49 protein-coding genes, 2 tRNA genes and 1 pseudogene (2 of these 52 cut by a window edge) are annotated in these 57,671 nt (G+C 66.0%); 23 read left to right on the forward strand and 29 right to left on the reverse strand.

Features of this window, described 5'->3' with window-relative positions:
- The 4 genes from JDV75_RS08055 to JDV75_RS08070 all read left to right on the forward strand — a co-directional run.
- Window positions 1–703: the 3' portion of a MerR family transcriptional regulator gene (locus tag JDV75_RS08055; RefSeq protein ID WP_198738754.1), read on the forward strand. 176 nt of this gene lie to the left of the window's left edge; only the last 703 of its 879 coding nucleotides appear in the window; the start codon falls outside the window, past its left edge; its stop codon occupies window positions 701–703.
- On the forward strand, window positions 700–1,578 hold the full coding sequence (locus tag JDV75_RS08060) for an ABC transporter ATP-binding protein (protein ID WP_336244313.1): 879 nt from the start codon (window positions 700–702) through the stop codon (window positions 1,576–1,578). Before JDV75_RS08055 ends, JDV75_RS08060 begins: the two co-directional genes overlap by 4 nt.
- Window positions 1,575–3,185, forward strand: a complete 1,611-nt coding sequence (locus JDV75_RS08065; RefSeq protein WP_198738755.1) for a hypothetical protein — start codon at window positions 1,575–1,577, stop codon at window positions 3,183–3,185. The genes JDV75_RS08060 and JDV75_RS08065 overlap by 4 nt, the downstream gene beginning before the upstream one ends.
- Before the next feature lie 102 nt (window positions 3,186–3,287).
- Complete coding sequence (locus tag JDV75_RS08070) at window positions 3,288–3,689, forward strand: Rieske (2Fe-2S) protein (protein ID WP_232958365.1); 402 nt, start codon at window positions 3,288–3,290, stop codon at window positions 3,687–3,689.
- 122 nt (window positions 3,690–3,811) lie between these two features.
- On the opposite strand, the gene JDV75_RS08075 is transcribed toward JDV75_RS08070, so the two are convergent.
- Window positions 3,812–5,869, reverse strand: a complete 2,058-nt coding sequence (locus JDV75_RS08075; RefSeq protein ID WP_198739086.1) for an MMPL family transporter — start codon at window positions 5,867–5,869, stop codon at window positions 3,812–3,814.
- A gap of 194 nt (window positions 5,870–6,063) precedes the next feature.
- Between JDV75_RS08075 and JDV75_RS08080 the strand changes: the two genes are divergently transcribed.
- Window positions 6,064–7,062, forward strand: coding sequence for a bile acid:sodium symporter family protein (locus JDV75_RS08080; protein ID WP_198738757.1), 999 nt, complete (start codon window positions 6,064–6,066; stop codon window positions 7,060–7,062).
- A 54-nt stretch (window positions 7,063–7,116) separates the two neighbouring features.
- On the opposite strand, the gene JDV75_RS08085 is transcribed toward JDV75_RS08080, so the two are convergent.
- Together JDV75_RS08085 and JDV75_RS08090 are read right to left on the reverse strand one after the other, a co-directional pair.
- Window positions 7,117–7,722, reverse strand: a complete 606-nt coding sequence (locus JDV75_RS08085; protein ID WP_198738758.1) for a YqgE/AlgH family protein — start codon at window positions 7,720–7,722, stop codon at window positions 7,117–7,119.
- The gene (locus JDV75_RS08090) at window positions 7,715–9,184 is read right to left on the reverse strand and encodes a CCA tRNA nucleotidyltransferase (RefSeq protein ID WP_336244329.1); all 1,470 of its coding nucleotides are present in this window, start codon (window positions 9,182–9,184) and stop codon (window positions 7,715–7,717) included. The genes JDV75_RS08085 and JDV75_RS08090 overlap by 8 nt, the downstream gene beginning before the upstream one ends.
- Window positions 9,185–9,394: 210 nt before the next feature.
- Between JDV75_RS08090 and JDV75_RS08095 the strand changes: the two genes are divergently transcribed.
- The 7 genes from JDV75_RS08095 (at window position 9,395) to JDV75_RS08125 (ending at window position 20,395) form a co-directional block, all read left to right on the forward strand.
- Window positions 9,395–10,384, forward strand: a complete 990-nt coding sequence (locus tag JDV75_RS08095) for an NUDIX hydrolase (RefSeq protein ID WP_198738760.1) — start codon at window positions 9,395–9,397, stop codon at window positions 10,382–10,384.
- Window positions 10,381–13,059, forward strand: coding sequence for a hypothetical protein (locus tag JDV75_RS08100; RefSeq protein WP_198738761.1), 2,679 nt, complete (start codon window positions 10,381–10,383; stop codon window positions 13,057–13,059). Before JDV75_RS08095 ends, JDV75_RS08100 begins: the two co-directional genes overlap by 4 nt.
- A 143-nt stretch (window positions 13,060–13,202) precedes the next feature.
- Window positions 13,203–16,730, forward strand: coding sequence for a murein biosynthesis integral membrane protein MurJ (locus JDV75_RS08105; protein WP_198738762.1), 3,528 nt, complete (start codon window positions 13,203–13,205; stop codon window positions 16,728–16,730).
- A 195-nt stretch (window positions 16,731–16,925) separates the two neighbouring features.
- Window positions 16,926–17,639 (forward strand): RNA polymerase sigma factor, encoded by a 714-nt coding sequence (locus JDV75_RS08110; RefSeq protein ID WP_198738763.1) that lies wholly within the window; start codon window positions 16,926–16,928, stop codon window positions 17,637–17,639.
- An 83-nt stretch (window positions 17,640–17,722) separates the two neighbouring features.
- Window positions 17,723–18,664 (forward strand): thioredoxin-disulfide reductase, encoded by a 942-nt coding sequence (gene trxB / locus JDV75_RS08115; protein WP_198738764.1) that lies wholly within the window; start codon window positions 17,723–17,725, stop codon window positions 18,662–18,664.
- 115 nt (window positions 18,665–18,779) lie between these two features.
- Window positions 18,780–19,103, forward strand: a complete 324-nt coding sequence (trxA, locus tag JDV75_RS08120) for a thioredoxin (RefSeq protein WP_198738765.1) — start codon at window positions 18,780–18,782, stop codon at window positions 19,101–19,103.
- A 110-nt stretch (window positions 19,104–19,213) separates the two neighbouring features.
- Window positions 19,214–20,395 carry an N-acetylmuramoyl-L-alanine amidase gene (locus tag JDV75_RS08125; protein WP_198738766.1) on the forward strand — a complete coding sequence of 394 codons (1,182 nt, stop codon included), beginning with the start codon at window positions 19,214–19,216 and terminating at the stop codon, window positions 20,393–20,395.
- Between the two features lie 78 nt (window positions 20,396–20,473).
- On the opposite strand, the gene JDV75_RS08130 is transcribed toward JDV75_RS08125, so the two are convergent.
- The 8 genes from JDV75_RS08130 to rpmH form a co-directional block, all read right to left on the reverse strand.
- Entirely contained in the window at window positions 20,474–21,154 is a 681-nt protein-coding gene (locus JDV75_RS08130; RefSeq protein WP_198738767.1) for a hypothetical protein, read from the reverse strand.
- 30 nt (window positions 21,155–21,184) lie between these two features.
- On the reverse strand, window positions 21,185–22,255 hold the full coding sequence (locus JDV75_RS08135; protein ID WP_198738768.1) for a ParB/RepB/Spo0J family partition protein: 1,071 nt from the start codon (window positions 22,253–22,255) through the stop codon (window positions 21,185–21,187).
- Between the two features lie 56 nt (window positions 22,256–22,311).
- Complete coding sequence (locus JDV75_RS08140; RefSeq protein WP_198738769.1) at window positions 22,312–23,277, reverse strand: ParA family protein; 966 nt, start codon at window positions 23,275–23,277, stop codon at window positions 22,312–22,314.
- A gap of 190 nt (window positions 23,278–23,467) precedes the next feature.
- On the reverse strand, window positions 23,468–24,145 hold the full coding sequence (gene rsmG / locus JDV75_RS08145; protein WP_198738770.1) for a 16S rRNA (guanine(527)-N(7))-methyltransferase RsmG: 678 nt from the start codon (window positions 24,143–24,145) through the stop codon (window positions 23,468–23,470).
- Between the two features lie 108 nt (window positions 24,146–24,253).
- Entirely contained in the window at window positions 24,254–25,390 is a 1,137-nt protein-coding gene (gene yidC, locus JDV75_RS08150) for a membrane protein insertase YidC (RefSeq protein WP_198738771.1), read from the reverse strand.
- A 7-nt stretch (window positions 25,391–25,397) separates the two neighbouring features.
- A complete protein-coding gene (yidD, locus tag JDV75_RS08155) occupies window positions 25,398–25,793 on the reverse strand; it encodes a membrane protein insertion efficiency factor YidD (RefSeq protein ID WP_198739087.1) in 396 nt (131 codons plus the stop codon).
- Complete coding sequence (gene rnpA, locus JDV75_RS08160; RefSeq protein ID WP_198738772.1) at window positions 25,747–26,112, reverse strand: ribonuclease P protein component; 366 nt, start codon at window positions 26,110–26,112, stop codon at window positions 25,747–25,749. Before rnpA ends, yidD begins: the two co-directional genes overlap by 47 nt.
- A 27-nt stretch (window positions 26,113–26,139) precedes the next feature.
- Window positions 26,140–26,283: a 50S ribosomal protein L34 gene (rpmH, locus tag JDV75_RS08165; RefSeq protein WP_198735233.1), complete on the reverse strand. Its 144-nt coding sequence runs from the start codon at window positions 26,281–26,283 to the stop codon at window positions 26,140–26,142.
- A 1,018-nt stretch (window positions 26,284–27,301) separates the two neighbouring features.
- Between rpmH and dnaA the strand changes: the two genes are divergently transcribed.
- The 5 genes from dnaA to gyrB all read left to right on the forward strand — a co-directional run bounded on the left by dnaA (window position 27,302) and on the right by gyrB (window position 35,008).
- Window positions 27,302–29,050, forward strand: coding sequence for a chromosomal replication initiator protein DnaA (dnaA, locus tag JDV75_RS08170; RefSeq protein WP_198739088.1), 1,749 nt, complete (start codon window positions 27,302–27,304; stop codon window positions 29,048–29,050).
- Window positions 29,051–29,736: 686 nt separating this feature from the next.
- A complete protein-coding gene (gene dnaN / locus JDV75_RS08175; protein ID WP_198738773.1) occupies window positions 29,737–30,918 on the forward strand; it encodes a DNA polymerase III subunit beta in 1,182 nt (393 codons plus the stop codon).
- Between the two features lie 60 nt (window positions 30,919–30,978).
- Entirely contained in the window at window positions 30,979–32,205 is a 1,227-nt protein-coding gene (gene recF / locus JDV75_RS08180) for a DNA replication/repair protein RecF (RefSeq protein ID WP_198738774.1), read from the forward strand.
- The gene (locus JDV75_RS08185; RefSeq protein ID WP_198738775.1) at window positions 32,202–32,753 is read left to right on the forward strand and encodes a DciA family protein; all 552 of its coding nucleotides are present in this window, start codon (window positions 32,202–32,204) and stop codon (window positions 32,751–32,753) included. Before recF ends, JDV75_RS08185 begins: the two co-directional genes overlap by 4 nt.
- A 173-nt stretch (window positions 32,754–32,926) precedes the next feature.
- Window positions 32,927–35,008: a DNA topoisomerase (ATP-hydrolyzing) subunit B gene (gyrB, locus tag JDV75_RS08190; protein ID WP_198739089.1), complete on the forward strand. Its 2,082-nt coding sequence runs from the start codon at window positions 32,927–32,929 to the stop codon at window positions 35,006–35,008.
- 104 nt (window positions 35,009–35,112) lie between these two features.
- Here gyrB and JDV75_RS08195 read toward each other — a convergent pair whose 3' ends face one another.
- Window positions 35,113–36,513 carry an aldehyde dehydrogenase family protein gene (locus JDV75_RS08195; protein WP_198738776.1) on the reverse strand — a complete coding sequence of 467 codons (1,401 nt, stop codon included), beginning with the start codon at window positions 36,511–36,513 and terminating at the stop codon, window positions 35,113–35,115.
- A 509-nt stretch (window positions 36,514–37,022) separates the two neighbouring features.
- Between JDV75_RS08195 and JDV75_RS12415 the strand changes: the two are divergent.
- Window positions 37,023–37,301 (forward strand): annotated as a pseudogene (locus tag JDV75_RS12415) (cupin domain-containing protein); the annotation flags it as partial.
- A 40-nt stretch (window positions 37,302–37,341) separates the two neighbouring features.
- The gene (locus JDV75_RS08200) at window positions 37,342–37,698 is read left to right on the forward strand and encodes a helix-turn-helix domain-containing protein (RefSeq protein WP_198738777.1); all 357 of its coding nucleotides are present in this window, start codon (window positions 37,342–37,344) and stop codon (window positions 37,696–37,698) included.
- 57 nt (window positions 37,699–37,755) lie between these two features.
- On the opposite strand, the gene JDV75_RS08205 is transcribed toward JDV75_RS08200, so the two are convergent.
- The 8 genes from JDV75_RS08205 to gyrA form a co-directional block, all read right to left on the reverse strand.
- Window positions 37,756–38,640: a flavin monoamine oxidase family protein gene (locus JDV75_RS08205; protein WP_198738778.1), complete on the reverse strand. Its 885-nt coding sequence runs from the start codon at window positions 38,638–38,640 to the stop codon at window positions 37,756–37,758.
- 10 nt (window positions 38,641–38,650) lie between these two features.
- Complete coding sequence (locus tag JDV75_RS12160; protein WP_198738779.1) at window positions 38,651–39,091, reverse strand: FAD-dependent oxidoreductase; 441 nt, start codon at window positions 39,089–39,091, stop codon at window positions 38,651–38,653.
- Between the two features lie 12 nt (window positions 39,092–39,103).
- A complete protein-coding gene (locus JDV75_RS08215) occupies window positions 39,104–40,318 on the reverse strand; it encodes an APC family permease (RefSeq protein ID WP_198738780.1) in 1,215 nt (404 codons plus the stop codon).
- A gap of 294 nt (window positions 40,319–40,612) precedes the next feature.
- Complete coding sequence (locus tag JDV75_RS08220) at window positions 40,613–41,056, reverse strand: DUF6918 family protein (RefSeq protein ID WP_198738781.1); 444 nt, start codon at window positions 41,054–41,056, stop codon at window positions 40,613–40,615.
- Between the two features lie 355 nt (window positions 41,057–41,411).
- Window positions 41,412–41,484, reverse strand: a tRNA-Ala gene (locus tag JDV75_RS08225).
- Between the two features lie 9 nt (window positions 41,485–41,493).
- Window positions 41,494–41,570 (reverse strand) — tRNA-Ile (locus JDV75_RS08230).
- Between the two features lie 131 nt (window positions 41,571–41,701).
- Window positions 41,702–42,046: a DUF3566 domain-containing protein gene (locus tag JDV75_RS08235; protein WP_198738782.1), complete on the reverse strand. Its 345-nt coding sequence runs from the start codon at window positions 42,044–42,046 to the stop codon at window positions 41,702–41,704.
- Entirely contained in the window at window positions 42,046–44,700 is a 2,655-nt protein-coding gene (gene gyrA, locus JDV75_RS08240) for a DNA gyrase subunit A (protein ID WP_198738783.1), read from the reverse strand. The genes JDV75_RS08235 and gyrA overlap by 1 nt, the downstream gene beginning before the upstream one ends.
- A gap of 150 nt (window positions 44,701–44,850) precedes the next feature.
- Here gyrA and JDV75_RS08245 point away from each other — a divergent pair, with 150 nt between their 5' ends.
- Both JDV75_RS08245 and JDV75_RS08250 read left to right on the forward strand, forming a co-directional pair.
- Window positions 44,851–45,060, forward strand: coding sequence for a CopG family transcriptional regulator (locus JDV75_RS08245; protein WP_198738784.1), 210 nt, complete (start codon window positions 44,851–44,853; stop codon window positions 45,058–45,060).
- A 5-nt stretch (window positions 45,061–45,065) separates the two neighbouring features.
- Window positions 45,066–45,341 carry a TetR family transcriptional regulator gene (locus JDV75_RS08250; RefSeq protein WP_232958367.1) on the forward strand — a complete coding sequence of 92 codons (276 nt, stop codon included), beginning with the start codon at window positions 45,066–45,068 and terminating at the stop codon, window positions 45,339–45,341.
- Window positions 45,342–45,461: 120 nt separating this feature from the next.
- Here the strand turns inward: JDV75_RS08250 and JDV75_RS08255 are convergent, their stop codons facing one another.
- Window positions 45,462–46,436 carry a hypothetical protein gene (locus JDV75_RS08255; RefSeq protein WP_198738786.1) on the reverse strand — a complete coding sequence of 325 codons (975 nt, stop codon included), beginning with the start codon at window positions 46,434–46,436 and terminating at the stop codon, window positions 45,462–45,464.
- 209 nt (window positions 46,437–46,645) lie between these two features.
- On the opposite strand from JDV75_RS08255, the gene JDV75_RS08260 reads away from it, so the two are divergent.
- Both JDV75_RS08260 and JDV75_RS08265 read left to right on the forward strand, forming a co-directional pair.
- The gene (locus JDV75_RS08260) at window positions 46,646–47,173 is read left to right on the forward strand and encodes a peptidylprolyl isomerase (RefSeq protein ID WP_198738787.1); all 528 of its coding nucleotides are present in this window, start codon (window positions 46,646–46,648) and stop codon (window positions 47,171–47,173) included.
- A gap of 122 nt (window positions 47,174–47,295) precedes the next feature.
- Window positions 47,296–48,102 (forward strand): rhomboid family intramembrane serine protease, encoded by an 807-nt coding sequence (locus JDV75_RS08265; protein WP_248096490.1) that lies wholly within the window; start codon window positions 47,296–47,298, stop codon window positions 48,100–48,102.
- A gap of 439 nt (window positions 48,103–48,541) precedes the next feature.
- On the opposite strand, the gene JDV75_RS12115 is transcribed toward JDV75_RS08265, so the two are convergent.
- The 8 genes from JDV75_RS12115 to JDV75_RS08300 all read right to left on the reverse strand — a co-directional run.
- On the reverse strand, window positions 48,542–48,670 hold the full coding sequence (locus JDV75_RS12115) for a hypothetical protein (protein ID WP_255520525.1): 129 nt from the start codon (window positions 48,668–48,670) through the stop codon (window positions 48,542–48,544).
- Window positions 48,671–48,825: 155 nt separating this feature from the next.
- The gene (gene crgA, locus JDV75_RS08270) at window positions 48,826–49,092 is read right to left on the reverse strand and encodes a cell division protein CrgA (RefSeq protein ID WP_198738788.1); all 267 of its coding nucleotides are present in this window, start codon (window positions 49,090–49,092) and stop codon (window positions 48,826–48,828) included.
- Between the two features lie 191 nt (window positions 49,093–49,283).
- Window positions 49,284–51,329 (reverse strand): Stk1 family PASTA domain-containing Ser/Thr kinase, encoded by a 2,046-nt coding sequence (gene pknB, locus JDV75_RS08275; RefSeq protein WP_198738789.1) that lies wholly within the window; start codon window positions 51,327–51,329, stop codon window positions 49,284–49,286.
- Complete coding sequence (locus JDV75_RS08280) at window positions 51,326–52,894, reverse strand: serine/threonine-protein kinase (protein WP_198738790.1); 1,569 nt, start codon at window positions 52,892–52,894, stop codon at window positions 51,326–51,328. Before JDV75_RS08280 ends, pknB begins: the two co-directional genes overlap by 4 nt.
- Before the next feature lie 20 nt (window positions 52,895–52,914).
- The gene (locus JDV75_RS08285) at window positions 52,915–54,366 is read right to left on the reverse strand and encodes a penicillin-binding transpeptidase domain-containing protein (RefSeq protein WP_198739091.1); all 1,452 of its coding nucleotides are present in this window, start codon (window positions 54,364–54,366) and stop codon (window positions 52,915–52,917) included.
- Window positions 54,367–54,369: 3 nt separating this feature from the next.
- On the reverse strand, window positions 54,370–55,749 hold the full coding sequence (locus JDV75_RS08290; RefSeq protein ID WP_198738791.1) for an FtsW/RodA/SpoVE family cell cycle protein: 1,380 nt from the start codon (window positions 55,747–55,749) through the stop codon (window positions 54,370–54,372).
- Window positions 55,749–57,296, reverse strand: coding sequence for a protein phosphatase 2C domain-containing protein (locus JDV75_RS08295; RefSeq protein ID WP_198738792.1), 1,548 nt, complete (start codon window positions 57,294–57,296; stop codon window positions 55,749–55,751). Before JDV75_RS08295 ends, JDV75_RS08290 begins: the two co-directional genes overlap by 1 nt.
- Window positions 57,293–57,671, reverse strand: partial view of an FHA domain-containing protein FhaB/FipA gene (locus JDV75_RS08300; RefSeq protein WP_198738793.1) — the 3' portion only. It continues 71 nt past the right edge of the window; the window shows 379 of its 450 coding nt (coding positions 72–450); its start codon lies off the right edge, out of view; the stop codon is at window positions 57,293–57,295. Before JDV75_RS08300 ends, JDV75_RS08295 begins: the two co-directional genes overlap by 4 nt.

A 57,671-nucleotide genomic window follows, 5' to 3' on the forward strand; every position in this document is an offset into this window, starting at 1 on the left:
CCAGAACCTCATCGCGAATAACGGTATCGATGTAGCACGGGAACTCCAGGCCACGGAAGACGCCATCAATCAGCAGATAGCGACTCTGGAAAACCAACGGGACCGCCTCCGGGATCTCCGCTCAGGACTGTCTGGCCGGTGCCTCGGGGAAACATCGGAATCCCAGTTCGACCTGATTCCTCCGCTGCCGAGCCAGCTCGACGACATCTGCGACCGCCTGACGGAAGGAGTGGACGATGACCGTTTCATCGCACTCATCCGAAAAAAGAAGCAACTCACCCAGCTTTTCCTCCCTCGCAGTGTAATACCCGGCGAGCTGTTCGACTGGGCGGCACAAATTGATGAATCCTCGTTGGTTACGTTTCGCGCGGATATCGACCGGTTCACGCGGATCAACGAACTCGCTCCCGCGGAGATCACCGCGGCGGCCCACACCGCCGCTGATCACTTCATCGACCTCCTGCAAAAGACCGGCACCAGTCTGATCATCAACGCCATTTATCGGTACCTCCGTGCACTTCGGAGCACGCCGATACCTCAGCTCATCTTCCTCGCCTTTCCAAACCCGGTCGAAGCACGGTACGTGGAGGCGCAGATCGATCGTTTGTGTACCCGTATCGCAGACATCACCCCGTCCTACCCCGGCCGCACTGACACCCCACACACTCCAGAACCGCTCGATAAACAAGGGAGTTTCACGTGAAACCACTGCTCTGTGACAGCCTCTCCAAAACGTTCGTCACTGTCCGCGCCCTCGACGAGCTCACCATGGAGGTGGGGGAGGGGAGCGTCCACGGTTTCCTCGGGCCCAACGGCGCCGGAAAATCAACCACGATCAGAATCCTGCTCGGACTACTGCACCCCGATTCCGGGAGAATCCAGGTCCTCGGGAGCAATCCACGATCAGACCCGGGGGTGCTCCGCCGCGTGGCGTACGTCCCCGCCGAGGTGACCCTGTGGCCGCAGCTCACCGGAGCGGAGACGATCCACTTTCTGGCCAAGCTGCGGGGCGGAAGTGTGAACAAGGCGCGACGGGAGGAGCTGATCGAGGCCTTCCAGCTCGACGTCAACCGCCGGAACCGGGACTACTCCACGGGTAACCGGCGGAAGATCCTCCTCGTCGCCGCTCTGTCAACGGGCGCGGATCTTCTGATCCTCGACGAACCCACCTCGGGACTCGATCCACTCATGGAACAGGTTTTCGCGGAACAACTCACCGTGGAGGCGAAGAGGGGAGCGACCGTACTGCTCAGCAGTCACATTATGAGTGAGGTGGAGAAGCTCTGCGATTCCGTCACAGTGATTAAATCCGGCAGGGTCGTACTGAGGGGCCGGGTCGACGATCTGAAACAGATTTCGGCCCACCATGTCTCCGCACAGTTCGACGGGGGAGTACCCGAAGCCTTCCGTTCTCTCGCGGCGGTGACCGTGGAGGGATCCCGGCTGACCGCGACCGTCGACCGGGAGGAGAGCACCGAACTCCTCCACCGGATCATCGAGAGCGGCGGTCACGACATCACGAGCACACCGGCATCGCTGGAGGACATCTTCCTCAGCCACTACGCGGAGGAACGATGATCACCGAAACACTGTCCCTGACGAAATTCAATCTCCGACTGCGTCGCCGCTTTCTTCTGCTGTGGATCATCCCGCTCCTGGGATTGATCGGGGCGCTGCCTCCCGGATACGACAACCAGTACCCGGATCCCGCGTCCCGGAAGCTCGCCGCCGACGCCTTCCGGGGCAATGCCGTCATCGAGGCGATGTACGGTCGGGCACCCGAGAGTGGTTCACTCGGGCAGCTGGTGTCGCTCGAGGGCGGAGCGCTCCTCACACTGCTCGCCGGAGTAATGACGGTACTGCTCGTGACCGGGCTCTTCAGGGGACCGGAACAGGCCGGAGCCGGTGAGTTGATCCGTGCGACGGGCCTTCGCCCCGGATCCGTACCCGCGGCTGCCCTGACCACCGCAGCAATCGGCGGTCTGTTCCTCGCCGCGGGCACCAGCGCCGTGATGATCGCCGCGAACTCGGCTGTCGGGGATCTTCCCTTGGAGGGCTCCCTGGTTCTCGGCGCAACCGTCCTCCTGGCCGTCCTCGGAACAGCGTTCCTGACCGCGGCGTGCACGTTCTTCGTCCGGGATCCCGCGAACCTCCGGCGTGCGGCCTTCGGAGCCCTCGCTGTTCAATTCATCATCCGCGCGGTGGCGGACAGTCGGGATCTTCCGCACCTCAACTGGGCCAGCCCACTGGGCTGGCGCGCGATTGCGTCGCCCTACGACTCGAACAACTGGGCGGCCCTAGGCGGCCTCACGATCTTGTGTCTCGCGTTCAGCCTCGGACTCGTGGGGGTGGAGAAACGCCGCGAGTTCGGAATGCCGGTGATCGCGTTCGGAGACCCCAAGCCGAAGGCGCCCCGCCGTCTGAACGGTCTGGTCGCACTGCGCCGGGTACTCGACCGTGGCACCAGGATCGGTTGGCTGATCCCGGTCGTGGTGTTCGCGGTGGTGCTGTGTTCACTCCTCCAGACCGTGATCGATTCTCTCACCATCGACGGACAAGAGACGGCGCTGGCCGAGAGAGTCGGGACGATCTTCGGTGACGGCGATGTCGTGCCTTCGTTCTTCGCCTACTGCGCGGCCCAGATCGGGATTCTGATCGGGGCAGCGGGTATCCAGACATCGCTTCACATCAGGTCGGAGGAGAACCACCGCACAGTGGACCTGATCCGATCGTGTGGTGTCTCCCGTGGAGCCCCGTACCGCTCCATCGCCCGGTCAAGCTGGGTGACGGTGATTCTGCTCGTGGTGCTCGGAACAGTCGGAGGTCTCATCGGGGGGATCCCGGGTGCCGACGACGCTGGGGAGACGGCGACGGCGATCACCGTGAGTTTCCTCACCCAGATCGGCCCTGCGGCAGCGTTGACCGGAATCGCGCTGCTGCTGGTTGGCGCGAGCCCCCGGTTCGCGACATTCGCCTGGCTGCCGCTCATCGTCTGCGCACTGATCTGGATCTTCGGGCCCGTGTTCAACGCACCGGACTGGGTCATCGATGTCTCGGTATTCAGCCACACCCCGACCAGCACCGATGTCTCCGAAACCGGGTGGACGACCACTCTGCTGGTCGCCATCGGCGTCGCGTGCACCCTTGCCGGTGCCGGGGCTGCGTCCCGGCGGGAGATCAGGTGATCCGGGTGGTGGATGATGACCCGTACCGTCGGCGGGCACCGGAGGAGATAGGTCAGCCTCACCGTTTGTGACACAGCTGTCCGGATGGGAGATACTGGGCCCATGAGCTGCCAAGATGTTTCCCCGAACACCCATACACCCTCCTGCAGCCGCCGCCTGTTCCTGGTCGGGACCGCCACGACATTCGCCGGCGCCGTCCTCGCCGCATGCGGCGGGAAGGAGACTCCCGCGTCAGTGGAGGCGGAGGACGTACCGGTGGGGAGTGCGGTCGTCGTGGGGAACTTCATCATCGCGCAGCCTACGTCAGGTGTCTTCCACGCCTATTCGACCGTCTGCCCCCATCAGGGCGCGAAGGTGGAGGTCGTCGAGGGCGACACGGTCCGCTGCCCGAAGCACAACTCCGTGTTCAGCATCGAGGACGGGAGCGTCCTCGAGGGGCCCGCACGGGCGCCGCTGGATCCGGCCAGGCTCAGCGCCGCCGGGACCACACTCACCGCTTCCTAGTCGCGGCCACCCGGTCCCGCCGCGGCCGATGTTTCACGTGGAACATCGGCGCCGGAATCGGCCACCCGCACAACCCCGAAGACCCAGGGCCCACGGGTCCTGGGTCTTCGGTCGTCCTTCGCCTACTCAGTGGTGACCGCAGCCACGGGTTCCGCCGCCCGCGCCGGCCACCAGATCCGCTCACCGATGAGCTCAAAGAGTGCCGGCACGACGAGAGTCCGGACCAGGAAGGTGTCGAGCAGGATGCCGAAGCCGACGATGATACCGACCTGCGTGAGGGTGATGAGGGGGAGCACCCCGAGTACCACGAACACTGCGGCCAGAACGATACCGGCCGAGGTGATCACCCCACCGGTGAGCGCCACCGCGCGCACCATCCCACGTCGGATGCCCCTTCCCTCGCTCTCCTCCTTGGCACGGAGCACGAGGAACACCGTGTAATCGATCCCGAGTGCGATCAGGAACAGGATGGAGTAGAGGGGAGCGGCCGTATCCAGGCCCGGGAACCCGAAGACGTGGTCGGAGATCCAGGCGCCCACACCGAGGGCGGCGGCCGTGGACAGTGCCGCAGCCGCGAGCAGCAGAAGCGGGGCCAGAACGGCACGCAGCACCACCACGAGAACCAGGAACACCACCAGCAGGATCAGGGGTACGCAGACGCGTAGATCTCTCAGGGTGGCGTCACGGCTGTCCAGATCCCGGGCCGCCGCTCCACCGACGACGGCATCAGGGTCCGCCGCGCGTGCGATGTCCCGGGTCTCGTGGATCAGCTCGAAGGACCGGGGCGAGGCGGGTTCCGCGTCCGGCAGAACCGTGAGCCGGGCGAGTTCCCCGTCGGTGCTCTCCACCGGCGGTCCGAGCACGGTGAGGTCGGGGTGTGCGCTGATCTCTTCTCTGATCCCCGACACCGCATCGACATCCGCGATGACGAGTAGCGGCGCAGACGCGCCCGCGGGGGCGTTCTCGGCGAGGGTCCGCTGTCCTGCGACGGCCTCGGAGTCGGTCCGGAACTGTTCGATCGTGGACAAGCCGAATCGCGTAGCGGTGAGACCGGCGCTCATGCAGAGGAGGACGAGGACCATCACGGCGAGTACGGCGCCCGGACGTCGGGCGACCACCCCGGCGACCCGCCCGAAAACTCCACCGTCGTCTGTCTGCGGGTGTCCGTCAGCACGGGGAACCCTCGGCCAGAACAGCCCCCGGCCACAGACCGAAAGCAGTGCGGGCAGGAGAACGAGTGCGAAGAGAAGGGCGAGCAGCAGACCGATCGCACTCGAGATACCGAGGCTCCGGAACGCCGGAACGGTCGCCGCGATGAGGGTGAGCAGCGCGAGCACCACGGTCAGGTTCGACGACAGAATGGCCGGGGTCGCACCCCGCAGAGCACAGCCCAGGGCCTGCCGGTGGCACGACCGCGTCCTCAGCTCCTCCCGGTACCTGCTCACCAGTAGGAGCGCGTAGTTCGTCCCGGCACCGAACACCAGCACCGAGGTGATTCCCGCTGTTGAGCCGTCGTTGGCGAACCATCCCGTGGTGGAGGAGAGCCAGGCGGTGACCGCGGCGGCGGCCCGGTCCGCGAGCGCCACGACGACCAGGGGGATGAGCCAGAGAATGGGGGAGCGGTACGTGAGGATGAGCAGCACCGCGACCACCGCGGCGGTGACTGCGAGCAACGTGACGTTCGCCCCCGAGAACGCCGCCGCGGTGTCGGCCGCGAAGCCCGCCGGTCCGGTCACCTCGACGCGGACACCCCGGGGAAGATCCTCACGGGCGGATGACCGGAGCTCGGTCACCGCATCGTTGAGTCCGAAGCCGTTCAGGTCCGCCGGCAGGAGGACCGTGGCCTGCGCGGCCCGCTCCGACAGCGGCACCGTCGGACCCGCACGTCGTAGCGCCCGCCCATCGGGTAGCTCCATGCCCGCGAGGCGTTCCACAGATCCGTCGATGGCCTTCAATCGCTCGGTGCCCAACGTGCCGTCGGTGGAGTACACCAGGACCGCGGGCAGGTTGTCGCCGCCCGGGAAGCGTTCCTGGAGTTGTCCGGCGCGGGCGGACTCGGCCGTATCCGGGAGACCCTGGGGTGCACGGTCGGAGTTCCCGACTCCGGCGGCCAGGAACTGCAGGCCCGCGAAGAGCAGCAGGAATGCCACGATGGTGACCCATCCCATGGCTTTCCGCATGACGAAGGGCGGGCCTGCGGGTACAGGTGTCGTCGGGTGTCCTGTCCTTCGGTCTGCGGATACCGGGGACTCGGGACGGTTGGTGTTCATGAGCCCATGTTTCCACAGGAAAGCGACGATGTGCAGCAGATGATGCGATCCACGCGGTCTCCCGGATGTCCGTCCGGTTCCGGGTGGCCACCTAGACTGTGACCATGTTCAGTCGTATCAGGCGCCCGCGGATCGACCCGCTGATCCTCCTCATTCTCCTCGCCGTTCTCCTCGCCGTGTTGCTGCCCGTCCGGGGTGAGGCGGCGACGGTGTTCTCCGTGGCGACGAAGCTCGCGATCGCACTCCTGTTCTTCGTCTACGGTGCGCGCCTTTCACCCACCGAGGCTCTCGCCGGTCTCCGGCACTGGCGACTGCACGTCACCATACTGGCCTTCACCTACGTGGTCTTCCCGCTGATCGGTGTGGCACTCATGCCCTTCGAGAGCCTGTTCCCGACAGGCCTGTTCCTGGGGATCGTGTACCTGACGCTGGTTCCGTCCACCGTCCAGTCCTCGGTCGCATTCACGTCGATCGCCCGGGGAAACGTCGCCGGGGCCATCATCAGCGCCTCGGCGTCGAATCTGCTCGGCGTGGTCCTCACACCGGTGCTGGTGATGCTCCTGATGAGCCAGGGCGGGCACGTCCATGTCAGTGGTCAGGTGTTCCTCGACATCGCGGTTCAGCTCCTCCTGCCGTTCCTCCTGGGGCAACTCGCACGGCCGTGGATCAGATCGATCGTGTCCCATTCCGCGACGAAGATCATCGATCGCGGCTCCATCACCATGGTGGTCTACTCGGCGTTCTCGGCGGGCATGGTGGAGGGAATCTGGTCCCGGGTGACACCGCTGGATCTGATCGGGCTGGTGCTGTTCTCCGTCGTGCTTGTCGCATTCATGCTGTGGCTCACACGGTTCGGCGCACAACGACTGGGGTTCAACCGGGCGGACACACTCGCCATCCAGTTCTGTGGAACGAAGAAGTCCCTCGCCACCGGATTGCCGATGGCCGCCGTCATCTTCGGGAGCGGGGAACTAGGCCTGCTCATTCTGCCGCTGATGATCTTCCACCAGATTCAGCTGATGATGTGCGCCGCTCTGGCGTCGCAACACGCCGCAGAGCAGCCGGACGTGGAGCGCTCCCGCGGGACGGCCGACGGCGTCTGAACACCGCCGGTGGTTTCACGTGAAACATCGACGAACACCAGCCAGTCCGTTGCGTCAGTTGTCTCTCGGATCCACGGGAAACGTGGCGAAAGCGGGCAAAGGTGTCGGCTGTCGACGCATGACATCGCTCCAGAGATCAGCCGGACCGGGGGCGAGGATGTCACCCGGCAGAGCGGGCGCGACGAACCAGTCGCCCCGCGCGATCTCCTCATCGAGCTGGCCCGGCGCCCACTCGGCGTAACCGGCGAAGAGCCTGACGCCATCGACGTCGGTGGCGAGCTCCGCCGGATCGGCGGCGCCGTTGACGTACACGATACGGTTCGCGCAGCGGGTCAACTGCGGGTTGCCGGCCGGATCGATCCCGTTCTTCGTGACCCCGACACAGAGCACCGTGTCGCGGGATAGGGGACCACCGATGTACAGAGCCTTCGGCTTGGCGGTGATCGCGAGCCACTCGGGCATGACCTCGTCGACGGACACCTCACTGCGCGCCACGAGGTTCACGCCGAAGGTTCCGGTCTCGCCGTGCTCGATGACGAACACCACGCTCCGGGTGAACTCACCCGCCACGAGCCCGGGAGCTGCGACGAGGAGCATACCGGGCGCGGGATCGGTGCGTTCCAGGGCGTTGAAGAGCCGGTCTCCGAAAAGCTCACTCATTGTCTCGATCCTCCGTCGTGTCCGGTGCCGCGGACCCATCCTTCTCCCCACGCCACCAGGCGAGAAGTGCCTCCACCGCTTCATCGTGTTCGAGGGGGCCGCGTTCCAGGCGCAGTTCCTTCAGGAATGACCATGCCCGGCCGACCTCCGGACCGGGGGAGATGTTGAGCAGCCGCATGATCTCGTTGCCGTCCAGGTCCGGTCGGACGCGGGCGAGATCCTCCTTCTCTCCGATCTCCGCGATCCTCTCCTCGAGATGATCGTACGTCCGGGCGAGGCGCTTCGCCTTCCGACGGTTCCGGGTGGTCACGTCCGCACGGACCAGTTTGTGCAGTCGCTGCAGCTGGTCCCCGGCATCGGTGACGTAGCGGCGCACCGCGGAATCGGTCCAACGGCCTTCCCCGTAGCCGTGGAACCGCATGTGCAGGAACACGAGCTGATTGACCTCGTTGATCACGTGCTTCGGATACTTCAGCGCCCGGAGGCGACGCCGGGCGAGTTTCGCCCCCACAACCTCGTGCTGGTGGAAGGTGACCGTTCCGTCGCCGGTGAAGGCCCGGGTGTCGGGTTTTCCGATGTCGTGGAGCAGCGCGGCCCAACGGAGGACGAGGTCGGGCCCGCTCTCCTCCTTGTCCATGACCTGGCGGAGTACCTGCAGCGAGTGTGCGTAGACGTCCTTGTGCTGGCGGTGTTCATCCTGGGTGAGGCGGAGAGCGGGGATCTCGGGGAAGATGATGTCCGCGATACCGGTGTCGACCATCAGATCGATACCCAGCCAGGGGACCCGACCGAGCATCATCTTGTCCAGCTCCGCCTGTACGCGCTCGACGGTGATCCGGCCGATCTGGCCGGCCATGGCGCTCATCGCGGCATGCACCCGTTCGGCCGGCCGGAAGTCCAGCTGGGAGACGAAACGGGCCGCACGAAGCATCCGTAGCGGGTCGTCGTTGAAGCTCTGTTCCGGTGTAGCCGGGGTGTCGAGAACACCCGCCGCGAGATCGGCGAGTCCACCCACGGGGTCGTGGAACCGGAAGGAACCGTCGGGGAACAGCTCGACCGCCATCGCGTTGACCCGGAAATCGCGACGGATCAGGTCCCCGTCGAGGGTGTCACCGTAGCTGACCTCGGGATTCCGACTCTGCCCGTCATAGGTGTCGGAGCGGAACGTCGTGATCTCGATCTGCTTGCCGTCCTTCTCCGCCGAGAGGGTGCCGAAGTCGATGCCGGTGTCCCAGACGGCATCCGCATAGCCGTCGAGGATCGTCCGGACGAGATCGGGACGGGCGGGAGTGGTGAAGTCGAGGTCGGTTCCGAGTCGACCGAGCAGCGCATCCCGGACCGACCCGCCGACGAGGTAGAGCGCCACACCACGGTCGGCGAAACGCTGCGCCAGAGGCTGCAGCACGGGCCGGAGTTCGTCGAGGGCCTTCTCCGCGTCCACGAGCGCCGAGACCGCGCCGATGTCGGTGCTGTCGCTCCCGGGACGCGAAGCGGGGTTTCCTGTTGCTTCCTCGTTTTTCACCCGGTCGAGTCTACCCGGCGTACCGATACCCCGGAACGCCGGCGGCGGAGGGCACCGGCGGGACCGGGGGAGACCCCGGGCATCGTCGGGATCCGGGCCGCAGCGGGTCGGAGTACCACGCGGGTGTCCGGCGGGTTACGATCGTGGGATATGAGCGACAGCGAGCGGCAGCACGCCGAGAAGCAGCCCGGACGTCGCCGGCGTGGCCGTCGGCGGCGTCGCTCGCATGGTCGTGCCCGGCAGAACGAGCCGCGGAACACCGGCACCGGAGCGGAACCGCGGACCGAAAGCCCGACGCCCGCTCCGAAGAACCCTGAATCTGCGGGTGCGGCGGGTTCACCCGGCCCATCGGACAACGCCTCCGGCACCGGTGAAGCCGGACGCTCCACCGACGCCGGGCGGAGGCGGCCGCGTCGCCGGCGGCGCGGCCGCGGAAAGAAGACGAACACAGCCAGCCCCTCGCAGGGGTCGGGGTCCGCGGCGGAGAAGAACGGCGGAGGCGGACCGAACACCCAGTCGGAGAAATCCACCGACCGGGGCAACACCCGACGGCGCGATCAGGGCACCCGAAACCGTAAGGGGGGCCGTCGCAGCCGGCCGGGTGCACCGTCCCGTACGCACAGCCCACGGCCCCGGATGCAGACGAATGACGAAACATCGGCCGGTGGGCTCGTCGTGTCGGGTCTGGCTGAATCCGTCCGGGAGGACGGCACCGTTGATCTGGGCCGGATCTATGTCGCTCTGATCGGACGCCTGGACCGGCGTGGTCGGCTGCTCTGGTCCATGCCGAAGGGCCACGTCGAACCCGGCGAAGGGCACGCCGCGACAGCTGAGCGCGAGGTCTGGGAGGAGACCGGGGTCTCCGGTGAGGTTTTCGCGGAACTCGGTGTCATCGACTACTGGTTCGTCTCCGACGGGGTACGGATCCACAAGACGGTGCACCATCATCTGCTCCGCTATCTCGACGGAGATCTCAACGATGAGGATCCCGAGGTCACGGAGGTGACCTGGGTGCCGACCAGCGAGCTCATCGAGCGACTGGCCTACGCGGATGAACGCAAGTTGGCGCGCTGCGCGCACGACATGCTTCCCGATCTCGCCCGACGGGAAAAGTCGGAGGGGAGAAGGACCCCCCGGTGATTTCGTCAGATTTTCCCCGCTCCGCGGTCACCCACCCGACGGGCGGTGACCGGGGACGAGTCCCCGGCCGCCGGGTGCGTGCCCTGGGCGGTAGTCTGCTCGCCGCCGGGTTACTCGCCGCGACCACCGTCGGTCCAGCCGGTCACCCCACGATCGCCGCGGCGCAGGGACGGTCAGTGGTCGGTCTCCCGGATGAGATGACGGCCCAGTGGAGGAATCCCTCCGTTCGCGAAGATGACGCGGCGAGCGATATCGGGATAAGACTCGAGTCGCCCCTGGAGAACCTCCGTCTGGGGACGAAACAGATCGTCAGCGTGACCATCGTGAATCGATCAAATGAAGTGGTAGAGGACTTATCACTTCGTCTGCAGCGCGCCAACGCAGTCGCCGATACCGCCGCGGCACGGCTCGCGCTGACCGACGATCAGTCAGCCTACGGCTACACCGGCCCCTTCACCGACGTGCCGACCCCGCTGCGTCCCGGCGCTTCGGTGACGATCGGACTGCCCCTCGACACCACGCCGGATTCACCGGCTGGCCTGGGCATCGGTGAACCCGGCGTCTACCCGGTGATGATCAACCTGAACGGTCGACCGGGCGAGGGCATCATCAGATACCTCACATCCGAGCGTTTCCTGCTGGCGGTCGACGATCCCGACGCGGCCCCACACCCCTCCGTCGCACCCGGGATCACCATGCTGTGGCCCCTCACCGCCCCCACCGGACTCCTGGCGGGGGAGACCGGTGAGGCACCGCTGTCCGCACCACTTCTGCTCGAGAACGATGACCTCGCGGCGCAACTGCAGGACGGCGGCCGCCTCGACCAACTCCTCGACACCTACGTCGACGCCACCTCGGGAGAATCCGGTTCCGCCCTCCGGGAGGCGACCTGCCTCGCCGTCGACCCCCAGTTGATCGACGTCGTCGACCGGATGCGTGACGGGTACACCGTGGCCGCTGAACGTCCCAGCCCGGTGTCCGGAACCCGACGGCTCCGCGACAGCTGGCGGGCGGACTCGATCCCGCCCGACGCGGAACAACCGGGCGCGGGTGCCGCCGCCGCGGACGAATGGCTGAACCGGCTCCGGGCTGCGGCCGGACAGGGCTGCACGGTGGCACTGCCGTGGGCGGGCACCGACATCAACGCGGTGACCCGGACCGGCAACCAGTGGCTCGTGCGTGAGGCTCTGTCCCGTGGCACGTCAGTCGTCGCCCGGGTCCTGGACACGGAACCCGAACAAAACCTCGTGATCCCGTTGTCCGGCTACGTGACCGAGTCAACAGCCGCCTGGCTTCCCCTGGCGGACACCACGGCAGCGGAGGACACGGTCAATCCCGAATCCGCCTGGGAGAATCTGCAGCGGAACGAGCTGCCCACGGTCCGGCGTTCCACAGACACCGCGGCACTCGAGGATCCGGCGATGCCGGACCCGTATCCCCTGGAACCAATCCCGGCGCCGGCCGCGGGGGTCCGGGTCCTCGTGACCGACAACAGCGTCTGGAACGCACCAACGAGTGGGCGATTCGCGGGCCTCGGCGCAGGAGTTACCGGAGTGACCTATCAGGGTTCACTCGCCGCCACGCTCGCAGCGACAGGTCCGGAACCCTTGACAGTCGGATACAGCAACCCCGAGACACGACACGACCCGAACCTCGACTCCGACCGAGCGAGGCTCACCACGGGAACCACCGCCCTCCGGCTCGCGGTGGAGGCCGCACGTGGGGAGGCGGTCCCCACAGGCGACGGTGCGCCGGTACCCGAGGCACCGGAACCGGTCCTCGTCGTCCCGCCGGTGGCACCGACCGCGCCGGCGGACAGTGCGGAGCTGCTAGCCACCGTCGCGCGGCTCCTGGAATCGGGTCAGGCACGCCCCCTGAGTCTCCACGAGGCCACGACCCCCGATGCCGACACGGAGGCGGCCCTGGCCCGGTCCACGGAGTCCGCGGATGCGGAACGGGGGGAGAGCCGGTTCGGGGCCCCCTTCCCGGACCCGTCGGTACCGTCGGACGGCGAGGTGCTCGCAGCCACACAGCAGTCGAACTACATGAACGACCTCACCCAGCTGATGGTGAATGATCCCGGCATCGCGCTGACCCGGTATGAATTCATGCGCCCCCTGATGCTCGATCTGCTGCGCGGTCTCACCGTCATCGGCCGTCGTAACGCGGAGGAGTACGCCGCCGCGACCGCCCACGCGAACCGCATCTTCACCCTCAACAGGGAGATGCTCGAGAGGCTGCAGTCCTCGGTCGCGCTCCTGCCGCCCGGATACGTCTACACCAGGGTGTCCCAGTCCTCTCCGCTACTCATCGTCGCCCGCAACGGACTGCCGCTACCCGTCGACGGTCGAATCAGCTACCACGGCCCGCCCGGCAGTGTCGTGCACGTACCCGATCAGCTCTGGATCCCGGCGAAGGGATCGATCATGACCCAGATGACCGCTGACCTCCCGACCGAACCGGACAAGGTCACGTTGATGCTGCGGCTGTCCGGCTCCCAGGGCTCCGTGGTCAGCGACCCGGTGGAGATCACCGTCCAGACACAGGGGCCGCTCATCGGCCTCCTCGGACGACTCATCATCGGCGCTCTGGTCATCGCCCTGATCATCCGACTCATCCAGACGAAGATCGTGCGTCGTATCCGGGGCGCACGGGGCACCGTCGGCCAGAGGTAGAACAGTCCCCGCACCACTCCTCCGAATGGTCCCCCGCACCGGATTCCGCGGGAAACCACGGTGGCGCCCGGGGATTCCCCGGGCGGGATCCGCCGCGCCCGGATGGCGACCGTTTACCTCCTTCCACACGATCCTGTTAGACAATGGGGATTGTGAACTCAGCTGATTCCGACCAACCCGACCGAGACGCACCCGGACACGGGTCCGACGACGGTGCCTCCACGGGCCAGCGTGACCGGATCATCCCGCCGTCACCGCCCGCACCGGTACCCGTGAGTCGGCCGGCCACCGGCACCCGCCAACCGGTGGTTGACCTGTCCCGTCTGACCCTCGCTCCCGCGGCTGTGAACAGCGGCGTAACGACCGAGATACGCACGGCCGGGACATCCGCGATCGAGCGACGACACACCGGGACGGAAGATGCGGTGGCCCCGCGGCCGGGGCGCAAGGCCACCGACTCCGAGGTTGTCCGCTCCACCGGTTCCATGGCCGTCGCGACACTCATCAGCCGCATCACCGGTTTCCTCCGCAACGCGGCCATCGGCGCGACGATGGGCACCGCGGTCGGCTCAGCCTTCAACACGGCGAACACACTCCCGAACCTCATCACGGAGATCGTGCTCGGCGCCGTTCTGACCTCTCTCGTCGTCCCCGTCCTCGTCCGCGCCGAGAAGGAGGACCCGGACAACGGTGCCGCCTTCATCCGGCGACTGTTCACCCTGTCGGCGACGCTGCTGACCGTGGTGACGGTTCTCTCGGTAGGCACCGCCGGACTACTGGCCACGCTCACGCTCGGCAGGGACGGTGAGGTCAACCTCTCCCAGGCCTCGGCGTTCGCCTATCTCCTGCTGCCGCAGATCTTCTTCTACGGCGTCTTCTCCCTCTTCATGGCGATCCTGAACACCAAGGGGGTGTTCAAACCGGGGGCGTGGGCACCGGTCGCGAACAACGTCGTCGTCCTGGCCGTGCTGGCCCTCTACTGGACGCTCCCCGGCGGCCTCGCTCCCGACGAACAGGTCTCCCTGACCGACCCGCACGTGCTCCTGCTCGGTGTCGGAACGACCCTCGGCGTCGTGGTCCAGGCACTCGTCATGGTGAAGCCCCTGCGGGACGCGGGCATCGATCTCCGGCCCCTGTGGGGTATCGACGACCGGCTCAAGCAGTTCGGCGGCATGGCGATGGCGATCATCGTGTACGTCGCCATCTCACAGGCCGGCTACATCATCGTCACCCGGATCGCGTCCGCCTCGAGTGACTCCGCACCCCTGATCTACCAGCAGGCGTGGCTCCTGCTCCAGGTGCCCTACGGAATCATCGGCGTCACCCTGCTCACCGCGATCATGCCGCGTCTGAGCCGGAACGCCGCGGACGGCGACGACGCCGCAGTGGTCCGTGACCTCACCCTCGCGACAAAGCTGACCTTCGTGGCGATGATCCCCGTGATCGTCTTCTTCACCGCGTTCGGCACACAGATCGCCAACGCCCTGTTCGCCTACGGACTGTTCAGCCGCAACTCCGCGGACATCCTCGGCTGGACGCTGAGCTTCTCCGCGTTCACCCTCCTTCCGTACGCGCTCGTGCTCCTGCACCTGCGCGTTTTCTACGCCCGGGAACAGGCGTGGACGCCCACCTTCATCATCGCCGGGATCACGGGCACGAAGGTACTGCTGAGCCTCCTGGCACCGGTGGTCGCCACCTCCCCGTCGCGGGTGGTCATCCTGCTCGGCGCGGCCAACGGCTTCGGCTTCGCGGCCGGCGCGGTGATCGGCGCGTTCCTGCTGCACCGCAAGCTGGGCTCCCTCAACGGTCTGTCCATCCTGCGGACGAGCGCATGGGCCCTCGGTTCCTCCCTCATCGGCGCTTTCGTGGCCCTCGGCCTCGACTCGGTGCTGGTCCACCTGGCCACCGGGATCTTCGACGCCCTGGGCAGCATCGGTTTCTTCCTCCGCTGCGGTGTAGCCGGGATCATCTTCCTCATCGTCACCGGGCTCGTGCTGTCCCGCTCCGGACTACCCGAGGTCCGCTCGATGGGCGGACTGCTGGGCCGCATACCGGTTCTGCGTCGCTTCATCACCGCGAGCGCCCGCAGCGGGGAGGGTGTCGAGAAGGCCACCCCGGAGGAGATCTCCTCCCAGATCATCACCGTCGAACCCTTCAACGCCTCCCCGGTGCCGCCGCCGATGTCCGCCGGTGTCGTCCGGGGACCGCGCCTGGTCCCAGGGGCCCCCGTATCCGACGGCCGTTTCCGCTTGCTCGCCGACCACGGCAGCGTGCCCGGGGCGCGGTTCTGGCAGGCCCGGGAGATCGCGACCGGCCGTGAGGTCGCCCTGGTGTTCGTGGACACGACCGGTCAGGTTCCGGCCGCACCGGCGAGCCCGATCGAATCGGCCGCCACCGCCCGCGAGGTCGCCCGCCGGACCCGACTGCTCGGCCGTCTCGGGAGCACGGGAATCGCCCGGGGAATCTCAGTGTCGTCCTACCGCGCGGGTTGCCTGGTCGTCGCCGACTGGGTCCCGGGTTCCGCACTCGTCACCGTCGCCGAGGGCGAGGTGGATCCCCGTGCCGCGGCACTCGCCGTCAGTTATCTCGCGGATGCGGCCGCCGCGGCCCACGCCGAACATCAGCCGCTCGGGCTGGAGCACCGTTCCCGTATCCGGATCGACACCTCGGGAAGGGCGGTCCTCGCATTTCCGGCCGTCCTCCCGGACGCATCGGTCGCGGAGGACCTCGACAGCATCGGAGCGGGACTCGCGCTCCTCGTCGGGAAGAACGGGCCGGAGGCGATCACCGAACTGTCCGAGGCGGCCCGGATCGCGGGTCGCTCAGGGTCGAGCGACGTCCAGCAACCGAAGGCCGGGGACCTCGCCGTACGCCTCAGGGAGGTCGGACTGTCGGACGACGGCGACGACTCCTCCGCTCCCCGGGTGGTGGTCGAGGACGAACGAACCCCGAAACCAGCGAGCACCTCCGGTTTCGGTAGTGCGGAATACTCCGGCCGGATGATCGCCGCCATCGCGGCCCTGTCCGTCACCCTCGTCGTCATCATCGCGGTTGCGGCGCTCTACCTAGCGAGCGTTTTCGGTGGTGACCGGGAGGAATCCCCCGTGAACAGCGACTCCATCGCCTCGGTGGCACCGTCCGCCGCGCGGGGTGCCGGGAAGCCGGGCAAGATCACCGACATCCCGGTGACGACGGCCGTCGAGTGGGAACCGGGCGACGTGGTGCCGGGAACCGAGGACAACCCGGATCTCGCCCCGCTCGCCGTGGACGGGGATCCGGCCACCGCGTGGCGGACCGACCGCTACCTCCAGCAGTTCGCGACACCCCCGGCGGGACTCAAACCCGGTGTCGGTCTCCTCGTGGATCTCGCGGGACCCACGAGGATCGGTGAGGTCGCTGTCACGGTCGGGCGACCCGGCACCGGAATCCGGATCTACGGGGTTCCGGAGGGTGACTTCGTCTCCCTCGACCGAGCCGTGGAGCTGGGCGGGGCCCGGCTCGACGCGGGCAGGAACACCATAGCCACGACAGATCCCTCGACGGACGGCCCGGGTTTCACCCGGATCCTGGTCTGGGTGTGGGAACTGCCCATGCCGGAAGCGGCCGAGGTCTCCGAGATCTCGGTCCGGGGCGTCCCGGTCTCCGACCGCGGGGCCACCGTTCCACGCTGACACCGGAGTTGGCGTGTACCCCCGAATAAGCTGTTCTGCTACCCCCGAACCGGTCATTTCCGCCCCAAACCTATCGCAAGTGCAGCACTCGATGGATAATGGTCCTCCACCGCCGGTACGCGCATCGACGGATGCGATGAACCAGCTCCACGTACCTCCCGGCGGTGTCTCGCGGATGAGCAGGGGAGAGGCCTCATGGGGAACACCGATGCCGGCGGCGACGCCGTTCCCCGCAGTTCGCCGCCGCACGCCGGCGGCGGCGGCCCCGTGGAAAACGACCGGGTACCCGGCGCCGGCACCATCTCTGGCGCGCCGCGCCGCCCGTTGCCCCGTCGACGCACCCGCCCCGGCGTCCGCCTCCACCGGGCGGCCGAAGACGGCGCCCTCGTCGACGCGTACATCGACGGCGATGACGCCGCCTTCACGGAGATAGTCAGGAGACACCGCGCCCGCCTGTGGCGGGTGGCCCGACGCTACGCACGTTCCGACGACGAGGCGGACGACATCGTCCAGGACGCCCTCCTGCGGGCGAGTCGGCACCTGTCGAAGTTCCGCGGGGATTCAGCCCTCACCACCTGGCTCCACCGGCTCGTGGTCAACTCCGGTTACGACCATCTCGGGGTCGGATTCCGCCGACGGGAGTTCACCACACTCGATGCCTCAGAGGTCGCCCAACGGCTCCTCGGTACGGAAGAACCTTTCGGACAGGTGGATCTCGCGATCACGCTCCGCGACGCGATCGGACAGCTCCCCGAGGATCAGCGCCAGGCGATTCTGCTGGTGGACCTCGCCGACCTACCGGTCGATGAGGTCGCGGCGATCATGAAGATCCGTCCCGGAACCGTGAAGTCCCGGCGTGCCCGGGCACGGTCAACGCTGAAGGCACTGCTCACGGAGCCGGAGGACTGACACCGGCGGGGACCCGCGGACGAGCCGACGGGGCCCGCCTACAATCGACGCCGACACCAACCGTCGACCCCACGAGGATCTCCATGACCACCACCCCATCAGTCCACGACGTCATCATCGTCGGTTCCGGCCCAGCCGGCTACACCGCGGCGATCTACGCGGCCCGCGCCGAACTCAAGCCCCTGGTCTTCGAGGGCATCGAGTACGGCGGATCGCTGATGACCACGACTGAGGTAGAGAACTACCCCGGCTTCGCCGAGGGGATCATGGGCCCGGAGCTGATGGAACAGATGCGGAGTCAGGCGGAACGCTTCGGTGCCGATCTGCGCCAGGACCTAGTGGACCGGATGGAACTCACCGGTGACGTCAAGAAGGTGTGGGTGGGCGACGAGGAATTCACCGCACAAACGGTGATCCTGGCTATGGGTGCCGCCCCCCGCTACCTCGGGGTTCCCGGCGAACAGGAACTCCTCGGCCGCGGCGTCAGTTCCTGTGCGACCTGTGACGGCTTCTTCTTCCGGGACCAGGACATCGCGGTCATCGGCGGCGGTGACTCCGCGATGGAGGAGGCGCTCTTCCTCACCCGCTTCGCCAGTTCGGTGACCATCGTGCACCGCAGGGAGGAATTCCGGGCCTCCGCCATAATGGAGGAGCGGGCACGGGCCAACGACAAGATCCGATTCCTGACCAACAAGGTGGTCACCCGGGTCGACGGCGAGCAGAAGGTCACCGGCCTCGAGCTCGCCGACACGGTGAGCGGGGAAAGCTCCCGTCTCGATGTCACCGCCATGTTCGTCGCGATCGGTCTCGACCCGCGCTCCGGGATGGTAACCGATCAGATCGACTGCGACCCCGCCGGGTACGTCACCGTGGAACATCCCTCGAGCCGAACCAGCGTCCCCGGGGTCTTCGCCTGCGGCGATCTGGTCGACAGCCACTACCAGCAGGCGGTGACGGCGGCCGGTTCCGGTTGCCGGGCCGCCATCGACGCCGAACATTTCCTCACCGCCGCACCCGCGCTCTGATCGCTCCGTGCCGCTGCGGCCACCGGCCCTAGCGGCGTATTCTCGGGGTGAGCGCCCCCGGGGAATCACGGTTTAATCCTTGTTCCGCACACCGCCACCACACCGGAGGAGAGATATGAGCAAACCCGTCAACGTCACCGAGAGCACCTTCGAGGAGCTGGTCCTCAGGGCCGATAAACCGGTCCTGGTCGACTTCTGGGCCGAATGGTGTGGACCGTGCCGGAAACTGGCACCGGTCATCGACCAGGTCGCCGAGGAGATGGGGGACAGGGCGGTCATCGCGAAGGTCGACGTCGACGCCGAACGCGGTCTGGGGGCCCGGTATCAGATCATGTCAATCCCCACCCTGATGTTCTTCAGCGGGGGAAAGAAGGTGGCCGAATTCAACCGACCGCGACCCCGGCACGAGATCGTGTCCCAGCTGAAGAGCCTGATTTAACTGGTAATCTGACCTGAAGTCACCGACAGGAGCAATAGTCAGATCTGTGGGCGCAGCTTTCCCTGGCACCCCGACAGATGTGAGAACGTAGGACGAAGGACGAAGATATCGTGGCAGACAAACTGCGGGTGGGCGACCGAAGCCCCCGTGTCGCAGAGGTGCGCTCCACCCTGGCCCGACTCGGCCTGATTCAGGGCTACGCAGGAGACGTCGGAGGAAGAGATTCGGAACGTTTCGAGGAGAAGGACACCCTCTACGACGCCGACCTCGCCCTCGCCGTCCAGGAGTTCCAGCAGACCCGGGGGATCATGGCCTCCGGGGAGATCGGTGAATCCACGCTGCGTGAACTCCGCGAGGCCACGTACACGCTCGGCGCCCGGGTGCTCTCCTTCTACCCGAACAACGTCCTCGTCGGCGACGACGTGAACCAGCTTCAACGCCAGCTGCTCGAGCTGGGGTTCTACACCGACCGGATCGACGGACACTACGGCCAGGCGACCTACGACGCCGTCGCCAACTACCAGTTGAACTACGGGCTGGAGAGCGACGGGATCTGCGGCCCGAAGACGATCCGGGCCCTCAGCTATCTCGGGCGCCGCATCACCGGTGGTTCACCGAACGCCATCCTCGAACGGGAGCAGGTGCGCCTCGCCGGTCCGCAACTCACCGGGAAACGCGTCGTCATCGACCCCGGCCTGGGCGGCGCCAACAAGGGACGCACGGTGCCCGGAAGGTTCGGTGACATCACCGAGGAGGAGATCCTCTGGGACCTCGCCACCCGCCTCGAGGGCCGCATGGTCGCGACGGGCATGGAGACGATCATCTCCCGGCCACGCATGGACGATCCCAGTCACGACCAGCGGGCGAACATCGCCAACGCCTTCGGCGCCGACCTCATGCTCTGCCTGCAGCTGGACCACTACCCCAACGAAAAGGCCTCGGGCTGCGCGTCGTTCTACTTCGGCTCGCAGCACGGTTCCTCCTCGCTGATGGGGGAGAAGCTGTCGGGGCTGATCCAGCGGGAGGTGAGCACACGAACCAAGCTCATCAACTGCGGAAATCACGCGCGGACGTGGGATCTCCTGCGACTGAGCGAGATGACCTGCGTCGAGTTCGTCGCGGGCTATCTCTCCAACCCGCACGACGTCTCCATCCTCACCGATTCCGCGCAGCGTGACGCCATCGCGGAGTCCATCGTCGTCGCGGTCAAGCGGCTCTACCTGATGGATCGGGACGATCAGCCCACCGGTACCTACAAGTTCAGCGAGATCCTCGAGTCGGAACTGCTCTGATCAGCGGTGGGCACCGTCCCGTCCGATCGAGGAAAGCACCAGGTTCCCCAAGCCGGTACTGATCGGGCCTGCTCTTGTCTATCCCGGGGTCGTCACGAGTGTCGGGGCCTCGGCTCCCTCCATCCGGAGGTGCTCCGCCCGGGGAAGCGACAGCCGCATCCGGGGGAGAAGCTCGTGATCGGCGATCACGTCGAATCCCACGCTCTCGAGGACCGCGTACCGCAGCAGTCCGACGTCGCGGGCCCGCGCAACAAGACAGCGGAAGGCATCATCGTCCCCGACTTCCGGTTCCACCGCCCCTGTTGCCCCGGGAGGCGCGTCGGGAGCGGTGTCACGCACGGCGAACGCCTCCACGGCCCGCACCCCCCGTCGCGTGAGTTCCAGCACGACGGCGTTCACGAGGACCGCTTCCAGCCCGATTCCCCCGAACCGCTCGTCGATGAAAAGTGAGCTCAACAGCACCGCATCCGGTGAAACCGGTGCGGTCGGCAACTGGACCGTCCCGGATGCGTCCTCGGGGGCGCAGAACAGGACGCTCGCTATCGCCTCGGATTCCTCGACCGCGCCGATGCTGTAACCGCAGCCACCCTGTTCCGCCAGGACGCGATGGATCCACGCCTCCTTCTCCAGGGAGGCCGAACCGGTGGCGGTGACCTCCGCCGCGGTCCCCGGATCGAGTTCCCAGAACACGCTCGCGCGGGCACCGGCGTGCATGAGACAGACCGTGTCCGGTGTCACCGCGTACAGCGAGGGAATCATGGCCGGCACCCTGAAATTCTTCCGGAGGGTCTACCCGTTGCCGGCCTGCAGAAGCCCCATGATCCGTTCGAGATCCTCCCGATCCCCGAACTCGACCATGATCTTCCCCTTGCGCTTACCCACACTCACGGTCACGCGGGTGTCCAGACGGTCCGCGAGGCTGTCCGCGGCGTGGGTCGCGAACTCCGGCGGCGCCGGCTTCTCCTTCGCCTTGCGCTCGGGTACCTTGTCGCCCCTGTTCAGCAGCGTGACGGCCTCCTCCGTCGCGCGCACGGAAAGCCCCTCGGCGACGATCCGGTCGGCGAGCTGGGCCTGGGCGTCGGCACCGGTCTTGAGTCCCAGCAGAGCGCGGGCGTGCCCGGCGGAGAGCACACCGGCGGCGACCTTGCGCTGGACGGGCACAGGCAGCGCAAGCAAGCGGATCATGTTCGTGATCACCGGGCGGGACCGACCGATCCGGTCGGCGAGCTGGGCCTGGGTCACGCCGAACTCCTCCAGCAACTGCTGGTACGCGGCCGCCTCCTCCAGGGGGTTGAGCTGGACGCGGTGGATGTTCTCCAGGAGCGCGTCCCGGAGCATGGAACCGTCGTCGGTGTCCCGAACGATGGCCGGGATCTCTGTGAGCCCGGCACGGGTCGCCGCCCGCCAGCGGCGCTCGCCCATGATGATCTCCCAACCACCGTCGTCGGGTGCCCGACGGACGACGATCGGCTGCATGAGTCCGAACTCACGGATGGAGTGGACGAGCTCTTCGAGCGCATCCTCCTCGAACACCGTCCGCGGCTGATGCGGATTCGGCATGATCTGAGTGACCGGAAGCTCCCGGTAGACGGCACCGACGGAGTGACCGCTGTCCGGTGTTCCGGATGCGGCTGTCGGCCCCTTGTTTCCCTTGTTCGACGGACCCGACGACCGCCGGGCAGCCGACGGGGATTCCCCGGCGGCGTTCTCCCCGCCCGGGGTGCGCTCACCCATGAGGATGCTGGCGGCCCCGTCGCCCAACCTGGGCCGGGCCGGGGATGCACCGTCCGGGATGAGCGCAGCGAGACCACGCCCCAGGCCGCCGCGGCGGCTGTCACCCTTGCGGGTCTGTTGTGCCATGGTGTGACCGGAACCTTTCTGCTGGAGGAGTGGATTTCGTTCTTCGCCGACTTCGTTCACCGTGCGCCGCCGTTCTGGGGTGGCTGCGCGTCACCGGACCGTTCGGGAGCGACGCCGACCGCTCCCGAGTCGGCTGTGACCGGATAGTCGCCTCGGTTGGCGATCTCCTTGGCGGCATCGAGGTAGGCCATCGCGCCCCGGGAACCGGGGTCGTAGGCCAGGACGGTCTGACCGTATCCGGGGGCCTCCGAGACCTTCACGGAGCGGGGGATGACCGAACGCAGCACAACGTCCCCGAAGTGGGAACGGACCTCCTCCATGACCTGTTCGGCGAGCTTCGTCCGCGCGTCGTACATCGTGAGCATGATCGTCGAGACATGCAGATCCCGGTTGAGATAGTCCCGGATCATCGTGATGTTGTTGAGCAGCTGCCCGACACCCTCCAGGGCGTAGTACTCGCACTGGATGGGGATGAGCACCTCCCGGGCCGCCGTCATGGCGTTGATGGTGAGTAGCCCGAGTGACGGGGGACAGTCGATGAAGACGTAATCGAATCCCTGATCGACGATGAATTTCTCATTCAGCGCATCCGCGAGCCGGTACTCGCGCCTCACCATGGAGACCAGTTCGATCTCGGATCCCGCCAGGTCGATCGTCGCCGGGATGCACTTGAGGTTCTCGTGTGCGGTGGACGTCTGCATCGCCTCCAGGGGGGTGCAGTCACCCAGGAGCACCTCGTAACTGGACAACACGCCCTCACCACGGTGTTCCACCCCGAGGGCGGTCGAGGCGTTCCCCTGGGGATCGAGATCGACCACGAGAACCTTCATGCCGCAGAGGGCGAGTCCGGCGGCCAGGTTCACCGAGGTCGTGGTCTTTCCCACGCCGCCCTTCTGGTTGGCGACCGTGAAGATCCTGGGGCGCTCCGGATGTGGCAGGGAAAAGGCGTTCGGGGTCTTCACCTTGGCGGCGCGCTGAGCCGCCGCCGCGATCGGTGTGTCGTCCCAGAAGTTGTCGTCCATGGACGTCATTTCCCCTTTTCATTGCCGGAATTCGCAGGTCCTGCGCGCGGGGCCCGAAGTCGGGCACCCCGCGACGGCGATTCGGTTCCCGGGTTTTCAGCCCGTGGTCCGTCCCGCCGTCAGTTCAACACTAGTGTCTCACGAATGACACATCCACCGGAGCGGCACCACCTGAACCGGTGCCGGCCGGTCATCTGCGTCTCGGGATGACGATGACCGTCGCCGGCTCGTCGACCACACCCTCACCTGCGGTGACGATCCGCGCCGGCCCTCCTCCGGCCCGGTTGATCTCCCGTGCGTCCCGGTCGAGTTCCTCCCGCACGGACGAGCCTTTGAGCGCCATCATCTCGCCGCCGCGGGCGACGAGGGGGAGCGACCAGCCCGCGAGCTTCCCGAGAGGAGCCACAGCCCGCGAGGTGACGACCCGGAACCGACCGACCTGTTCCCGCACCGCCTTCTCCTCGGCCCGACCCCGGACGACGGTGACATTTTCCAGCCCGAGGTCGTCGACGACCTCGGAGAGGTACGTCGACCGTTTGAGCAGCGGCTCTATCAGAGTGATGTCCAGGTCCGGTCGCGCGAGGGCGAGTGGGATCCCGGGAAGTCCCGCACCCGAGCCGATGTCCGCCACCCGGATCCCGTCCACCCGGGGAATGATCTCGCCGAGCACCGCACAGTTCAGGATATGGCGGTCCCACAGCCGCGGAATCTCGCGGGGGCCGATGAAGCCCCGGACCGCGCCGTCCGTCGCCAGTGAACGGTGGTACGCGATCGCCATGTCCAGGTTGGTGCCGAAGATCGCTTCAGCTGCGGACGGGGGAGTGGCCAGTTCTTCCGGATCAGTCTCTGGTGGTTTCACGTGAAACATCTTTCCATGTGGCACTGCGGGGGCACAGTCCGGCCCGCACCCTCGGCCTCAAACACACGAAAGAGCCCCACAGGGAGTCCTGTGGGGCTCTTCCAGTGAACCGGTTGATTACCGCCGCTTCTTGCGCTTCTTCTTCGACTTCGTCACCGGCGGCTCACCGGTGGAGATCCCTTCCTGTGCGTCGTCCGGGTCGCCGGAATCGGTGACCGGTGCATCCTCCGCTGCGGCGGGGCCATCTCCTACCACCTGATCAATGCTGAGAGTCCCGTTTCCCGAGGATCCCCGACGCTTCTTCTTCGGGGCCTTCTTCGGATTCTCGGGGCGCACACCGGGCTTGGGGGCGGTGGCCCGCTTGGCCTGCTTCTTCTGCTCTTCCTCGGCGGCTTCCTCACGGTCCAGCTTCGCGAAGATCCAACGCTGCTGGAAGAAGGTCCAGATGTTGTTGGCACCCATGTAGCAGAGGAGGCCGATGTGCCAGAAGATACCGGTGAACACGATCATGGCCGGGAAGAACCAGACCATCATCTTGTTCATCATCTCCATCTGCGACTGCATCTGCGCACTCGCCATGCTCTTCTGCTTGCCGCTGGCGATGCGTTCACGCTGGCGGTTGATGGACATCTTCGCGTTGAAGTGCGTGGCCACAGCGGTGAGGATGATCAACGGCACCGCGACGAACACGATGTTCATCCGGGTGAAGTCGATGGGCTGGAAAGCCTCGTACATGTCGCCGGGCATCTTGATGTAGGCCGAGATCGGTACCCCGAAGAGGCGCGCGTCCAGGAAGGACTGGACGTCGGTGGGGGAGAAGATGTAGTTCGCGAGCTGCCGGTTCTCCTCGATGGACAGACCCAGCTGCCCGGGTCCCGAACCGGTCCGGTTGAAGGACCGCAGGACGTGGAACAGGCCGAAGAACACCGGCATCTGGACGAGGATCGGCAGGCAACCGGCGATCGGATTGACCCCGGCCTCCTTGTTGATCCGCCGGGTCTCCTCCATGATCTTGGTCTGGTCGCCCTTCCAGCGTTCCTTCACCTCGGCGAGCTGGGGCTGCAGCGCCTGCATCTTCATCGACGACCGCATCTGGTTGAGCATCGGCTTAACCAGAAGGACCCGGATGGTGAAGGTCAGGAACACGATGGCCAGGACCCAGGAGACACCGGATCCGGATCCGAAGGGGACACTGAAGACCTTGTGCCAGAACCAGAGAATGGCCGAAATTGGCCAGTAGACGAAATCAAGCACTTTTGAGTCAGGACTCCTTGGTGGTGGTGGGTGTGCAGTGGGGGCAGCCGGGACGATCCTCCGTCGCCCGGAACTGAGGCGCAGGATCGTAACCACCCGGATGCCAGGGTCCGCACTTGGACAACCGCACAAGCGTGAGCACGATGCCGGTGACCGCACCCCGCGCTGAGATGACCTGGAGGGCGTACGCACTGCAGGTCGGCTCGAAACGGCAGGTGGAACCCATCTTAAGGGGTGATATGTAGTTTTGGTAGAAACGGACCCCGGACAGAAGCGCCCGGGATACCGCGGACTCCCGCGGACGACGCCCGGGTTCAACGGACGACGCCCCGCACCGGGGGCACGTTCGGGGACTGTCAGCCACCGGTCCGGCCCCGGATTCTGCCCAGAGCTTTCCGAACATCACGATCGAGATCGCGTCCGGGAGCATCCGCGGCGCGTGGCAGGGCCCGGATGACGACGTCGCAGTCGGTATCGAGGTCCGCCACCAGCGCAGCGCAGACATGCCGAAGCCGTCGGGAGACGCGGTGACGGATCACCGCATTCCCGACGGCCTTGGAAACGATGAGACCGAACCTGGGTCCGCCACAACGGGCTTCGCCGGGTTCGGTCTGCGTGTGCCGCAGGTGCACGATGACCGTCTTCGAGCCCGCTCGGCGTCCACCACGGATCGTCCGGCTGAAATCGGACGGGGTGGAGAGTCGATGCTCTTTAGGTAACACCCGTGAACCTGCGATCCCGCCCGCTGATTAAGCGGTCAGGGAAGCACGGCCCTTGCGACGGCGAGCCGTCACGATGGCGCGACCAGCACGGGTGCGCATACGAGTACGGAAGCCGTGCACGCGTGCGCGACGACGGTTGTTCGGCTGGAACGTCCGCTTGCCCTTTGCCACGGTGAACACTCCTCAAATTTGCGGGTGAGCCACACATCGGGCCGGTCGGGGAACCCGGATACCGGAGGGCCACCGTCCGCTGTGCCGGGGCACACGGGACGGGTGATCGCCCTCTTCGCCGGGTGCCGAGACATGGGCACCGGTTGTGCATCTCACCCTAAGGTGGATGATTTTTCTGCTGCCCGGGACGCGATCGACGACGTCACGTGGAGCGACATTCGTCCAGGCGGTTCCCGGAACACAACGCAGCGGTGGCGCGGCGAACGGATCGGCCGGAACACGACGAACCGGAAAACCCGGGATGCCGGTACTGCGGCCATCCGGCTTACCGGCCGGTGCTGCGTGGGACGCACCGGAACAGACCGGACACAAGTGTCCACCCTGATTGATGCGTTGAGACTAGGCCAGATTACGTGCAGGTTGATGGTTCGACAAATCGACACGCCGCCGGAGAAACCGGAAGCTTAAATGACATTTCCGTAATTATCCCCCTCTCCATCCGGCCTCCGTGACGCGTTTTCGCGGGCAGACACCACCGGAGACGCACCGCATCCATGCCTCGGGGGCAACGGCATTCGGCCGGCCGTCTAGACAGCGGTCCGCGGTGGCAGGTAACAATGAAGCAGCCGTAGAACCACAGCCTGTGGATGTCCCGCACTGTGAATAACTCTCAACTTCAACTTGAGGATATTCAGATTCTCTGACGAATCCCCAGGTTAAAGCGGTCGAGACATCCGGTTGATTCTATCCACAGGCCATCCGGTACCCTGTGGAGAACGAGAACCATGAACCGTTGTCCACAGATGTGGATAACTCTGTGGAACCTGCTGGACAACGACCACACAGAGGTGTGGACGAACCGGTGGAGAATGACAGTTTCCTGTTCCACCGCCGCTGATCCGCGCCGGCACCCGGGCCACGGAATGAACACCTGCACTTCCCGACCGTCCCGTTCATGTTCCACCGGGAGGTGCAGACCGCCGGTGTCCGGCGCAGACCACAGACGACGTACAGAAGGATGACCGTGACGGATACTTCACCCCAGCAGATCTGGGATCGGGTAGTGACCGAGCTCACTGAATTAGCCGGAAAACCCGGAAGCGGAGTTCCTCCCCTCGGCCCGATGCAGGCAGCCAACATGCAGCTAGTCCGGATCGTCGCGCTCGTCCCGGGTTTCGCCGTACTCACCACACCGCACCTTTTCGCCAAGAACATGATCGAGAAGGACTTCGGGGAGCCGATCAAGCAGATCCTCTCCGAGATCCTGGGCAGTCCACACGGCATCGCCGTATCCGTCGCACCGGAGACACCCGCGGAAACCCAGCGGGCGGAACTCCCACACCGCGATCCCTTCCACAGCGGGAGTCAGCGGTTCGATGATCGGCCCGATGTCGATTCCACGGCTTCCCGGCAGCAGGCCGGCGGCCAACGGCGGGTGCGGGACAACCTGGATCAATCCCTGCGCGGGCGAGCGGGGATCGACAACTACACCACGCACCCCGAGGACCCGGATGCACCGACCCTCTTCTCGGCGGGCGGTCCCCGGGGAGTGCAGAACCACCCGGGCGGTCAACTGCCCACCGACGCCACCGCGGACGGCGACACCGACTATCCGTCGAGCGAGGGCTGGCGGGCCACGGTCGCGCGGGCCACGGAGAACTCCCGGAAGCAGCCCCAGCGCAACAGTGGCCAGCGGATCGTCCGGGAGAAGACCGCGAGGAACCCCCACCGGGCCGCGTCCCTGAATGAGCGATACACCTTCGACACCTTCGTCACCGGTTCGTCCAACCGCTTCGCCCAGGCAGCGGCCATCGCGGTCGCCGAATCTCCCGCTCAGGCCTTCAACCCCCTGTTCATCTGGGGCGGATCCGGCCTGGGGAAGACACATCTGCTGCACGCCGCGGGGCATTATTCGCAGGAACTGCAACCTGACCTCCGCGTGTTGTACGTCTCCAGTGAGGAATTCACCAACGACTACATCAACTCGGTCCGCGACGATCGTCAGGAATCGTTCAAACGCCGGTACCGGAATCTCGATGTGCTCATGGTCGACGACATCCAGTTCCTCGAGGGCAAGGAAGGTACGCAGGAGGAGTTCTTCCACACGTTCAACGCACTCCACCAGGCCGACAAGCAGATCATCCTGTCCTCGGACCGGCCACCGCGCCAGTTGACCACGCTGACCGACCGGCTCCGGACCCGCTTCGAGGGTGGGTTGATCACCGACGTCCAGCCGCCTGACCTCGAGACCCGCATCGCGATTCTCGAGAAGAAAGCGGGACTGGAGGGAACCGTGGTGTCGCGGGATGTGCTGGAACTCATCGCCTCCCGCTACGAGTCCTCGATCCGGGAACTCGAGGGGGCACTCATCCGCGTCACCGCATTCTCCTCTCTGAATGGGACGAGCATAGACATGGCCACGGCGATGTCCGCGTTGTCGGACATCATGCCCGAGGCAGCGGACATCGAGATCACCGCGAACACGATCATCGAGGTCACCGCGGACTACTTCAACATCAGTGTCAAGGAGCTGTGCGGCACCGGTAAGGCCCGCCCGATCGCCCGGGCCCGGCAGTTGGCGATGTACCTCTGCCGGGAGCTCACGGATCTGTCGCTACCCAAGATCGGTGCGAGCTTCGGCGGGAAAGATCACACCACGGTCATGTACGCGGACCGGAAGATCCGGAAGGAGATGACCGAGAAGCATGACACCTACGATCAGATCCAGGAGCTCACGCGAATAGTGAAGACACGCGGGCGGGCGTAGGAGACGGCTCTCCGACCGGAGAGGGAGGCACCCCTGGCAGGGGTGCCTCCCTTTTTGCCGTCTCGACGTCCCCTGGCCGGTCGGGAAGTTGTCCACAGGTGTTGTCCACAGCTGTGTAATTTCAAAGATGTAATTTGGTGATCCTCGACACAATCTTTGAAACCTGGTCGCGACGGGACCCACGGTGGACAACTCGTGGAGACCTGTTGAGCAACACCGCCCGAACGGTGGATGACCTGTGGGTGAATCAGCGGGGGCCGGAATCCATCCACAACCCGTCGATGTTGTCCACATGATTCCCACAGACCGACCCACACCCCGAATCGCCGGGCGGACCACACCCGATGGCACTGATTCCACAGTTTGCACAGGACTTACTGTTACACCCTTCTTTTCCCTTGGTAGATCTAAAGAAGAAAGAGGGGGTGTGGGTAAACGGCGTCCATACGGTGCCACGGTGACCGGCGGAACCGCCGGCAGCGGAGGGATGTTTGTAATTCCAGGTTTCCCACCAACCGCTCGCCGGGTACGTTGGTCTGTAATCACATGAAGCGATGTCCCGGGCCCGGTTTCACCCGTTCGGTGACAACGCTCCGGCAGCAGTGCACCCGTTCCGGTCGAACACCGGAGCATGTCGCTGTGTCGCGTCGCAGTGTTCGACCACGTCTTGAGGAGCTTCAACGAGCATGGAGTCACAATCGGTGTCATTCCGGGTGTCCAAGGATGACCTGGCGGGAGCCGTGGCCTGGGTGGCACGCAGCCTCCCGAGCAAGCCCACCCAGCCTGTTCTCCGAGGCATGCTCATCACCGCCGATGACGACGGTCTGGAGCTCGCCGGGTACGACTACGAGGTCTCGACACAGGTTCGGATCCCGGCCGAGGTCACCGAGATGGGTCGGGTCGCCGTCGCCGGCAAACTCATCGCCGACATCACCGCAACCCTGCCCAACAAACCCGTCGAGTTCGAACTCAACGGATCAACTGTGCAGGTCAAATGCGGATCCTCACGCTTCGAACTGCCGAGCATTCCGCTCGACGACTACCCCCAGCTGCCGACCCTCCCGGAGACAACCGGCACGATCAACCCGAAACTGTTCACCGAGGCCGTGACCCAGGTCGCCACCGCGGCCGGCAGAGATGACACCCTGCCGATGCTCACCGGCGTGCACATGGAGATCAACGGCCCGGAGCTGCTTCTCGTGGCCACCGACCGCTTCCGGATGGCCGTACGCACACTGGGATGGAACTCCGCTGACCCGGAGGCCACGGCGAAGCTGCTCATCCCGGCGAAGACCCTCCTCGACAACGCCCGCACCCTGGACGGCGCGAATGACGACATCGAGATCGCTGTCGGGGCGGGAGCGGACATCGGCAGCGAGGGACTGTTCGGCGTCCACGCGGACGCCCGCCGCACCACGACGCGCCTCCTGGACGCCCAGTTCCCCAACTTCCGACCCCTCCTGCCGAAGAACCACAAGGCACTCGCGAGCGTCGAGATCGCCCCCCTCATCGATGCGATCCGCCGCGTCGCCCTGGTCGCCGACCGGAACGCCCAGATCCGGATGGAATTCTCCGAGGGACAGGTCATCCTCTCCGCGGGCGGTTCCGACGCCGGTCACGCCGAGGAGATCCTCCCCTGTGCGTTCACCGGTGAACCACTGCTCACCGCCTTCAACGCCGGCTACCTGAAGGACGGCCTCGCCGTCGTGCGGACGGAGCGTGTGGTCTTCGGGTTCACGGATCCGTCACGGCCCGCCATCCTCATCCCGGAGCCCGCCGACCTGCCCGAAGCCGACGAGGACGGAACCTTCACCACCCCGGACACCGATTTCACGTATCTCCTGATGCCGGTCCGTCTTCCCGGCTGAGATACCCCCGGAAAGGTCGCATCTGTCGTGTGGTCCGCGTGAAGGAGTGAAAGGCGAAGAGTGCACATCCGTTCCCTGACGTTGCGTGATTTCCGCTCCTGGCCGAATCTCTCGCTCAATCTCCGCCCCGGTGTCACTGTTCTGGTCGGGCGAAACGGACACGGTAAGACGAACATCGTCGAGGCCGTCGGATATCTCGCCCATCTCGGATCACACCGCGTGTCGGGTGACGGACCGCTCGTCCGGTCCGGCGCCGATGACGCCAGGATCTCCGCGGTGGCCGTCAACAACGGACGTGAACTCGCGGCCCATCTGCTGATAAAGCCGCGGGGCGGAAATCTCGCGCAATTGAACCGGACTAGACTGGATTCTCCACGCGGACTGCTCGGCGTCGTCAAGACGGTGCTTTTCGCACCCGAGGACATCTCTCTCGTACGCGGTGAGCCGGTTGAGCGCCGTCGCTACCTCGACGAGGTACTCGCCACCCGCTATCCCCGGATGGCGGGAGTCAAGGGCGACTACGACAAGGTACTCCGGCAGCGCAACGCGCTCCTCCGTTCCGCATCCGGGGCACTCCGACGAGGCTACGACAGCGACGACGGAGCCGCGGCACTAACCACACTCGATGCGTGGGATGGTCAGCTGGCGGCGTTCGGTGGACAACTCACCGCCGCCCGGATCGCGCTGGTCGCTGAGCTGGGCGAACACGTCACCACCGCATACGGCATCATCGCACCGGAATCGAGGCCGCCCAGTCTCAACTACCGGAGCACCATCACTACGGCCCCGGACGACTGCTGTGACGCAGAGGTCCTGGAGGCCGCGATGCTGACTGACCTGGCCCACAACCGGAACCGGGAAATCGAACGGGGACAGTCACTCGTCGGACCCCACCGGGACGACCTGGAGCTCATGCTCGGAAACGAACCCGCACGGGGATTCGCCAGCCACGGGGAGACGTGGTCTTTTGCCCTGGCGCTGCGACTCGGGGTGTTCTCCCTGTTCCGAGCCGATGGAACGGATCCGATACTGATCCTCGACGACGTCTTCGCCGAACTCGACGCCTCCCGACGGGAGGCGCTCACCCAGATCGCCAAGACCGCGGAGCAGGTTCTCATCACCGCGGCAGTCGACGGAGATCTGCCCGCCAACCTCGACGGATCCGCCCGGATCCACCGTGTCTCGATGATCACCGACGACTCCGACAGATACTCGGTCCTCGATGCAGTGGCCGACCGCTCCGCGGAGGCGTCCGACGCCGACAGACCCGGAGACGACGACCGATGACGACTCCTGAGGAGCGCGCGGATTCCGTCACCGCGGCTTACCAGCACATCCGGGCAGTGGCACGGAAGCGGGGGAGCCGGTTGCCCGATGCAGGCCGTGGAACCGGTGGTGGACGTCGGTCCGTACCCGCCACCCCGACCAACCGCCGGGTGGGGCGACCGACCGGGCCGGACGGGCGGGCACTCGGGCGCCCGGACAGAACGGAATCCGTGGGATCCGTGCTCGGCGACGAGATCAGACGCCGGGGCTGGGACCGTCCCATGGCCGGTGGGTGGGTCAAAGCCAACTGGGAGCTGCTCGTCGGAGAGCGGATCGCCCGGCACAGTCAGGTCCAGATGCTGAAGGACAAGCAGCTGTTCATCACCTGCGACTCGACCGCCTGGGCGACGAATCTCCGGCTGATGCAGCGCAACATCCTGCAGGTCATCTCGCAGAAGGTCGGACCCGACGTGGTTGCCGAGCTGAAGATTTTCGGACCTTCCCAACCCAGCTGGCGGAAGGGCCCTCTGCACGTCAAGGGACGGGGACCGAGGGACACCTACGGCTGAGGCGTAGGTGAGTTGTGACACATTCCCGGGCGACCTGGGGATACGTGTTTTTCCCCGGATGTGAGGCTCTCTGACGCTCCCAAGGTCGTGTTCGGTAGGTACCCCTGACCGTGTAGGATAAAAAGGTCCAGATACAACTTCAGCGAGGAGCCAAGGACACCGTGGCAGACACCGTGGCAGCAACCGAACACCACTACGACGCTTCATCCATCACGATCCTCGAGGGTCTGGAAGCGGTTCGTAAGCGGCCCGGCATGTACATCGGGTCCACCGGTGAACGCGGGCTCCACCACCTGGTGTGGGAGGTCGTCGATAACTCCGTCGATGAGGCGATGGCCGGTTACGCGACCCGCGTCGATGTCACCCTTCTCGCTGACGGCGGTGTCCAGGTCGTAGACAACGGCCGCGGTATTCCCGTCGAGATGCACCCCGCCGGTATGCCCACGGTCCAGGTCGTCATGACCCAGCTCCACGCCGGTGGCAAGTTCGACTCCGAGTCCTATGCGGTCTCCGGTGGTCTCCACGGCGTCGGTATCTCCGTCGTCAACGCCCTGTCGACCCGTGTCGAGGCCGACATCAAGCGCGAGGGACATCACTGGTTCCAGAACTTCAACCAGGCTGTACCCGAGGAACTCCAGAAGGGTGGTCGGGCCCGTGGAACCGGAACCACGGTCCGGTTCTGGCCCGACGCCGAGATCTTCGAGACCACCGAATTCAAGTTCGAGACCATCGCCCGCCGCCTGCAGGAGATGGCGTTCCTGAACAAGGGACTCACCATCACCCTCACCGACCAGCGTGTCACCGAGGAGCAGGCCGAGCTCGACGAGATCGCCGAGAAGGGCGTCGACGAGGCCGAACCGCTGACCGGTGATTCCTTCGACGAGGCCGAGATCGCCGCCGAGGAGGCGGAGGCCGCGGAAGCAGCTGAGGCCGAGGCCGCGGGCAAGAAGGTGAAGAAGAAGGTCAAGACCCGGACGTATCACTACCCCGAAGGTCTGAAGGACTACGTCAACGCACTGAACAAGTCGAAGACCCCGATCCACCCGACCATCGTCGCCTTCGAGGCGAAGGCCGACGAGCACGAGGTCGAGATCGCGATGCAGTGGAACAGCGGCTATCAGCAGAACGTCCACACCTTCGCCAACACCATCAACACCATTGAGGGTGGTTCCCACGAGGAGGGTTTCCGGGCCGCTCTGACCAGCCTGCTCAACCGCTACGCCCGCGAGCACAAGCTGCTCAAGGAGAAGGAACCGAACCTCGCCGGCGAAGACTGCCGTGAGGGTCTCGCGGCGGTGGTCTCCGTCCGCGTCGCCGATCCCCAGTTCGAGGGTCAGACCAAGACGAAGCTCGGCAACACCGAGGTCAAGGGCTTCGTGCAGCGCATGGTCAACGAGAACGTCACCCACTGGCTCGAGGCGAACCCCGCCGAAGCCAAGGCCATCGTCAACAAGGCCGTGTCCTCCGCCCACGCACGCCTCGCGGCGCGGAAGGCCCGCGAACTGGTGCGCCGGAAGTCCAGCTCCGACATGGGCGGCCTTCCCGGAAAGCTCGCCGACTGCCGTTCCAAGGATCCGCGCAAGTCCGAGCTCTACATCGTGGAGGGTGACTCCGCGGGTGGTTCCGCGAAGAGCGGCCGGGAGTCGATGTTCCAGGCGATCCTGCCGCTGCGCGGCAAGATCCTCAACGTGGAGAAGGCCCGTCTCGACAAGGTCCTGAAGAACAATGAGGTCCAGGCGATCATCACGGCGCTCGGTACCGGAATCCACGACGAGTTCGACATCTCGAAGCTGCGCTACCACAAGATCGTGCTCATGGCCGACGCCGACGTCGACGGTCAGCACATCTCGACGCTGCTGCTGACCCTGTTGTTCCGTTTCATGCCGGATCTGATCCGGGACGGTTACGTCTTCCTCGCGCAGCCCCCGCTGTACAAGCTGAAGTGGTCGAAGGGGGGTCCGACGTTCGCGTACACCGACGAACAGCGTGACCGCCAGCTCGAGGAGGGGCTCGCCGCGGGCAAGAAGATCAACAAGGACGACGGCATCCAGCGGTACAAGGGTCTCGGTGAGATGGACGCCAAGGAGCTGTGGGAGACCACCATGGATCCCTCCGTCCGTACCCTGCGCAAGGTCACGATGGATGACGCCCAGGCGGCTGACGAGCTGTTCTCCATCCTCATGGGGGACGACGTTGTCGCACGGCGGTCCTTCATCACCCGCAACGCCAAGGACGTCCGTTTCCTCGACGTCTAGGCGCCTGCCGGCGGACCGGAGGGTCCGTGTCGCGCAGGAAGCGCTGAAGAGCACCGCCCCGGAAGATTCCCGGGGCGGTGCTCTCGTCGTGTCCGGGGACCGGATCAGTTCATGATGACCTGCGGGACACCGAGCCCCTTCAGTCCCTGGACACCGAACTCGATGCCGTAGCCCGATTCCTTGATGCCACCGAAGGGAACCCGCGGATCGATGGCGCCGTGGTTGTTGATCCACACGGTACCGGCCTGGATCCGGCGGGCGACATCGCGGGCGCCTTCCGGATCGGAGGACCAGACGGAACCGCCGAGGCCGACGGGGGAATCGTTGGCCATCCGAATGGCGTCGTCGACGTCCGAGTAGCGCACGATCGGCAGTGCGGGCCCGAACTGCTCTGTCGTGACCAGCTCGTTGTCCGGATCGATGTCGGCGACGATCGTGGTGGGGTAGAAGTTGCCGGGCTGGTCAGCCTCGGGATCCCCGCCGAGGACGATCCGGGCACCGCTCTCCCGGGCGGCCTCGACGAGTCCGGCGACGATGTCATACTGGGCCCTGTTCTGCAGCGGACCAAGCACGTTGTTCTCGTCGAGCCCCACCCCCATAGGCATCTGCCGGGCGACGGCCACCAGGTTCTCCACCACGGCGTCATAGATGTCCTCATGGACGTAGAGCCGCTTGAGGGCGGCACAGGTCTGGCCCGTGTTGATGAATGCACCCCAGAACAGGCCCTCGGCGATCGCGGCGGGATCCGCGTCGGGGAGCACGATACCGGCGTCGTTTCCGCCGAGCTCCAGCGTGAGGCGTACGAGATTGTCGGCCGCGGACCGCATGATCGCCTTGCCGGTGGGCGTGGAGCCGGTGAACATGATCTTGTCGATGTCCGGGTGCGCGCTCAGGGCGGCGCCGACCTCACCGTCACCGGTGACGATACGGAACACATCGTCCGGGAGAACGGAATTCACGACGTGGGCGAGTGCGAGGACCGACAGGGGGGTGTTCTCGGAGGGCTTCATGACGACGGTGTTGCCCATGCGCAGTGCAGGGGCGAACTGCCAGACGGCGATCATCATGGGCCAGTTCCACGGCCCGATGGCCCCGACCACGCCGATGGGACGGTACTCAAGTACGGCGTGTTTCTCGCCGTCGTCGACGATCACCTCGGGCTCGAGGGGCAGTGCTGCCGTGGTGCGGAGCCATCCGACGCATCCACCCACCTCGAAACGGGCGTTGGGTCCGTTCAACGGTTTGCCCTGTTCCCGGGAGAGAAGAACGGCGAGTTCCTCGGCGTGGCGTTCGATCGCGTCCGCGGCGGCGTTGAGCAGTTCACACCGCTTGTCGTCCCCGAGAGCGGCCCAGGCGGGCTGGGCGGCGCGGGCGGCGGAGATCGCTTCCTCCAGGGTTGCGACGTCTCCCGCCGGTGCGTGGGCGATGAGCTCTCCGGTGGCGGGGTCGTGGACGGGCGTGCCCGAGTCGGCGGAGATGGTGGACAACAGATCGGCGTCGCTCATGGGCTCGCTCTCCTTATGGTTGATGTCATACTGTCACTACAGTGTGAGCCACAACACTAATACGGTGTTGTCCGAGAGTGCGAATGAGTTGTGTCAGCGCGCCGGAATGGCTCCGGTGGGACAGGTCGGATGACCCGGCCCACCAGGGTCGGACGGCGGCTCCATCCATCTGCCACCACCGTCCGACCCGAGAGAGAACAGGGAGGTTACCGTGACACGCAGACGACAGTGGCGGGATAGATCGGTGCCGCAGGAGTACTCGTACACGGAGTGGTGTGAGATCGCCAGACGCTCCTTCAGCCCGCTCCGCGTGACGACGCCCGACCCGGACGGCCTTCCGGGCCACCGTACAGGCCATCCAGATCGGCGAGGTGGGGATCATGGATCTCCGTTCACCCGCCCACCAGGTTCATCTCGAGGACGCACACATCGATACCCGGATGGAACCGTGGTGCAAGCTCTGCCTGCAGATCTCGGGGACACTCTCCGTCCGCTAGGACGGGAGGGAGCCCGTCGCCCGACCGGGCGATCTGGTCTTCTACGAGACCAGCAGACCGTTCACTCTGGACTATCCCGCTCAGCAACGGGGGCTGATGTGGCATTTTCCGCAGAGCCTGCTGATGTCCAGCCGGGTGAATACCACGATCCGGACCGCCACCGTGCTCGGCGGGGATTCGGATGTCGGGCGACTCGTCATCCCGGCTCTCCGGGGGTATGCCGACCAGCTCTCCGTGTTCCAGACGATCGAGAAATCCTATGCGACGGAGATGGTGCACGCCGCCCTCGCCGGGGCACTGGCGGCGCTGTCCCTGCTCGGTAGGGAACTGGATGGTCCGGAAACGCCCCCCGACGAACGCCCTGTTCGGTGCCGCCACGGCGTTCATCGAGGATCACCTCGGGGACCCCGCACTGTCCCCGGCGATGATCGCCGACAATCTCTTCGTCTCGGTCCGACAGTTGCACGCCCGGTTCCGGGCGGAATCCACGACCGTGGGAACCTACATCCGGGGCCGCCGACTGGAGGAGATGCGGCACGCGCTGCTCGAACCGAGGAACGCGAACGTGAGTGTGGCGATGCTCGGCGCCCGGTTCGGTTTCCACGACGCCTCACACCTGAGCAAGGCATTCAAGGTCAGGTACGGGATGTCTCCGGCGATGTACCGCAGGACCCACGGCTGGATCTGATGAACCGTGGTACCAGAGGGTCGTACACGGCGGCCCGCGGCAGGGAACGGGGTCGTTCTATCCGGTCTCGGAGTCCCGCAGTTCCCTGATGACGGTCCGCGCCTGTGAGATACCCGATTCGAGGGCTCCGTCGACGACCACTCCGCGCCAGCCGTTGGCCCAGTCCGCCCCGGCGAAGTAGAGGCGGGAGTCGCGGGCGAGTAAATGACTCCAGCCGTCGATGAACTGTCCCTTCTTCAGGGTCGCCCACGCCTGGCCGCTGTACCTGTCTGCGACCCAGTCATGTCCGGTGCATCCGATGACCTCGAGGTCCAGGTCCCATTCCGCGAGGATCCGGCGCGCGGACTCCGGATCCTCGAGATCGATCGCCGTGTGGTCGGGGCCGAAACCGACGAGGATGGTCGCGCCGTCATCGGTGAAGTACTCGCTGCGCATCACCGTCACGGGCCCGGGTGAGGGGGCGTAGCAGACGATGCTGTGGTGACCCCGGACCTTGATCCAGATCTTCGCGCCCGTGGAGTTCCACTTCTGGTCGATCACCCGGCACATGTCCGGGTGCAGCGCGGGGGAGAACTCGATGGTGCCGAGGGCGCCGACGGGAACGGTCACGATCACGGCGTCGGCGGTCTCGGTTTCTCCGGATTCCAGGGTGATCGTGGCACCGTCGTCGGTGTGCTCCACCCGCGAGACGGGGCTGTTGAGGTGGATCGGACAGTCGAGGTCCCCGGCGATACCGTTGTAGAGGCGTTGCATGCCCTCGACGAGTTTGAAGCGCAGGGTCTGCTCGTCGAGGAGCGCGAGGCGGTTGTCGCAGAGGGCGGCCCACTGTTTCGCCATCAGCGCGGATCCCTCGTAGGGGTTGCCGATGTACCCGGCCGACCAGTATCCGTCGCAGAGATCGCGTTCCTCGCGGGTGAATTCGTCCGTGCACACGGCGTCCATGACGCTGGTTTCATCGGCCCGGCGGAACTTCTCCTTCAGTTCCTCGCTCGCGGGAAAGCCGCCGTCGAGGATCGCGAGTGGGCGGTAGGGCTGGGGGGAAGAAGTCCCGTGAATTCTCGAGGATCTTCTCCATCGGTCGCGTGAGGAGACCGTCGAGTTCGTCCTCGGTCCCCTTCTTAACGGTGTCTCCCGTGCGCCAGTAGGCGGTGTCGCAGAAGGGGCTCGCGACGATCTCGGCGCCGTACCGGGTGATCTCCGTCCAGACGTGGGGTTGGTGCCAGTGCACCCAGGTGGCGCCCAGTTCGAGGGGTCTGCCGAGGCCGGTGTCCGTCCATGCGCGACCGCCGATACGGTCGCGGGCCTCGTGGATGACGACCTCGAGCCCGGCGAAGCCGGCGCCGATCACGATGACCTTGTGCCGTCCGTCGGCGGTGTGTCCGTTGGTGTTCATGGGTCGGACCTTTCAGTGCTCGGTGGTCGTGGGATGCGGGTCGGGTACGGGGGCGGGTATCTCGACGTGATCCATACCCGTCTTCACGATCAGCTGCCGCTCACGGATCACTCCCGCTACGGCTGCGGCGATGATGAGGCCCGGGAGGAAGTAGATGAGGATCGCGGGTTGGTCGTCGCCGATCATCAGGGAGAAGTTCATCAGGACGAGGAGACCGATGAGTCCGAGACCGATTCCGCTGATGACCGGGGCGATGAGCCTGGTCCAGAGGCCCAGAGACCCGTTCTCGCGGCTGAGATACCGGGCGATCGCGAACGAGGTGAGGGAGAGCAGGACCACCAGGCCGAGCGCCGCGGTGTTGGTCAGCCAGGTGAACAGCGTGATGACGGGGAACAGCGGGGTGTCGCCGTTCGTGGCGTCGGCGACAGCGAAGACGATGATGACGATCAGAGCCAGGATGGACTGGCCGAGTGATCCGACGTGCGGGGTGCCGTCGGAGGTCACCCTGCCGAACGCCTTCGGCAGGACCCATGCCCGACTGAGTGCGAAGGCGTAGAAGACGGCGATGATTCCCACGGCGATGAACGTCGCGCGGGAGACCGTGCGGTCGGGGTCGATGGTTTCCTCCGAGTAGATGGCCCCGGACTCGAATCCCATGAAAGCGGCGATACCGAACGCGAGGAGGACGCCCACGCCGCCGGTGAAGAAGTCGCCGGGGCGCACGGTCATCGTGCTGATTCCCTCTGGGGCGTTGATCAGTCCGAGGACACAGACCACACTGACGACGAGGAACTCGAGGGCCACGAGAACGGTGAGTATCCGGGCCGAGAGTTCGACGTGGCGGAGCCCGAGGATCCCGACGCACAACCACCCGAGCAACGCGGCTGCCCACCAGGGCAGGACTAGCGGTGTGACGGACGCGAGGACACCGGAGAGCGCGAAGCCGAAGAGTCCGTAGAGGCCGATCTGCATGAGGTTGTAGCAGAGGAGGGCGACGAGGGAGGAGGCGACGCCGATCCTGTCACCGAGTCCCTTGGAGATGTAGGCGTAGAAGGCTCCGGCGTTCTGGACGCGGGTGCTCATCGCGCCGTAGCCGAAGGAGAAGATGGCGATGAGGATACCGAGCACGAGGTAGGCCACGGGAATACCCAGCAGCCCGGAGACCGCGAAGTTGGTGGGGACGCCTCCGGCGAGCACGGTCAGCGGTGCACTGGCCGCGATGATCATGAACACGAGGTGGGGGTGGTCAGTCGCCGGTTCCCCGACTCCTGTCCGTGGGGTCGCTGGGCCATGTGGTCCTCCTGAATCGAAAATAACGTTGACTCAGCGTATGAGACGGATCACATGTCTGGGTTGTGTGTGAGCGCTGCAGGTTTGGTGTGTGACGCAGGGCTCGTCCGTTCGTTCGACCCCGAATGGTGGCGGGACCGGGCCCGGTCGGAGGTGGGCATGCCCGATTCGGGACCGGTGAATGCGAAAAGCCCCGATCCGTGGGCGGGATCGGGGCTTCAGTGACGGGTGTCAGGCGGCGTGCTTCTCGATGACGGAACCGAGGCCGCCGAGATGATCGTTGATGATGCCGGTCAGTTTCCCGCGGACCGAGGAGTAGACCTTGGCCACGGCGGGCTGGTCGATGCTGTCCGCGTTGCGGTCCGCAACGGCGAGGATCGAATCGGTGACCTCCGTGTGGTGTTCCTCGAGGTAGTCACCGAATCCGGAGTGTGCGCCGTTCTCCCGGTAGCTGCGCCAGTGCGGGTCGAGGGCGTCGGCGAACTCGGGAAGGAGACGGTTCACGCCCTTGGAGATGACGTTCTGATCTGCCTTCCGGGCGGCACCGACCGCCCCCTTGATGGCCATACCCGTGAAACCGGACAGGCCGGAAACAGAGGACTCGATGAAGGCCGCCATGTCGCTGACGACGGCGTCCCGGTTGGCTCCTGTGAGTGTGGACTTGAGGTCGGTCATCGGTGATTCGTCATCCTCTGGTGTTAGTCGGGTGTTTCAGTCTTGACGGCATCACTCTAGCGTGTCCGGTCTACGCGTCGCCCGGAAACCGTGTTGCCGGCCGGGTACGGGCCCGAAAATGACACAGGCGCCCCCGGGTTCATCGTTCGTGGGAACCATGAACCGGAGAGCGCGTGTCACCGGTGTTGTGACTCTTCCGCCGCAGCCGACAAACATCAGTAGTCAACTGCAGTCACAACAGTCACAGATGTTACACACATCGGTGACATCCGCCCAGTCGAGGGTGTCGTGTGGGGGTCGTGAAAACGGAAAACGCCGGCTCAGTCACTGACTGAGCCGGCGAAACGTTCCCTTGTGGAGCATAGGAGAATCGAACTCCTGACCTCCTGCTTGCAAAGCAGGTGCTCTACCAATTGAGCTAATGCCCCAAGTTCTTTTGGTGGGCCTAACAGGAATCGAACCTGTGACCTCTTCGTTATCAGCGAAGCGCTCTAACCGACTGAGCTATAGGCCCTTGGAACGAGACTGAACTTTACCCAGCCCGTTCCGTCAAAAGCAAATCACCAGGTGAAACTGACTTTTCGATGGTGTCCGCCGGGTACGGGTCCTCACCTGTGGAGGTGCCCGTACCCGGCGGACACGGGATCAGTAGTCGCCCTCGGTGAGGGTGACCACGACACCGCCGAAGAGCTCGACCATGCCGTTGTAGATCACGGCGGTCAACGGTGCGAGGATCGTCACCGCGATCGCGGTGACCGCCCCCAGGAGACTCGCCACGGACAGAACCGTGCCGAAGGTGATGACGTCACTGCCGCCGACACCAGTCACGATGCTGTTCAGCTTCGCCCAGAACCCGAACTGCTCGAGCCCGTAGTACAGGAGGGTGACGCACAGGATCCACGCGGCGAGGGCCGCCAGCGACAGGGCCAGCGCGGTCCGGAACGCCGACAGCGGGGAGACCCGTGTGACGGTCACTTCCTGGATGTGCATCACTCGTCCCCGTTCTCGTCTTCAGCGGCGTTCCCGTCGAGGGGGACACCATTGGCGTCAAGATTAGCGTTTCCACCGCGACGGACGCCGGGGATGTCGTCGGTGCCCGTCTCCTCGCCGAGGTCCAGGGCCGGGCCCTGGGCGGCACCGGTGGCGACGGCCTCCGCCGTCTCCTCGCCCTCGTGCTCGACGTTCCGGTCGATGGCGAGCAGCTCGACACCCTTCTCGAGGTTGACCAGCCGGACGCCCATCGTCTGCCGCGAGGACGGGCGGATCTGGCCGACCTCCGTGCGGATGACCCCACCCGCGGAGGTGATGGCGAAGATCTGGTCGTCGTCGTCGACCGACAGCGCACCGATGAGCTTTCCGCGCTTCGGCGTGTACTTGAACGTCGCGACACCGAGGCCACCGCGGCCCTTCGTGGGGTACTCCTCCATCGCGGTGCGCTTGCCGTAACCACCGGAGGTGGCCACGAGCAGGTAGTCACCCGTCCCGACGACGCACATCGCGAGCAACTTGTCCTCGCCACGGAACCGCATGCCCTTCACACCGGCGGTCGCACGGCCCATCGGGCGCAGGGTCTCGTCGTCGGCGGTGAACCGCATGGCCTGCCCCTCCTCGGAGACGAGCAGCAGATCGTCCTCGCTGGAGCACAGTGAGGCGCCGATGAGGGAGTCGCCCTCGTTGAGGTTGATGGCGATCAGCCCGCCGGAGCGCACCGAGTCGTAGTCCGCGAGGCGGGACTTCTTGACCCGGCCGTGGGCGGTGGCGAGCACGAGGTACTCGGCGTCGTCGTAGCCCCGGATCTGGATGACCTGGGCGATCTGCTCGCCGGGCTGGAACTCCAGGAGGTTCGCTACGTGCTGGCCGCGGGCCGTCCGGGAGGCCTCGGGCAGCTCGTAGGCCTTGAGCCGGTACACGCGGCCGTAGTTGGTGAAGAACAGGATCCAGTCGTGGGTGGAGCACACGAAGAAGTGCCGCACGACGTCGTCACTCTTCAACTCCGCACCGCGGACACCCTTGCCGCCGCGTTTCTGGTTGCGGTAGGCGTCGACCTTCGTGCGCTTGGCGTAGCCGGTGGAGGTGATCGTGGCCACGACGTTCTCGCGGGCGATCAGGTCCTCTTCGGTGACGTCTCCGGTGGCGCCGATGATCTGGGTGCGGCGCTCGTCGCCGTACTTCTCGACGATCTCGGCGAGCTCGTCGCGGACGATCTCACGCTGGCGCTCGGGGCGGGCGAGAATGTCCTTGTAATCGGCGATGATCTCCTCGATCTCGGCCAGTCGGTCGACGATCTTCTGCCGTTCCAGGGCGGCGAGGCGACGCAGCTGCATCGCGAGGATGGCGTCAGCCTGAATCTCGTCGATGTCGAGCAGGTCGATGAGGCCGTTCCGGGCGATGTCGACGGTGGCCGACGCACGGATCAGGGCGATGACCTCGTCGAGCATGTCGAGAGCCTTGACGAGGCCGCGGAGGATGTGGGCCTCCTTCTCCGCCTCGTCCAGCAGGTACTGGGTACGGCGGATGATGACGTCGACCTGGTGCGCGATGTAGTGGCGCAGCATCTGGTCCAGGCGCAGGGTGCGTGGCACCCCGTCGACGATGGAGAGCATGTTCACGCCGAAGCTGGACTGCAGTTGAGAGTGCTTGAACAGGTTGTTCAGCACGACGCGCGGCACCGCGTCCCGCTTCAGGGTGACCACGATGCGCAGACCGACGCGGTCGGAGGACTCGTCGTCGATGCGGGAGATGCCGGCGATCTTCCCCTGGTTCGCCTGTTCGGCGATGCTGAGCACCAGGTTGTCCTTGTTGACCTGGTAGGGAAGCTCGGTGATCACGATGATCTGCCGGTTGCCGTCCTCCTCGATGCTGGTCACGCCGCGCATGCGGATGGAACCACGGCCCGTGGTGTAGGCGTCCTTGATGCCCTGGTCACCGACGATGAGGCCGGCGGTCGGGAAGTCGGGTCCCTTGACGTAGCGCATGCAGGCGTCGAGGGTGGTCGCCTCGTCGGCCTCGTAGTTCTCCAGCATCCAGAAGATGGCGTCACCGAGCTCGGTGAGGTTGTGCGGCGGGATGTTGGTGGCCATGCCGACGGCGATACCGCCCGAACCGTTCATCAGGAGGTTCGGCACCCGGGAGGGCAGGATCACGGGTTCGAGGTTCTTGCCGTCGTAGTTCGGCTGGAAGTCGACCGTGTTGGAGCGGATGTCCCGCACCATCTGCATCGCCAGCGGGGTGAGGCGGCACTCGGTGTAACGCATGGCGGCCGCGCCGTCGTTGCCGCGGGAACCGAAGTTACCCTGCCCGTCGATGAGCGGGTAGCGCATCGACCAGGGCTGGGCCATGCGGACCAGAGTGTCGTAGATCGCGGAGTCGCCGTGCGGGTGGTAGTTACCCATGGTCTCCGCGACGGGCTTCGCGGACTTCACGTAGGAGCGGTCGGGGCGGAAGCCGCTGTCGTACATCGCGTACAGCAGGCGTCGGTGCACGGGCTTCAGGCCGTCGCGCACCTCGGGCAGGGCACGGCCGACGATGACCGACATGGCGTAGTCGATGTAGCTGCGCTGCATCTCCTCGCCGATGTCGATCGGGTGGATCCTGTCGAACAGGAGCTCACCGCCGTCGTTGCCGCCGGAGTTGTCGTCGCTCACGGGTCACCTAATTTCCGTCTAGCAGGTTGATGGGGTCTATCTCCACCATTCTAACCCGCTGAGGGCCGGAAACGGGCTCTCAACGCCACTGGATAGGGATGAGAGGGGTCATGCGGTATCAGAACGGTATCAATGGCGTAGTCTCGGGACATGGCCATGACACTTCGCCTCACCGACGCCCAGGACCGCGCGCTCACCCTCCTCGCCCAGGCACAGGGCACGAGCAAACAGGAGGCCGCCACCCGCGCCATCGTCGCCACCGCCGCCCGCGTGCTCGCCGACGCGGAGGTCGCGGAGCTGGCCCGGACCGTGGTCAGCGGGTACGCCGCGACCGAGCGCAGGCTGCGGCACGGTCGATGAACCCCGTGGCACGCGTCCGGCCGCTCACCCCGGAACAGCTCCTCATCATCGCCGACGAGGTGGCCGCGGTGCATCGCGTCCGCATCCGCGACCACGCCCTGCTCGCCGGAGCGGCCGCCGTCACCTCGGCCAGCTACCTGGGAATCCCGGTGCACGGGGACGTCCGCTCTGCGGCGTCGGCACTGTCCGAGGCGATCACCCGACTGGCGCCGCTCGACGGTGCGAACGACGTGCTCGCGGACACGGCCGCCGAGGTCCTGCGGCGCATCAACGCCCGCTGAATCCGTGCACCCCGTGCGCCGGGTTCCAGAGCCGGGTGGCAGGGGGTGGGGGACAGGGAAAGGTCCCGCAGACCCGGAAAACCGGTGTCCACGGGACCTGGTGGTGGCAGCGACTGTGGGTCAGTTGCCGCTCTTCTTCTCCTCCGCGGCCTTCCTGACGTCGTCCGCCACGTTCTTCGCGGCGTCGGCCGCATCGTCGGTGACGGCGTCGGTGACGGTCTCGGCGTCCTCGGCGAGGGTCTGGACCGCATCGGCGGCATCCTCGACCCCGTCGCGGGTCTTGTCCGCGATGTCCCCGGCCTTGTCGGCCACCTCTTCGGCGATCCCGTCCGCGTTGTCGTGGACCTCGTCCGCTACCTCCTGTGCCTTGTCGGCGACGGCGTCGGTGACCGAACCGTCACCGGAGGTGTCGTCCGCCTTGGCGAGGAGTGCGTCGGCCTTGGCGCGGGCCTCCGCGAGCTTTTCTCCGGCGCGGATGGTCGCGGCGGAGGCCGCGGCCACCGCCTTGTCGGCGACGCTGTCCGTCTCTGCTGCGGCGGATTCTGCGGCGTGATCCCGGACGTCCGGGGGTGTCGTCCCCGGCTTGTCGGCGCGGCTGCGCAGCCAGTAGATGACCCCGGCGACGGTCGAGAAGAGGAGCGCGAGAAGCGTGAGATTCGCCAGCTTCGAGCGCCCGTCCCCGCCACCGCAGCGGCTCGTCAGACACTTCCTGCGGTTGATCTTCTTCTCCGCCTTCTTCCGGGCCTTCTCCGCGGCCTTGCGCACCTTCTTCAACTTCCGGCCACCTTTCTTCTCGATGTCCCGGCTCAGGTCCGTTCCCTTTTCCTCCGCCTGCTTCCGGAGCTGCTCGAGACGGTGACGCGCCTCTCTGAGTAGTGCACTCGCCTGGGCCTGGGATTCCTCCGTCAGGGAACCGGCCTTCTCGCCGAACTCATCGCGGAGCTGGCTGATCGCCTTGCGGTGCTCCGCGTAGTCGTTCGCGCGGGCGACCAGATCGTCGTAGCTGTCGGCGGTGTGCCGGTTACGGTAGTCACGGGCGGTGCCGAAGGCCTGCCGGCCGAGTTTGTACGCCATACGGATGGTCGAGGGGTTCACGCGCTTCTCCTTGATTGAGAGGTGTAGTGCCCCGGTCGAGCTGGCTCGGTCGGACGGGGAGGGGATGGACCGCCGACCGTACGACCGAAAACACTCGTCGGGCTGTTGTGTGTCCAGCGTAACCCCGGACAACGGTCCGTGGGGGCTCCGACGACACAGCGGCACGTGGAAATCAGCACGGTTGACGCCGGTTGACTAGCATGGGGACCATGACTAACAAGACCGCGACCGCGATCCTCCACACCAACCGTGGTGACATCACCATTGATCTCTTCGGAAATCACGCGCCGAAGACCGTCGACAACTTCGTCGGTCTCGCGCAGGGTACGAGCGAGTACAAGACGAACAACGCCAGCGGATCCACCACCGGTCCGTTCTACGACGGCTCCGTGTTCCACCGTGTGATCGACCAGTTCATGATCCAGGGCGGTGACCCCACGGGTACCGGACGTGGTGGCCCCGGGTACCAGTTCGCCGACGAGTTCCACCCGGAACTGTCCTTCGATCGCCCGTACCTGCTCGCCATGGCCAACGCCGGCCCGGGCACCAACGGTTCGCAGTTCTTCATCACCGTGGTCCCGACGCCGCACCTCAACAACAGGCACACCATCTTCGGTGAGGTCACCGACGAGGCGTCACAGAAGGTCGTCGACGCCATCGCCACGACGGCCACCGACCGGATGGATCGTCCCACCGAGCCCGTCGTCATCGAAAGCGTGGAGATCACCACGGACTGATAAACGGGAGCCCGTGTCGCTCGACGTGACACGACCTCCACCACACGAGAGAAACCCCGTGCACCGTCTTCAGATCGCCGGGCCAGTTGAGCCCCGCGAGCGGTGTGTCGGGGTATTCGTGTGTGTCCACCCCCACCTCACCGTTCGACACCGGATCCGGTACCGGACAGGAACCGGATCCGGCAGCCGATTCCGAAAGGCCACCTTTGTCCCCGTCACCCCCGACCCCACCGGCCCAGATGGCCCGCAACCTCTACCGGCAGGCCCCGGTGTCCGCGGCGGCAGTCGCCGTGATCCTCCTGGTGTTCGCGGTCACCGCGGTACAGTCCCGGTCGATCACCGGGAACCTCGACGAGAGTGGACTCGGTGACGCCTGGGTGCTGTATCTCCCGCTGATGGACGATTCACCGTTCGGCCCGCTTCGGGCACTCGGATCCGGTCTTCTGCATGCGGGCATCGGCCACATGCTGATCAACGTCATCCTGCTCTATCTCATCGGCAGGGAGACTGAATGGACCTTCGGGTCACCGCTGACGGCAGGGATACTCGTCACCGGTGCCGTCGGTGCGTCGGCGATGGTCCTCTGGAGGAGCCCGGAGTACCCGACGGTGGGCGCCTCCGGTGCCGTGTACGCGCTGATGGCGGTATTCGTCGCGATCGCCTATTCCCGGAAAAACGCTCAGGTGGGCGGAGCACTGGTGCTGATAGGCGTCAACCTCGCGTACACCCTGATGACTCCCGGGGTGTCCCTGTGGGGGCATCTCGGAGGTCTGGCCACCGGCACCATTCTCGCCGCGGTGCTGCTCACGGCGCGGCGGACCAGGACGCGATGGTTCGGACTCTGCGCCGTCTTTGCCCTCGTGGTCGCCGCGGTCCTGATCCGCGTGGCCGTGTTCTCCACAGGAGGATCGGGAATCCCGCTCCTCTGATCCACCGACTGTTGATAACCCCCGACCGGTTCTCCACCGCGGTCGGGGGTTTCCTGTGAGCTGTCCGGGTGTCGTCGTCCATCCACAGGAGTTGTCCACACTGTGGATAATGACAGTCTTGTAATTCGCCGTCCCCGCGTGTGGTTTAGGTCGCTCTGTCCTCTGGTTATCGGTTCTGAACCGAAATCATGTGCGAACGGTGGAAACAGTGCACAGGGTTATCCACAGCCTGTGTGATTCTCCACGAGGCCGGACGTGTGGCATTCCTCCACAGTATTGTCCACGCCCTGTGGATAACTCACTGCACACGGTGTGGAGCAGGTTATCCACAAATTACCTGTGTGTAACCCACTCCACCTGTGGATAACTCCGACACCGAGTTCCGGCGGTTCCGGAACCGGCACGGCCCGGCTGGACGACGCAGCGGTACCGGTGGCGATCACGTGGAGGCGGTGGAACCCGGAGCGGGCACCGTGCCGCCGGGTGGCGCTCTGCGTCCGATCCGGTCGAAGATAACCGTGTGGAGCGGGGTGAGAGCGGATCTGATCGCGGCCGTCGTGTCTGCCACCCACCGGGTTTACCGACGACGGCTGCGCCGGGCGGCTGACCGGGACCCGGTGTCCACAGGCGCCGCTGAAACAAGAGGCTGGAAAGGGAAAAGCCGGATCCCGGTGCAACACCTCGCGTGCTGCACCGGGATCCGGCTTGGAGAGGGGGCTGGGATCAGCGCCAGCCCATGGTCATCAACAGTCCCAGGATGAACAGTGAGAAACCGATGAGATAGTTCCACGGGCCCAACTCCAGCATGAGTGGAATCTGTGTGCCCGCGAGGTAGTTCACCACGAGCCAGGCGAGCCCGGCGAGCATGAGACCGAACATGATGATCTTGTACCAGAGCGGAGTGCCGCTGGCGTTGATCTTCACCGGCACACGGTTCGCTCCACCGCCGGACACGGGGGCGGTGGACTTGTTGATCCTTGACTTCGGCATGGCTACCTCTACAGATTGGCGTGATGTGTTTTCGACGGACACCCGGGTTCCGTGTGCTCCGAGCCAACGGCGCCACGGGCTCATCCACCCGGCACCGGTGGGTGACGGGTACCGGTGGGGTGCCGGACATAGGTGACAATCTACCAGTACCCGTCGGCGACTCCACCCGGTCCGCGGTGGAGTCGCCGCGATCAGGGCTGGATGACCTTCAGCAGATTGAACTGCTTGACCCGGATGCTCACCAGGGCGTCCTTCCCCGTCAGTTCACCCGGAAGCGGGGTCTGGCCCTCGATCTGGCCGGACTCTATCAGTGCACCGGTCTGCACCGGCTGCTGCAGAAGGGAGGTGTCCGGGGAGGTCCAGCCGGCGGCTCGCAGCGCCGCGAGCGCCTGATTGACGTCCATACCCGTGAGGTCGGGGATGCGGAACATCGACCCGTCGGAAACCTGGACGGTGACCGGGGTACCGCGCGGCACCTCGGAACCACCACGAACGACCGTCGTCACGTTTCCCGCAGGCAGATCAGAGGCGACCGACTGCACGACGGGAACGAGATCCAGCTCCTCGAGGCGGCGGCGCACATCTTCGACCGGCAGGCCACTGAGGTTCGGTACCGCGATCATCTCCGGTCCGGTGGACACCGTGATCTTGATCTTCGAGCCTTTGGGCACCTTCCTCCCCGCCGCGGGATCCTGCTCCAGGACCCGGCCCTCCTTCACGGAATCGGAGGCCACCTCGCGGACCACGGGATCGAGTGACAGTCCGGCCTCCACCAGCGCCCGTTCCGCTTCCTCGGTGTTCATGTCGGATACGTCGGGGACCCGTGTCAGCTCGGTTCCGGAGGACACGAGAAGCGTCACGGTGGATCCCGGCTGAACGGTTGATCCGGAACCGGGGTTCGTCGAGATGGCTGTGTCCTCGGTGATGTCCGGTGACGGCTGCATCGTCACATTGACCCTCAGATCCAGCTGTTCGAGGGCCTTGCGTGCCGCAGCGAGGGACTTCCCCTCGACGTCGGGAATCGTGACCGTTCCGTCGGCGTTGACACTGACCGGCGCCTTCGACCCGCCACGCGGGCTGTCGTCGGCGGTGAAGATGTTGTAGGCGAAGACCGACGCGGCGGCGACGAACACCAGCCCCAGGAATGCACCGATCCACACTCCACGACTTCCGGATCTGCCATTGTCGGCGTACCGCGGTCCTTCCTCGCTGCGCCGTCGGTGGCTGGTCCTTCCTCCGGACGAGGGTGCGGAGTGCTGCGGAACCGCTGCACCCGCGGAAGCTGAGGCCACCTGCCGTGTCACGGCGTCATCTGAACGGATAACCCGGGTCCGATCCGGCTCGTTCTCCTGAATCGGGCGCATGTGACTTCGTGCGGCATTGGACACCGCGTTGCGGCTCAGTCGCGTCAGGTCCTCGGCGAGTTCAGCCGCGGACTGGTAGCGGTCCGCCGGATGCTTGGCCATCGTCAGCAGCACAACGGCGTCGACGTTGAGTGCCGCAGTCGGGGTCAGGTCCGGAATGAAGGATGACGGCGGCTCCGGGTCCTCGTGGACATGGTTGAAGGCGACGGCGAAGGGGGACTCGCCCTCGAACGGCGGACGCCCCGTCACGGTTTCGTAGAGCACGCAACCCAACGCGTAGACATCGCTCCGCGCATCGGCGGACTTACCGCGGGCCTGCTCGGGGGAGAGATACTGCGCGGTGCCGATCACAGCGGACGTCTGCGTCATCGCGGACGTGGCGTCGTCGACCGCACGTGCGATGCCGAAGTCCATCACCTTCACTGATCCGGTGTTGGTGATCATGATGTTCGCCGGTTTGATGTCCCGGTGCACGATGCCCGCATCGTGGGAGAACTGCAGGGCCTCACAGACCGGTAGCAGCGTTCGGGCTGCCTCGGCCGGGCGCATGGGCCCGTCACTCTGCACGATCTCACGGAGGGTCCTGCCGTGCACCCGTTCCATGACGATGTATGGGATCCTGATTCCGTTCAGCTCTGTCTCGCCCGTGTCGAGAACGGAGACGATCGACGGGTGATTCAGTCTCCCGGCATTCTGGGCCTCCCGCCGGAACCGTTCCCGGAAGTTGACGTCCCGGGCCAGTTCCGCGCGCATCATCTTCACCGCGACCTCGCGGCCGAGGAGGGTGTCCTTCGCGGCGTAGACATCCGACATACCGCCGGTTCCGATGACCTCACCGAGTTCGTAGCGCTCGCCGAGCACATGCTCACTCACGGGGTCTCCTCTCCGGGGCTTCCGGTGTCAGTCGTGGATCGACTCGGTGCCGCCACCCCGGCTACCGTACCCGCGGTATCCGTTGCGCCCGATACCGCCCGTTCTCCCACATTTTCCGCGGTTGCGATGGCGTCGTCAGAGGTATCGTTCACCGGAGGGACCGGCTCGCGGGTGGGCTGCACCGCAGGCGGCGTCGGCACCGGCGCCGAGGCCGTCGTTCTATCGGTGGGCTTTTCGGGGGACTCCTGCCGGGGCGTTGGTTCGGGGGTGGGCTCCGGAGCGGGTACGACGGTTGTCTTGATCTCGGTGACCACGGTCACCTCAGGCTCGGTTGGTTGGGTGACCGCCGGGCTGGACGGCTCGGACCGGCCACTGAGACCGTCGAGGTTGAGCGTGCCGGTGGAGATCAGCAGCCAGCCCGCCGCGGCCAATGCGCCGAGGAGCAGAACCACGAGGAAAGCGATGAGCCCACCTCCACCACGGCGCGGCGGAGCAACCGGAGCGGACCGTGGGGCCGGGGGCTGCCGGTGGACGACCGGTCGGACGGGCACCGGCGGCGGTGTTGCCCCGACCGCGGGTTGCACGGTTGTCGGATTGGTGACCTGTCCGAGGATCCGGGTGGACTCGGTCGGGGTCGGTGCCGGTGCTCTGCGGTCCATCGCGGCGGAGCGGGGCTGGGGCGGGCGCTCGCCCATACGGACCGTGTGCACGGCCAGTGCCATCTCGTTGCCGTCGGCGAAGCGCCGTTCCGGGTCCTTGCGCAGCGAGATTCCGATGAGCTCGCGGGTCTGTGCGGACACCGAGCCGCCGATCTGCGGCGGCGCCTGGTTGATGTGTGCGATGGCGACGGACACCGAGGAGTCCCCGGAGAACGGCCTTCTTCCGGAGAGCATCTCGTATCCGACGACACCGAGGGAGTAGATGTCCGAGGCGCTCGTGACGGTCTTGCCCTGCGCCTGCTCCGGCGAGACGTACTGGGCGGTTCCGACGACCATCCCGGTGCGCGTCAACGGTACGGCGGCGGCGGCCTTGGCGATGCCGAAATCGGTGATCTTGACGCGCCCCTCCTCGGTGATGAGGATGTTGCCCGGTTTGATGTCCCGGTGAACGAGGTGCATCTGGTGGATCACGGACAGCCCGTGTGCGGCCTGTTCGAGAACGTCGAGTGCGAGGGCCTCATCGAGGTGGCCCCTGCGGGAGATGAGGTCCGCCAGGGATTCCCCGCGGACGTACTCCATGACGATGAAGCAGAAGGTGTGACCGGCTGGGTCGGGCACTTCCCGGTAGTCGAAGGTGCGAACGACGTTGACGGAGTTTATCCTTTCCGCCGAGGCAGCTTCATTGCGGAAACGATCGAGGAACTCGCGGTTGTCCGAGAACTCGGGGCGCAGGATCTTCACGGCCACATCGCGGTCGTTGCGGACATCGGTCGCGAGCCACACAGTGGACATGCCACCGTGCCCGATGATCCATCGCAGGCGGTAGTCGCCGCCGATCAGCGGTTGGAGACGCTCGATTCCCTGGTTGTCCCCGGACGGGTGGCGGGGATCACTGGTGTTGGACATGAGGCTCACCGTTTCCTTTCCTAGCGTCCCGACCGGACGACGGCGTCGATGACGGCCCGACCGATCGGCGCGGCGACGGACCCACCGGTTGCGGCCTGTCCGCGGTCGCCGCCGTTCTTCACGAGGACGGCAACGGCGACATCGGCGTTCTCGGACGGGCCGAACGCGATGTACCAGGCGTGTGGATTCGAGTTCCTGGAGTCCTCGCCGTGCTCGGCCGTGCCCGTCTTCGACGCGATGTCCGCCCCGGTGTAACCGGCGGTGTTGCGCTCGCTGGCGCGCATCAGATCCGTGAGCTGTGCGGCCACGTCCGGGCTCACCGCCTGGTTCAGTTGGCGGGGGTCGGTGCTGCGCAACGTCCGCAGATCGGAACCGAGGACGCGGGACACCACAAACGGGTTCATCCGCTTGCCGCCGTTGGCGACGGTCGCGGCGACGACGGCGTTCTCGAGGACCGTCATCGTCACGTCACGCTGACCGATCGAGGACTGACCCACCGCCGCCGGATCCGGCAGTTCACCGACGGTACCTGGAATGGTCGGCAGTCCGAGGTCGTAGGTGTCGGTGACACCGAACTTCTCGGCCTGTTCCCGCAGGGCATCGGCACCGACCTTCACGCCGAGCTCCACGAAGGCGGTGTTGCAGGACAGGGCGAAGGCGGTCGCGAGCGACGCGGTCTCGCCCTGACCGCACGTCTGACCACCGTAGTTCTCCAGCGTGGTCTGGGTGCCTGGAAGGGTTGTCTGGGCTGCCGCAGTGAGCTGGGTGTCGGGGGTGGCGTCTCCCGCGAGACCCGCCGCGGTCGTGATGACCTTGAAGGTCGATCCGGGCGGTAGTGCATCCTGGGTCGCGTGGTTGAGCAGCGGCGCACCGGGATCCGAGGTCAGCTCCGACCACGCGGCGTCCGCTGTCGAGGTGTCCGTCAGGGTAGCCGGGCTGAAGCTCGGCGTGGAGGCCATGGCGAGGATCTCGCCGGTGCTCGGACGGATGGCGACGACCGCGCCCTCGTAGCCGCGGTCCGCGAGCCCCGAGTAGGCGACCTGCTGCGCCTCGGGGTTCAGGGTGAGCTCCAGGCTCGCCCCCGCCTGGGTTCGACCGAGCAGGGTGTCCATCCACCGGGACGCGAACAGTGAGCTGTCCGTCCCGTTGAGGATGTCGTTGTAGCCGAGCTCGAGGCCGGCGGCCCCGTAGATGTTGGAGAGGTAGCCCTCGACCGGACCGTAGACGACGGGATCGGTGACGTACTCCCGTTGGTAGTACCCCTGCTCATCCTTGACGGAGCGGGCGAGGACGAGTCCGCCGGTGGATATCTGTCCACGGGGGATCGACTGCATCTTGTGGTACTGCCTCTTGTTCAGTGCGTTGTGCGCGTAGCGGTCCTCACTGAACACCTGGACCCTGGTGAGATTCGCCACCAGGACGATTATGAGAAGCATCGTGAAGATGGCGGTTGCGCGGATCGACCGGTTGATCATCTAGCGTTGCACCTCCTGGCGTAGCCCCGGGGTCGGCGGTCCTGCCGGAGCTGTGGCCCTGAGCGCCGGACGTCGGGCGGTGTCGGAGATACGGAGCAGTAGCGCCACGAGAATGTAGTTGGCCATCAGCGAGGAACCACCGTGGGAGATGAACGGGGTGGTGAGTCCGGTCATCGGCATCAGGGCGGAGATACCCGCCGTGACGACGAAGATCTGAATGGCGAGGGTGAGGGAGAGGCCCGCGGCGACGAGTTTGCCGTAGGAGTCCCGGACGAGAACGGCGGTCCGCATCCCGCGGATGATGAGAATGGCGAAGAGAATGAGGACCGCTGTGAGACCCACCAGGCCGAGCTCCTCGCCGATGGCGGCGAGGATGAAATCGGTGTGTGCGACCGGAACCTCATCGGGGTACCCCTCGCCGAGCCCGGTGCCCGTGATCCCGCCCCAGCTCATCCCGAACAGGGCCTGGGAAAGCTGGTAGCCGGTGCCGTCGTAGTTCGCCAGCGGATCAATGAAATTCTGCACCCGGGACTGGATCTTCGTGGAAATGGTGTAGACACCGTAGCCACCGACCGCGACCAGCAGACCACCGATCAGCAGCCATGAGGTCCGCCCCGTGGCGAGATAGAGCATGCCGAGAACCGTACTGAACAGCAGCAGTGCCGGACCGAAGTCGTTTTCACCGGCCATGATAACCAGTGCGATGGCCCAGACCAGCAGGATCGGGCCCAGGTCACGGAGCCGGGGGAAGTCGAGTCCGAGGATCCGGGCCCCCGCCACGTTCAGGCGGGCCCGCTTGTTCACCAGCAGCTGCGCGAAGAACAGCAGCAGCAGGATCTTCGAGAACTCGCCGGGTTGCACGGAGAAGGGGCCGAGTGAGATCCATATCTTCGCGTCGCTTCCTGCGGATCCCGGCCACACCATCGGCAGCGCCAGCAGGATCAGGCCCAGACCACCCAACAGGTAGGAATAGCGGGTGAACACGCGGTGGTTCCGGATCACCAGCAGTACCGCGATCATCACCACAAGGGCGACCATCGTCCACTGGAGCTGACCGGATGCGAGGTACACCTCCGTGACGCTGCCGTCCCGCTGCGGAATGAGCAGCGGATCGAGTCGGTGGATCATCAGTATCCCCAGACCATTGAGCAGAGCCACCACCGGCAGCATCACGCAGTCCGCGTAGGGAATGAGCCAACAGAGCACCAGATGCACGGTGAGGAACACCACCGCGAACTGGGCGACGGGAATGAGGGAGGTCGCGGGATCGTCGCCCTGTGCGACCGCCAGCGACGCGCGGGCGACCAGGATCACGAGAGCGGCAAGCACGATCAGCCAGCGCTCGACCCGCCGCATCTTCAGTCTTTCGACGATACTCACTAGGAGGTCACCTCCCGGCAGTTGACGCCCGGCGTACTCAGATCCCCGGGACTACGACGGGGTGCCGTGGAGGTCGGGGTCGGCGACTCGGTCCGATCGGTTTCGCCGGTGGTCGCCTCTTCGTCGCCGGGTGCACTTACACCACCGTCGCCGGTGGTCGTCTTGTCCGCCTCGGAGTTCTCATCTTCGCCGGGTTTCCGGGTCACGCACAGCGGTAGGGCGTCATCCCCGAGCCGTCGAAGCTGCTGCAGTACCTCGTCATAGGAACCCGAGGGAAGCGAGGTCACGGATTCGCGCCGCGACTCGGGGAGATCGTCCAATCGGAAGGGGCTGCAGTCATCGCCGGCCGCGGTGCCGACGACGGTGACGTTTCCGCCGGGATCGAGGCAGACGACCTGGTAGGTGCTGTGGAGGGGGCGGCCGAGAACGGAGAGGTTGATTCCGCGCTCTATGACGATGTCCCCGTCCTGCCTGTCGTTCCCGGACCCTTCGGCGACGGACACGTAGTAGGTGGAGTTCATCTGACCCCATCCCCACCAGGCACCGCCGGCGAGGACACCCATGAGGACGAGTACGGGGAGAATCCAGCGGAACCTGCGCCGGGAGGAACCATCGCCGGGGGCGTGGGCCGGATCCTCCGGTACCGCACCCACGGGCTGGGGCGAGGCCTGCCCCGAAGGAGAGATCTCCTGCGGCTGCCGGGCGCTCATCAACGCGGCCCTGCCGGCTGCGGTATCCGGCCGGGGGCTCTCCGGATCGGTGGTGTTCAGTGCGCCGACGACGACCGGAGTGGTCGGCAGAGCTTTCTCTTCCTCCGCCGAGGCGAGCTGTGCCGTGTCGATGATGTCCGCGACGACGACCGTGACGTTGTCCGGGCCCCCGGAGCGCAGTGCGAGGTCGACGAGCCGCCGGGCGGCCTCCGTCGGGGTACCGGCGCGGAGCGTCTCCTCGATGGTGGAATGAGTGACCGGATCCGACAGACCGTCGGAGCAGAGCAGGAACCGATCCCCGGGTCGGGTGTCGATGAATCGCAGGTGGGGCTCCACCGGTCGGCCGGTGTAGGCCTTCAGGATCAGGGAACGCTGCGGGTGCGTCGAGATGTCCTCGGGATCGAGTTTCCCCTCCTCCACGAGGGACTGGACGAAGGTGTCATCGGTGGTGATCTGGTCGAGTTTCCCGTCCCGGAGCCGGTAGCCACGGGAATCCCCGACATGGCACAGGGCCATCCGGTGACCGGCGAACAGGAGTGCGGTCAGGGTTGTGCCCATGCCCTCGGTGTTCGGGTTTCGTCTCACCTCCTCCGCGATGGACCGGTTCCCGTCATCCGCCAGGGACCCGAGAAGTGCGAGCATGTCGTTGTCACCCGGGTCGGCGTCCAGGGGTCGGAGATGGTCGATCATCAGCTGCGAGGCGATCTCACCCGCGGCATGACCTCCCATACCGTCCGCGAGTGCCAGCAGGTGCGGCCCGGCGTAGGCGGAATCCTCGTTGTTGCCGCGTACGAGTCCACGGTCCGACGCGGTGGCGTAGTTCAGTCTCCAGGTCACGGTATGAGCCTCACGGTGGTGGTTCCCAGGTCGATGTTCGTGTCGGCGCCGACTCTCTCGGGTTGTTCTATGGGCACGCCGCCCACGAAGGTTCCGTTCCGTGACGCGAGGTCCTCGATGAACCATTCGTCCGAATGCCGGAACAGCCGGGCGTGCTGCCGCGTAGTCGAGTCATCGCCGACGACGAAGGTGCAGTGGGGATCCCGCCCGATGAGGATCTCGTTGAGGCCGGCGAGTTCGATCCACGTTCCTTCCGACGGCCCACCCACGGCCATCAACCGGGTCGGAGGAGCGGAGCGGGTGAGCGTCCGGCCGCCTCCTCGACCACCCGGCGCACCCGCGCCGGCGCGGATGTCGCTGCGGAGCGCCCGGAGC

It is taken from the genome of Corynebacterium meridianum (genome assembly GCF_016342265.1).
In the GTDB taxonomy this organism is placed as follows: domain Bacteria; phylum Actinomycetota; class Actinomycetes; order Mycobacteriales; family Mycobacteriaceae; genus Corynebacterium; species Corynebacterium meridianum.

Excerpts from the sequence above, each read along its gene's own strand:
- rsmG (WP_198738770.1), bottom strand. The coding sequence starts at position 24,145 with ATGTTTCACGTGAAACCACCAGAGACTGATCCGGAAGAACTGGCCACT.
- JDV75_RS08245 (WP_198738784.1), top strand. The coding sequence starts at position 44,851 with ATGGCCATGACACTTCGCCTCACCGACGCCCAGGACCGCGCGCTCACC.
- JDV75_RS08140 (WP_198738769.1), bottom strand. The coding sequence starts at position 23,277 with ATGGACGACAACTTCTGGGACGACACACCGATCGCGGCGGCGGCTCAG.
- JDV75_RS08075 (WP_198739086.1), bottom strand. The coding sequence starts at position 5,869 with ATGCGGAAAGCCATGGGATGGGTCACCATCGTGGCATTCCTGCTGCTC.
- JDV75_RS12160 (WP_198738779.1), bottom strand. The coding sequence starts at position 39,091 with ATGAACACCAACGGACACACCGCCGACGGACGGCACAAGGTCATCGTG.
- JDV75_RS08135 (WP_198738768.1), bottom strand. The coding sequence starts at position 22,255 with ATGGCACAACAGACCCGCAAGGGTGACAGCCGCCGCGGCGGCCTGGGG.
- JDV75_RS08205 (WP_198738778.1), bottom strand. The coding sequence starts at position 38,640 with ATGGACGCCGTGTGCACGGACGAATTCACCCGCGAGGAACGCGATCTC.
- JDV75_RS08215 (WP_198738780.1), bottom strand. The coding sequence starts at position 40,318 with ATGATCATCGCGGCCAGTGCACCGCTGACCGTGCTCGCCGGAGGCGTC.
- JDV75_RS08105 (WP_198738762.1), top strand. The coding sequence starts at position 13,203 with ATGGGGATTGTGAACTCAGCTGATTCCGACCAACCCGACCGAGACGCA.
- dnaA (WP_198739088.1), top strand. The coding sequence starts at position 27,302 with ATGACCGTGACGGATACTTCACCCCAGCAGATCTGGGATCGGGTAGTG.
- JDV75_RS08200 (WP_198738777.1), top strand. The coding sequence starts at position 37,342 with ATGGTCCGGAAACGCCCCCCGACGAACGCCCTGTTCGGTGCCGCCACG.
- dnaN (WP_198738773.1), top strand. The coding sequence starts at position 29,737 with ATGGAGTCACAATCGGTGTCATTCCGGGTGTCCAAGGATGACCTGGCG.
- JDV75_RS08235 (WP_198738782.1), bottom strand. The coding sequence starts at position 42,046 with ATGCACATCCAGGAAGTGACCGTCACACGGGTCTCCCCGCTGTCGGCG.
- JDV75_RS08080 (WP_198738757.1), top strand. The coding sequence starts at position 6,064 with ATGTTCAGTCGTATCAGGCGCCCGCGGATCGACCCGCTGATCCTCCTC.
- JDV75_RS08280 (WP_198738790.1), bottom strand. The coding sequence starts at position 52,894 with ATGTCCAACACCAGTGATCCCCGCCACCCGTCCGGGGACAACCAGGGA.
- JDV75_RS08130 (WP_198738767.1), bottom strand. The coding sequence starts at position 21,154 with ATGATTCCCTCGCTGTACGCGGTGACACCGGACACGGTCTGTCTCATG.
- trxB (WP_198738764.1), top strand. The coding sequence starts at position 17,723 with ATGACCACCACCCCATCAGTCCACGACGTCATCATCGTCGGTTCCGGC.
- JDV75_RS08065 (WP_198738755.1), top strand. The coding sequence starts at position 1,575 with ATGATCACCGAAACACTGTCCCTGACGAAATTCAATCTCCGACTGCGT.
- yidD (WP_198739087.1), bottom strand. The coding sequence starts at position 25,793 with ATGTTCGGAAAGCTCTGGGCAGAATCCGGGGCCGGACCGGTGGCTGAC.
- JDV75_RS08260 (WP_198738787.1), top strand. The coding sequence starts at position 46,646 with ATGACTAACAAGACCGCGACCGCGATCCTCCACACCAACCGTGGTGAC.
- JDV75_RS08095 (WP_198738760.1), top strand. The coding sequence starts at position 9,395 with ATGAGCGACAGCGAGCGGCAGCACGCCGAGAAGCAGCCCGGACGTCGC.
- crgA (WP_198738788.1), bottom strand. The coding sequence starts at position 49,092 with ATGCCGAAGTCAAGGATCAACAAGTCCACCGCCCCCGTGTCCGGCGGT.
- JDV75_RS08110 (WP_198738763.1), top strand. The coding sequence starts at position 16,926 with ATGGGGAACACCGATGCCGGCGGCGACGCCGTTCCCCGCAGTTCGCCG.
- JDV75_RS08085 (WP_198738758.1), bottom strand. The coding sequence starts at position 7,722 with ATGAGTGAGCTTTTCGGAGACCGGCTCTTCAACGCCCTGGAACGCACC.
- JDV75_RS08220 (WP_198738781.1), bottom strand. The coding sequence starts at position 41,056 with ATGACCGACCTCAAGTCCACACTCACAGGAGCCAACCGGGACGCCGTC.
- JDV75_RS08195 (WP_198738776.1), bottom strand. The coding sequence starts at position 36,513 with ATGAGCGACGCCGATCTGTTGTCCACCATCTCCGCCGACTCGGGCACG.
- trxA (WP_198738765.1), top strand. The coding sequence starts at position 18,780 with ATGAGCAAACCCGTCAACGTCACCGAGAGCACCTTCGAGGAGCTGGTC.
- JDV75_RS08185 (WP_198738775.1), top strand. The coding sequence starts at position 32,202 with ATGACGACTCCTGAGGAGCGCGCGGATTCCGTCACCGCGGCTTACCAG.
- JDV75_RS08070 (WP_232958365.1), top strand. The coding sequence starts at position 3,288 with ATGAGCTGCCAAGATGTTTCCCCGAACACCCATACACCCTCCTGCAGC.